General features: G+C 72.8%; 47 protein-coding genes and 3 pseudogenes. 22 read left to right on the forward strand and 28 right to left on the reverse strand.

Annotation, left to right across the window (positions count from 1 at the left end):
* Nucleotides 1–3: 3 nt before the first annotated feature.
* From KJS59_RS21855 to KJS59_RS21865, 3 genes are all read right to left on the reverse strand, one after another.
* Nucleotides 4–348 carry a four-helix bundle copper-binding protein gene (locus KJS59_RS21855; protein WP_213454829.1) on the reverse strand — a complete coding sequence of 115 codons (345 nt, stop codon included), beginning with the start codon at nucleotides 346–348 and terminating at the stop codon, nucleotides 4–6.
* Nucleotides 349–423: 75 nt separating this feature from the next.
* On the reverse strand, nucleotides 424–1,065 hold the full coding sequence (locus KJS59_RS21860; protein WP_213454830.1) for a TetR/AcrR family transcriptional regulator: 642 nt from the start codon (nucleotides 1,063–1,065) through the stop codon (nucleotides 424–426).
* 17 nt (nucleotides 1,066–1,082) lie between these two features.
* Complete coding sequence (locus KJS59_RS21865) at nucleotides 1,083–2,504, reverse strand: MFS transporter (protein WP_213454831.1); 1,422 nt, start codon at nucleotides 2,502–2,504, stop codon at nucleotides 1,083–1,085.
* A 153-nt stretch (nucleotides 2,505–2,657) separates the two neighbouring features.
* Here KJS59_RS21865 and KJS59_RS21870 point away from each other — a divergent pair, with 153 nt between their 5' ends.
* The 9 genes and pseudogenes from KJS59_RS21870 to KJS59_RS21910 all read left to right on the forward strand — a co-directional run bounded on the left by KJS59_RS21870 (nucleotide 2,658) and on the right by KJS59_RS21910 (nucleotide 9,473).
* Nucleotides 2,658–2,846, forward strand: coding sequence for a hypothetical protein (locus KJS59_RS21870; RefSeq protein ID WP_213454832.1), 189 nt, complete (start codon nucleotides 2,658–2,660; stop codon nucleotides 2,844–2,846).
* Between the two features lie 43 nt (nucleotides 2,847–2,889).
* The gene (locus tag KJS59_RS21875; protein ID WP_249714666.1) at nucleotides 2,890–4,032 is read left to right on the forward strand and encodes an enolase C-terminal domain-like protein; all 1,143 of its coding nucleotides are present in this window, start codon (nucleotides 2,890–2,892) and stop codon (nucleotides 4,030–4,032) included.
* A gap of 94 nt (nucleotides 4,033–4,126) precedes the next feature.
* On the forward strand, nucleotides 4,127–4,861 hold the full coding sequence (locus tag KJS59_RS21880) for an acetate uptake transporter family protein (RefSeq protein ID WP_213454833.1): 735 nt from the start codon (nucleotides 4,127–4,129) through the stop codon (nucleotides 4,859–4,861).
* A 103-nt stretch (nucleotides 4,862–4,964) separates the two neighbouring features.
* A complete protein-coding gene (locus KJS59_RS21885) occupies nucleotides 4,965–5,267 on the forward strand; it encodes a zinc ribbon domain-containing protein (RefSeq protein ID WP_249714667.1) in 303 nt (100 codons plus the stop codon).
* A 33-nt stretch (nucleotides 5,268–5,300) separates the two neighbouring features.
* Complete coding sequence (gene fmdA, locus KJS59_RS21890) at nucleotides 5,301–6,554, forward strand: formamidase (RefSeq protein ID WP_213454834.1); 1,254 nt, start codon at nucleotides 5,301–5,303, stop codon at nucleotides 6,552–6,554.
* A 108-nt stretch (nucleotides 6,555–6,662) separates the two neighbouring features.
* A pseudogene (locus KJS59_RS21895) lies at nucleotides 6,663–7,304 on the forward strand (ABC transporter ATP-binding protein); the annotation flags it as partial.
* Between the two features lie 63 nt (nucleotides 7,305–7,367).
* Nucleotides 7,368–8,090, forward strand: a complete 723-nt coding sequence (locus KJS59_RS21900; RefSeq protein WP_213454836.1) for an ABC transporter permease subunit — start codon at nucleotides 7,368–7,370, stop codon at nucleotides 8,088–8,090.
* Nucleotides 8,080–8,721 carry a TetR/AcrR family transcriptional regulator gene (locus tag KJS59_RS21905; RefSeq protein ID WP_213454837.1) on the forward strand — a complete coding sequence of 214 codons (642 nt, stop codon included), beginning with the start codon at nucleotides 8,080–8,082 and terminating at the stop codon, nucleotides 8,719–8,721. Before KJS59_RS21900 ends, KJS59_RS21905 begins: the two co-directional genes overlap by 11 nt.
* An 86-nt stretch (nucleotides 8,722–8,807) precedes the next feature.
* Complete coding sequence (locus KJS59_RS21910) at nucleotides 8,808–9,473, forward strand: hotdog family protein (RefSeq protein ID WP_213454874.1); 666 nt, start codon at nucleotides 8,808–8,810, stop codon at nucleotides 9,471–9,473.
* A 13-nt stretch (nucleotides 9,474–9,486) separates the two neighbouring features.
* On the opposite strand, the gene KJS59_RS21915 is transcribed toward KJS59_RS21910, so the two are convergent.
* From KJS59_RS21915 to KJS59_RS21965, 10 genes and pseudogenes are all read right to left on the reverse strand, one after another.
* Nucleotides 9,487–10,563: a PucR family transcriptional regulator gene (locus tag KJS59_RS21915; RefSeq protein ID WP_249714669.1), complete on the reverse strand. Its 1,077-nt coding sequence runs from the start codon at nucleotides 10,561–10,563 to the stop codon at nucleotides 9,487–9,489.
* Nucleotides 10,556–11,344, reverse strand: coding sequence for an ABC transporter permease subunit (locus KJS59_RS21920; RefSeq protein WP_213454838.1), 789 nt, complete (start codon nucleotides 11,342–11,344; stop codon nucleotides 10,556–10,558). Before KJS59_RS21920 ends, KJS59_RS21915 begins: the two co-directional genes overlap by 8 nt.
* Nucleotides 11,322–12,248 (reverse strand): ABC transporter ATP-binding protein, encoded by a 927-nt coding sequence (locus KJS59_RS21925; RefSeq protein WP_213454839.1) that lies wholly within the window; start codon nucleotides 12,246–12,248, stop codon nucleotides 11,322–11,324. Before KJS59_RS21925 ends, KJS59_RS21920 begins: the two co-directional genes overlap by 23 nt.
* Nucleotides 12,249–12,410: 162 nt before the next feature.
* Nucleotides 12,411–12,845, reverse strand: coding sequence for an NUDIX hydrolase (locus KJS59_RS21930; protein ID WP_213454840.1), 435 nt, complete (start codon nucleotides 12,843–12,845; stop codon nucleotides 12,411–12,413).
* Between the two features lie 184 nt (nucleotides 12,846–13,029).
* Nucleotides 13,030–14,700 carry a DHA2 family efflux MFS transporter permease subunit gene (locus tag KJS59_RS21935; protein ID WP_283775839.1) on the reverse strand — a complete coding sequence of 557 codons (1,671 nt, stop codon included), beginning with the start codon at nucleotides 14,698–14,700 and terminating at the stop codon, nucleotides 13,030–13,032.
* 131 nt (nucleotides 14,701–14,831) lie between these two features.
* Nucleotides 14,832–16,121, reverse strand: a complete 1,290-nt coding sequence (locus tag KJS59_RS21940) for a D-alanyl-D-alanine carboxypeptidase family protein (protein WP_213454842.1) — start codon at nucleotides 16,119–16,121, stop codon at nucleotides 14,832–14,834.
* A 167-nt stretch (nucleotides 16,122–16,288) separates the two neighbouring features.
* A complete protein-coding gene (locus tag KJS59_RS21945; RefSeq protein WP_249714670.1) occupies nucleotides 16,289–17,983 on the reverse strand; it encodes a SulP family inorganic anion transporter in 1,695 nt (564 codons plus the stop codon).
* A complete protein-coding gene (locus KJS59_RS21950; protein ID WP_213454843.1) occupies nucleotides 17,980–18,450 on the reverse strand; it encodes an ArsR/SmtB family transcription factor in 471 nt (156 codons plus the stop codon). Before KJS59_RS21950 ends, KJS59_RS21945 begins: the two co-directional genes overlap by 4 nt.
* 275 nt (nucleotides 18,451–18,725) lie before the next feature.
* Nucleotides 18,726–19,132: pseudogene (locus KJS59_RS32515) on the reverse strand (IS1634 family transposase); the annotation flags it as partial.
* A gap of 171 nt (nucleotides 19,133–19,303) precedes the next feature.
* Complete coding sequence (locus KJS59_RS21965) at nucleotides 19,304–19,669, reverse strand: NUDIX domain-containing protein (RefSeq protein ID WP_249714672.1); 366 nt, start codon at nucleotides 19,667–19,669, stop codon at nucleotides 19,304–19,306.
* Between KJS59_RS21965 and KJS59_RS21970 the strand changes: the two genes are divergently transcribed.
* The 6 genes from KJS59_RS21970 to KJS59_RS21995 all read left to right on the forward strand — a co-directional run bounded on the left by KJS59_RS21970 (nucleotide 19,658) and on the right by KJS59_RS21995 (nucleotide 26,172).
* Nucleotides 19,658–20,395, forward strand: a complete 738-nt coding sequence (locus KJS59_RS21970; RefSeq protein ID WP_249714674.1) for a DUF4262 domain-containing protein — start codon at nucleotides 19,658–19,660, stop codon at nucleotides 20,393–20,395. The genes KJS59_RS21965 and KJS59_RS21970 overlap by 12 nt on opposite strands.
* Before the next feature lie 420 nt (nucleotides 20,396–20,815).
* Nucleotides 20,816–21,796 carry a ketoacyl-ACP synthase III family protein gene (locus KJS59_RS21975; protein ID WP_213454848.1) on the forward strand — a complete coding sequence of 327 codons (981 nt, stop codon included), beginning with the start codon at nucleotides 20,816–20,818 and terminating at the stop codon, nucleotides 21,794–21,796.
* Between the two features lie 21 nt (nucleotides 21,797–21,817).
* Nucleotides 21,818–23,134 carry an MFS transporter gene (locus tag KJS59_RS21980; protein ID WP_213454849.1) on the forward strand — a complete coding sequence of 439 codons (1,317 nt, stop codon included), beginning with the start codon at nucleotides 21,818–21,820 and terminating at the stop codon, nucleotides 23,132–23,134.
* A gap of 10 nt (nucleotides 23,135–23,144) precedes the next feature.
* Nucleotides 23,145–24,881, forward strand: coding sequence for a DUF885 domain-containing protein (locus KJS59_RS21985; protein WP_213454850.1), 1,737 nt, complete (start codon nucleotides 23,145–23,147; stop codon nucleotides 24,879–24,881).
* Nucleotides 24,882–24,910: 29 nt separating this feature from the next.
* Complete coding sequence (locus KJS59_RS21990) at nucleotides 24,911–25,126, forward strand: MbtH family protein (RefSeq protein WP_213454851.1); 216 nt, start codon at nucleotides 24,911–24,913, stop codon at nucleotides 25,124–25,126.
* A gap of 2 nt (nucleotides 25,127–25,128) precedes the next feature.
* Entirely contained in the window at nucleotides 25,129–26,172 is a 1,044-nt protein-coding gene (locus KJS59_RS21995) for an ornithine cyclodeaminase (protein ID WP_249714676.1), read from the forward strand.
* Between the two features lie 3 nt (nucleotides 26,173–26,175).
* Here the strand turns inward: KJS59_RS21995 and KJS59_RS22000 are convergent, their stop codons facing one another.
* On the reverse strand, nucleotides 26,176–27,219 hold the full coding sequence (locus tag KJS59_RS22000) for a hypothetical protein (RefSeq protein WP_213454852.1): 1,044 nt from the start codon (nucleotides 27,217–27,219) through the stop codon (nucleotides 26,176–26,178).
* 113 nt (nucleotides 27,220–27,332) lie between these two features.
* A complete protein-coding gene (locus KJS59_RS22005; protein ID WP_213454853.1) occupies nucleotides 27,333–28,964 on the reverse strand; it encodes a condensation domain-containing protein in 1,632 nt (543 codons plus the stop codon).
* A gap of 648 nt (nucleotides 28,965–29,612) precedes the next feature.
* Here KJS59_RS22005 and KJS59_RS22010 point away from each other — a divergent pair.
* Together KJS59_RS22010 and KJS59_RS22015 are read left to right on the forward strand one after the other, a co-directional pair.
* Nucleotides 29,613–32,090, forward strand: a complete 2,478-nt coding sequence (locus KJS59_RS22010; protein WP_213454854.1) for a non-ribosomal peptide synthetase — start codon at nucleotides 29,613–29,615, stop codon at nucleotides 32,088–32,090.
* Complete coding sequence (locus tag KJS59_RS22015; RefSeq protein ID WP_213454855.1) at nucleotides 32,087–33,460, forward strand: serine hydroxymethyltransferase; 1,374 nt, start codon at nucleotides 32,087–32,089, stop codon at nucleotides 33,458–33,460. Before KJS59_RS22010 ends, KJS59_RS22015 begins: the two co-directional genes overlap by 4 nt.
* Before the next feature lie 10 nt (nucleotides 33,461–33,470).
* Here KJS59_RS22015 and KJS59_RS22020 read toward each other — a convergent pair whose 3' ends face one another.
* From KJS59_RS22020 to KJS59_RS22045, 6 genes are all read right to left on the reverse strand, one after another.
* Nucleotides 33,471–34,829 carry a condensation domain-containing protein gene (locus KJS59_RS22020; protein WP_213454856.1) on the reverse strand — a complete coding sequence of 453 codons (1,359 nt, stop codon included), beginning with the start codon at nucleotides 34,827–34,829 and terminating at the stop codon, nucleotides 33,471–33,473.
* Nucleotides 34,822–35,160 carry a phosphopantetheine-binding protein gene (locus tag KJS59_RS22025; protein WP_213454857.1) on the reverse strand — a complete coding sequence of 113 codons (339 nt, stop codon included), beginning with the start codon at nucleotides 35,158–35,160 and terminating at the stop codon, nucleotides 34,822–34,824. Before KJS59_RS22025 ends, KJS59_RS22020 begins: the two co-directional genes overlap by 8 nt.
* Before the next feature lie 148 nt (nucleotides 35,161–35,308).
* A complete protein-coding gene (locus KJS59_RS22030) occupies nucleotides 35,309–36,130 on the reverse strand; it encodes a thioesterase II family protein (protein WP_213454858.1) in 822 nt (273 codons plus the stop codon).
* Nucleotides 36,131–36,185: 55 nt separating this feature from the next.
* Nucleotides 36,186–37,496 carry a lysine N(6)-hydroxylase/L-ornithine N(5)-oxygenase family protein gene (locus KJS59_RS22035; protein WP_213454859.1) on the reverse strand — a complete coding sequence of 437 codons (1,311 nt, stop codon included), beginning with the start codon at nucleotides 37,494–37,496 and terminating at the stop codon, nucleotides 36,186–36,188.
* 75 nt (nucleotides 37,497–37,571) lie between these two features.
* On the reverse strand, nucleotides 37,572–38,432 hold the full coding sequence (locus KJS59_RS22040; RefSeq protein WP_213454860.1) for a hypothetical protein: 861 nt from the start codon (nucleotides 38,430–38,432) through the stop codon (nucleotides 37,572–37,574).
* Between the two features lie 13 nt (nucleotides 38,433–38,445).
* Entirely contained in the window at nucleotides 38,446–39,747 is a 1,302-nt protein-coding gene (locus KJS59_RS22045; protein ID WP_306345189.1) for a trans-sulfuration enzyme family protein, read from the reverse strand.
* Nucleotides 39,748–39,971: 224 nt separating this feature from the next.
* Here KJS59_RS22045 and KJS59_RS22050 point away from each other — a divergent pair, with 224 nt between their 5' ends.
* Nucleotides 39,972–40,553 (forward strand): DinB family protein, encoded by a 582-nt coding sequence (locus KJS59_RS22050; protein WP_249714677.1) that lies wholly within the window; start codon nucleotides 39,972–39,974, stop codon nucleotides 40,551–40,553.
* A 348-nt stretch (nucleotides 40,554–40,901) separates the two neighbouring features.
* Here the strand turns inward: KJS59_RS22050 and KJS59_RS22055 are convergent, their stop codons facing one another.
* From KJS59_RS22055 to KJS59_RS22070, 4 genes are all read right to left on the reverse strand, one after another.
* Nucleotides 40,902–41,360, reverse strand: coding sequence for a DUF4231 domain-containing protein (locus KJS59_RS22055; RefSeq protein ID WP_213454862.1), 459 nt, complete (start codon nucleotides 41,358–41,360; stop codon nucleotides 40,902–40,904).
* A gap of 98 nt (nucleotides 41,361–41,458) precedes the next feature.
* The gene (locus KJS59_RS22060) at nucleotides 41,459–43,135 is read right to left on the reverse strand and encodes a glucuronyl esterase domain-containing protein (protein ID WP_213454863.1); all 1,677 of its coding nucleotides are present in this window, start codon (nucleotides 43,133–43,135) and stop codon (nucleotides 41,459–41,461) included.
* Nucleotides 43,136–43,526: 391 nt separating this feature from the next.
* On the reverse strand, nucleotides 43,527–45,023 hold the full coding sequence (locus KJS59_RS22065; protein WP_213454864.1) for a fibronectin type III domain-containing protein: 1,497 nt from the start codon (nucleotides 45,021–45,023) through the stop codon (nucleotides 43,527–43,529).
* Nucleotides 45,024–45,086: 63 nt separating this feature from the next.
* On the reverse strand, nucleotides 45,087–45,785 hold the full coding sequence (locus KJS59_RS22070; protein WP_213454865.1) for a putative quinol monooxygenase: 699 nt from the start codon (nucleotides 45,783–45,785) through the stop codon (nucleotides 45,087–45,089).
* A gap of 411 nt (nucleotides 45,786–46,196) precedes the next feature.
* Here KJS59_RS22070 and fdxA point away from each other — a divergent pair, with 411 nt between their 5' ends.
* The 4 genes from fdxA (at nucleotide 46,197) to KJS59_RS22090 (ending at nucleotide 48,931) form a co-directional block, all read left to right on the forward strand.
* The gene (fdxA, locus tag KJS59_RS22075) at nucleotides 46,197–46,541 is read left to right on the forward strand and encodes a ferredoxin (RefSeq protein WP_213454866.1); all 345 of its coding nucleotides are present in this window, start codon (nucleotides 46,197–46,199) and stop codon (nucleotides 46,539–46,541) included.
* Between the two features lie 18 nt (nucleotides 46,542–46,559).
* Nucleotides 46,560–47,285: a DsbA family oxidoreductase gene (locus KJS59_RS22080; RefSeq protein ID WP_213454867.1), complete on the forward strand. Its 726-nt coding sequence runs from the start codon at nucleotides 46,560–46,562 to the stop codon at nucleotides 47,283–47,285.
* Between the two features lie 9 nt (nucleotides 47,286–47,294).
* Nucleotides 47,295–47,570: a hypothetical protein gene (locus KJS59_RS22085; protein ID WP_213454868.1), complete on the forward strand. Its 276-nt coding sequence runs from the start codon at nucleotides 47,295–47,297 to the stop codon at nucleotides 47,568–47,570.
* Between the two features lie 593 nt (nucleotides 47,571–48,163).
* Nucleotides 48,164–48,931, forward strand: coding sequence for an SDR family NAD(P)-dependent oxidoreductase (locus KJS59_RS22090; protein ID WP_213454869.1), 768 nt, complete (start codon nucleotides 48,164–48,166; stop codon nucleotides 48,929–48,931).
* A gap of 71 nt (nucleotides 48,932–49,002) precedes the next feature.
* Here the strand turns inward: KJS59_RS22090 and gap are convergent, their stop codons facing one another.
* From gap to KJS59_RS22105, 3 genes and pseudogenes are all read right to left on the reverse strand, one after another.
* A complete protein-coding gene (gap, locus tag KJS59_RS22095; RefSeq protein WP_213454870.1) occupies nucleotides 49,003–50,016 on the reverse strand; it encodes a type I glyceraldehyde-3-phosphate dehydrogenase in 1,014 nt (337 codons plus the stop codon).
* 108 nt (nucleotides 50,017–50,124) lie between these two features.
* On the reverse strand, nucleotides 50,125–50,775 hold the full coding sequence (locus KJS59_RS22100; protein ID WP_213454871.1) for a TetR/AcrR family transcriptional regulator: 651 nt from the start codon (nucleotides 50,773–50,775) through the stop codon (nucleotides 50,125–50,127).
* Between the two features lie 14 nt (nucleotides 50,776–50,789).
* A pseudogene (locus KJS59_RS22105) lies at nucleotides 50,790–51,125 on the reverse strand (hypothetical protein); the annotation flags it as partial.

Consider the following 51,125-nt stretch of genomic DNA (forward strand, 5'->3'; position numbering starts at 1 on the left):
TACTCAGGCGGCGGCGCCGGCCATCTGTCCGCAGGACGCGGCGCACTGGCGGCACGCCTCGGAGCAGCGCATCATCTGCTCGTCGCCGCTGAACTGGGCGCAGTCGTCCGCGCACGCCTGGCAGATCATGGCGCAGAGGCGGCACACCTCGGTGTGGTACCGCGACACGCGCTGCATGAAGGCCGCCGCCGTGCGGCAGATGTCCGCGCAGTCCATCAGTAGTTTGATGTGCTCGGGCTCCACGTGCCGACCACCCTGTTGCAGGCAGTACGGCAGCGTCTCTTCGCAGATCCGCGAACACTCCAGCGTGTCGTCGATCGCCTGCGTGGTTACGTCGTCGGTCGCCATGTCTCACCCGCCGTTCCCGAGTACCTGAACGCTGGTACCCGGCTGCCCGCGGGCTAACCCAAACGGGCGGCGCCGTCAGGCCGGTGGGCGCAGGGCCGCGGTGATGGTGGCCGCCAGCACGTCGCCGGTCCGCGCCGGGTCGAGCCGGCCGGCGTTGACGTCCTCGGCGGCGGCGTGCAGCAGCGCGTAGAAGGCGGTGATGAGCCAGTCCGTCGGCAGGTCGGTGCGGATGTCGCCGTCGGCCTGGCCCCGGCCGATGAGCTTGCGGACCCGGTCCATGACCCGGTCGTGGTGCTCGCGCATCCGGGCGGCGCCGAGGTGGCGTTGGCCGGCGGCCATGAGCTGCCGGTGCTGGTCGAGGATCCGCCACGAGGTGGTGGCCAGCCGGGACAGGGCGGCCGGTGCGGGGCCGGTGTCGATGTCGACCTGGTCCAGCGCCTCGGCGGCGCGGGCGATGGCGTGCGCGACGACGGCGTCGACCAGGGCTTCCCGACTGGGAAAGTGGCCGTAGAGGGTGACCCGGCCGACGCCGGCCGCACGGGCGATCTCCGCCATGTTGATCTCGGGGCCGCGGCCGAGGGCGGCCAGCGCCGCGTCCAGGATCGCCGCGATGCTGCGCCGCGCGTCGGCGCGCCGGGGACCATCCCGTGGCGGCACGGCGGCGGTCGGTGTGGTGGCCGCCGCCCCGCCGTCGTGCCGCCCGGTCGAGGTCGCCATGGTGCTCAGCCTACGGGTCAGTGCGCGAACACCGGGCCGTCGGTGGGCGCCGGCCGCCCACCGGGCAGCAGGATCGGCAGCCCCACGGCGACGACCGCCGCCGCCACCGCGCACGCCCAGAAGGCATGGGTGAAGCCGCCCGCCGCGGCGGTACCGGAGCCGACGCTTGCGCCCGCGATGGCCGAGACGGCCGCGACGCCCACGGCGGCGCCGAGTTCGTGTGCGGTGTTGACCGCGCCCGAGGCCGTTCCGGCGTGGTGGCCGTCGACGCCGGCCAGGGCGGTGGTGGTGGCGATGACGAAGCCGGCGCCGAGGCCGGCCGCGGCGAGCGCGAAGCCCGGCAGGACGCCGGTCCACGCGCCGGCACCCGTTCCGGCCTGGGCCAGCAGCGCGAACCCGAGCGCCGCCAGGCCGAACGCGCCCGCGGCGACCGGGCGCCGGCCGGTGCGGGTGATCAGCCGCCCGGCGAGGTGCGCCCCCGCGACGGTGGCGGCCGCCACGGGGAGGAACACCAGGCCCGTTCGCAGGGGCGAGAGCCCCAGCAGGTGTTGCAGCAGCAGCGAGCACAGGAAGAAGCCGGAGATCAGCAGGGCGGACGCGGTCAGCATGGCCACCACGCCGGTGGCCATCGGCCGGCGGGCCAGCAGCCCCGGCGGTACCAGGGGTGCGGGCACCCGGCGCTGCACCACGACGAACACCGCGTACAGCAGGATGGCGATCCCCAGGGCGGGCAGCCAGCCGCTCTCGCCGGCCCGGACCAGCGCGTAGATCAGGGCGGCGGAGGCGGCGGTGACCAGCAGCGCGCCGGGCACGTCCAGCCGGCCGGGCCGGCGGTGGCCCGCCGCGATGGCGACCGGGACCAGCGCGGCGACCAGCACGCCGATCGGCACGTTGACGTAGAACACCCACTGCCAGCCGGGCCCGGAGGTGAGCAGGCCACCGACGAGGACGCCGGCGGCGGCGCCGGAGCCGCCGAGGGCCGCCCACACGCCGAGGGCGCGGTGCCGTTCGCCCCCGTGGAAGGACGTGGTCAGGATCGACAGGGCGGCCGGTGACAGCAGCGCGGCGCCCACGCCCTGCCCGGCCCGGGCCGCCAGCAGGGTGGTGGCGTCACCGGCCAGCCCGGCCGCGAGCGAGGCGGCGGTGAACAGCGTCAGCCCGGCGAGGAACATCCGCCGCCGGCCGAGCAGGTCGGCGAGCCGGCCGCCGAGCATCAGCAACCCGCCGAAGCAGAGCGTGTAGGCGGTGACCACCCAGGTCAGCGCGGCGCGCTCCAGGCCGAGGCCGGCGCCGATCGCGGGCAGCGCCACGTTCACCACGGTGATGTCGAGGATCACCATGAACTGCGCCAGGCACAGCAGGACCAGGGCCCACCACCGGCGCGGGTCGGGCGGCGCCACGGCGCCCGACCGGTGGGTGTGGCTCATCGTTTCGGCCATGGCCGCCCCCTTAACTCGAACACCGTCGTTCGGGTTAAGTTAGCACAGCTCGTACAGCACTGTTCGGGTTATCATCCACGACCGCACCCGCTTGAACCGCCGGGCCCGGGGTACCGGACCGGCCAGGGACCAGGCCGTGGATAGGGAGCCCAGATGAGTCAGCAGGTCCATCAGGCGAAGGCCAGGGCCGTGAAGGCGGCCGGCGCCGTGGCGGGCACGGCCGCCGACCCGAAGGCCGGGCTCCAGCGGGCGAAGGCGAGGTCGAGCCCTCGCCGTCTCCTGCTCGTGGGGGCGGCGATCGTCGCCGCGTACGTGGTCGCCCGGCGGGTGACGCGGAGGTGAGCGGTCCCGCGGTCGCGCGGGTACCCGGCCCGGCGACGCCGCCGTGACCGGCGGGGCGGCCGGTACGGCGTCCTCGCCCGCGATCGAGCGGCTGGACGTCCACGCGTTCACGGTGCCGACCGACGGGCCGGACGGCCTCGAGCAGGACGCCACGCTGACCTGGGACTCGACCACGATGGTCCTGGTCCAGGCGCACGCCGCCGGCATGACGGGCCTGGGCTACACGTACGCGGACGCCTCCGCGGCGGTCCTGGTGGAGTCCCAACTGGCGCCGGCGGTCAGCGGGGCCGACGCGCTGTCCCCGGCGTCCGCGTGGGCGGCGATGACCGCCCGGATCCGCAACGCGGGCCGCCCCGGCGCCGGCGCGATGGCGGTATCCGCGGTGGACATCGCGCTGTGGGACCTGCGGGCGAAGCTCGCGGGCGCGCCGCTGTTCCGGACGCTGCCCGCCTTCCACGACCACCTGCCCGTCTACGGCAGCGGCGGCTTCACCAACTATCCCGTCGACCGCCTCGTGCGGCAGTTGACCGGCTGGGTCGACCAGGGCATCGACCAGGTCAAGCTGAAGACCTCCCGGCACCCGGAGCGGGACCCCGGGCGGCTGTCGGCGGTACGGGCGGCGATCGGCGACGGGCCGCGCCTGTTCACCGACGCCAACGGCGGGCTGCGGGGCAAGCAGGCGCTGGAGTGGGCGCACCGGTTCCGCGGCGAGTGGGACGTCACCTGGCTGGAGGAGCCGGTCAGCTCGGCGGACTTCGTGGGGCTGCGGACGGTCCGCGAGGCCGGGCCGCCCGGGCTGGACGTGGCCGCCGGCGAGTACGGCTTCGTGCTGCGCGACTTCACGAACCTCGTCGAACACCGGGCGGTGGACTGCCTCCAGGCGGACGTGACCCGCTGCGGCGGCGTCACCGGGCTGATCCAGGTGGCCGGGCTGGCGGTCGGCCACGATCTGGATCTTTCCGCGCACTGCGCCCCGGCCGCGTCCGCGCACGCGTTCTGCGCCGTCTACCGGCCGCGGCACCTGGAGTACTTCCACGACCACGTGCGGGTCGAGCGGCTGGCGTTCGACGGCCTTCCCGCGCTCCGCGACGGCGCCCTCTGGCCCGACCCGGGGCGGCCCGGCCTCGGGTTGGCGGTCCGCTGGGCGGACCTGGAGCCGTACCGGGTGCACGGCCGGCGACCGTGAACCCGGGACCACTCCCGGACGGGCGCTTTGTCCCGGCTGTTCCGGGGTAACCGCCCCGAGAGGCGACGGCCCCCGATACCTCACGGAGGGTGTCATGACACACGTAGCCCGCACACCGGCCGCGCCGTCCCCGGACGGTGGGGACTTCAGGTTCTGGCGCGACCACACCCACATCTCGTTGCAGCCGGTGGCCGCGCCGTCCGTGCTGGGCCTGTACGGCTTCGCGGCGGCGACGTTCATCGTCGGCGCCAACCTCGCCGGCTGGTACGGCAACACGGGCACCCCGGTGTTCCTGTTTCCGTTCGCCGCGATGACCGGTGGACTCGCCCAGCTTCTGGCCGGGATGTGGGCCTACCGTGCCCGGGACACGTTGGCGACGGCGATGCACGGCATCTGGGGTGCCTTCTGGCTCGCCTACGGCCTGCTGTTCCTGCTGGTCGCGGTCCACGTGCTGACCCCGCCGACGCCGTTCGTGCCGCTCGGCTACTGGTTCATCGCGCTGGCCGCGATCACCTGGGCCGGCGCTTTCGCCGCCATGTCGCAGAACGCCGGCCTGGCCGCGCTGCTGGCGGCCCTGGCCCTGGGCTCGAGCCTGGCGGCCGCCGGGTTCATCAGCGGCTCCACCACCTGGGTCAGGCTCGCCGGGTGGGCGTTCGTCATCTCGGCGGCGCTGGGCTGGTACGTCGCGACCGCACTGCTGCTGGAGGCCACGTACAAGCGGGTGATCCTGCCGCTCGGCCGGGTCGGCGGCGCCAACACGCCCGGCGAGTCGCCCCGCCAGGTGATCCAGTACCGGGCCGGCGAGCCGGGCGTCAAGGTCGGCCAGTGAGTCGGGGTGGACGGCACGTGCGCCTCTGTCGCACCACCGTTCACGAGTTGCCGCGTTGGCCTGCGGACGGGTGTCGCACGCACGGATGCTCACACTACGGCACGTGACTTCAAGGGGGCCCGGGGTGGCGACCTACGAGTACCGGTGTGCGGGGCATGGCGACTTCGCGGTCCGCTACCCGATCGGCGAGGCGGTCGCGGTGGCGCCCTGTCCCGCCTGCGGGAGTGACGCGGTCCGGGTGTTCTCGGCGCCGCTGCTCACCCGGACCTCGCGTCCGCTGGCGGCGGCGATCGAGCGTAGCGAGCGCAGCGCGGAGGCACCCGAGGTGGTGTCCGCCGTTCCCGGGCGGCGGCGGGCGGCCCCGCCGCGGGTCGCCCCGGGGCGCCCTCGGCTGCCACGGCCGTGACCATCCCGAGCGGCCCGAAGGGACCTTGAAGCCATGCCCGAAGTGTTGTTCCCGCTGGACTCGACGCGCAAGTTCACGGACCAGGAACTGATCGGCCACAACCGGTGGCATCCCGACATCCCGCCCGTCGTGACCGTCCGCCCCGGGCAGACGTTCCGGGTGCACTGCCGCGAGTGGTTCGACGGAAACATCCACAACGACGACTCGGCGCAGGACGTCCGGGACGCGCCGCTGTCGATCGTGCACGCGCTCAGCGGGCCGTTCGCGGTGCAGGGCGCCGAGCCGGGCGACCTGCTCCTGGTCGACATCGTCGACGTCGGCCCGATCCCGCAGGAGGACTCCGGGCCGCTGGCCGGGCAGGGCTGGGGGTACACGGGCATCTTCGCGAAGCAGAACGGCGGCGGCTTTCTCACCGACGTCTTCCCTGACGCGTACAAGGCCATCTGGGACTTCCGGGGGCAGCAGGCCACGTCCCGGCACGTTCCCGGGGTGACCTTCACCGGCATAACCCACCCGGGAATGATGGGGACCGCCCCGTCGGCCAAGATGCTGGCGAAGTGGAACAAACGGGAGGCGGCGCTGCGCGCCACGGACCCGGACCGGGTGCCGCCGCTGTCGCTGCCGCCCGAGCCGCGCGACGCCGTCCTGGGCAGCCTGACCGGCGCGGAGTTCGACCGGGTGGCGGCGGAGGCGGCCCGGACGGCGCCGCCCCGGGAGAACGGCGGGAACCAGGACATCAAGAACCTCACCAAGGGCAGCCGCGTCTTCTACCCCGTCTACGTGCCGGGCGCCAACCTGTCCGTCGGCGACCTGCACTTCTCCCAGGGCGACGGCGAGATCACCTTCTGCGGCGCGATCGAGATGGGCGGCTTCCTGGACCTGCACGTCGACCTGATCAAGGGCGGCATGCAGACGTACGGGGTCAGCGAAAACTGCATCTTCCTGCCCGGCAACACTCCCCCGCAGTACTGCCGGTGGCTCGCCTTCTCCGGCATCTCCGTCACGACGGACGGCGAGCAGCGCTACCTGGACTCCCAGTTGTCCTTCCAGCGCGCCTGCCTGCACGCGATCGACTACCTGACGAAGTTCGGGTACCGGCCGGAACAGGCGTACCTGCTGCTCGGGGCGGCGCCGATCGAGGGCCGGTTCTCGGGCGTGGTGGACATCCCGAACTCGTGCGCCACGGTCTATCTCCCGACCGAGATCTTCGACTTCGACGTGCGGCCGTCGGCCGCGGGTCCGAGCCGGATCGACGCGGGCACGGGCGCCCCCAAGTCCACCTTCTGACGCGCACCCGACCCGTGGCCGGTCGGGGGTCGCCTCGCCGCTGATGGATGAGCGTATGCTCATGAGCGCGCGCTCATGAGCGCTTGCTCATCTATCGAGGAGAGGATCATGACCAACGTGTCGGTCCGCGGCCTGACCAAGCGCTTCGGCGCCGTCCATGCCGTCCAGGACCTGTCCTTCGAGGTACCGGCGGGGAGCATCACCGGCTTCCTCGGCCCCAACGGCGCCGGCAAGACCACCACGCTGCGGATGGCACTGGGCCTGGTGGCGCCCACCGCCGGCGAGGCGCTGATCGGGGGCCGCCGGTACGCGGAGCTACCGCACCCTCGCCGGGCCGTGGGCGCCCTGCTGGAGGCGACCGGCTTCCACCCCGGGCGCACCGGCCGCAACCACCTGCGGATCCTGGCCCAGGCCGCCGGCATTCCCGCGTCCCGGGTCGACGAGGTGCTCGACCTGGTCGAACTGACCAGGGCCGCCGGGCGGCGGGTCACCGGGTACTCGCTGGGCATGCGCCAGCGCCTGGGCCTGGCCGCCGCGCTGCTCGGCGACCCGGGCGTGCTGATCCTCGACGAGCCCGCCAACGGCCTCGACCCGGCCGGGATGGCGTGGCTGCGCAAGCTGCTGCGCGACCTGGCCGGGCAGGGGCGCACGGTGCTGGTCTCCAGCCACGTACTCAGCGAGGTCGCGCAGACGGTGGACCAGGTAGTGATCATCAACGAGGGAACGCTGCGCTACGCCGGCACCCTCGACGGCCTCGGCGACTCGCTGGAGGCCGCCTTCCTCGACCTGACCGCCAACCGGTAGGAGCATCCGATGCGCACCGAAATCCTCAAGCTGCGCACCGTGCGCACCCCGCTCGTGCTGCTCGCCGCCGCCCAGCTGGTGATCGTGGCCGGGATCAGCGGGCTGTTCGTCAGCGGCAACGACCCGACCGACCCGGACGTCCCGCTGCGCGCCGTCGCGCACGCCGGGCTGGTGTCGATCTTCTCGCTGGTGCTGGGCATCCTCGCCGTCGCCGGCGAGTACCGGCACAAGAGCATCACCGACACGTACCTGGGCACGCCGCGCCGGGGCCGGGTCGTGGCCGCCAAGCTCGCCGTGTACGCGGGCACCGGCGTCGTCTTCGGCCTGGCCAGTTCGGTCGTGGCCCTCACCGCCGCCGCGATCTGGCTCAACGCCAAGGGCGGCTCCCTCGACCTCGGCTCGTCCGCCGTCTGGAAGACCCTCGCCGGCTGCGTGGTCTGGAACGCCTGCTTCGCCGCGGTCGGGGTGGGGGTCGGCGCGCTGGTCCGCAACGTCATCGCCGCCGTCGCGGGCGCCCTGGCCTGGCTCGCCCTCATCGAGGGCATCGTGGGGCAACTGCTGGGCGACCTCGGCAGGTGGCTGCCGTTCCGCAGCGGGCAGGCGCTGGAGGGGGTGTCGTTCCCGGGTATCGACATGCTGCCGCAGTGGGGCGGCGGGGTCGTGCTGGCCGGCTACGCGGCGATCTTCGCGCTGCTGGCGGTGTCGACTACCGTAAGGCGCGATGTCTCCTAGACGCACCGTGGCGGCGCGGGGCCGGGCCGGCGAGGACCCGGCCGCCGCGCTGCGCGCGCAACTCGTCGACGCCGCCGAGCGGCTGCTCACCGAGGGTCAGATCGGCTCGGTCACCACCCGGCAGATCGCCCGCGCGGCGGGGGTGTCCGACGGGGTGCTCTACAACTACTTCGCCGACAAGCACGAACTCGTCGTCGAGGCACTGATCCGCCGGTACACCCGGGAACTGGGCGGGTTCGAGGCCGGGCTGCCGCAGCCGGGCGCGGGCGCGGTGCGGGAGAACCTCATCGCGTACACGACCGCCATCCACAACCTGGTCGCCGGCACCCTGCCGGTGGCCGCGGGCCTGATGTCCGAGCCGGCCCTGCTGCACCGGTTCGTCGTCGAGGTCCACCGCGAGCCCCTCGGCCCCCAGCGGCTGCGCCAGCCGCTGGCCGACTACCTGCGCGCCGAGCAGCGACTCGGCCGGCTCGGCGACTTCCCGATCGACGCCACCCTCGCGATGATCATGGGCCCGGCAATCCTGCTCGGCATCACCGAGGTCGTCGGGGGCGTCTCCCGCGACGTGCTCGGCGCCGGCATCCCCGCCATCGTCGACACCCTGCTCACCGGGATCGCCGCCGGAGGCTGAGCCGGCTCCGCACCAACCGCCACGACGTAGCAGGGCACGGTCCCGTCGGCACCCGCGGGCGGCGATAGTGTCGCCGTATGCGGCAGGTGGTGATTCCCGGGCGTTTCAACGGCCCGCCCGGCTCGGGCAACGGCGGGTACTGCGCGGGCGTCTTCGCCGGCGCCTTCCCGCCCGCCCCCACGCAGGTGGGCCGGTGCGAGGTGACGCTGCGCATGCCGCCGCCGCTGGAGATCGCGCTGTCGGTGGTCGACGGGCGCGTCCAGGCACCCGACGGCTCGCTGGTGGCCGAGGTGGCCGCGGGCGACGAGGTGGTGGCCGCCGTGCCGCCGGTCGGGTACGCGGAGGCGGTCGCCGCCTCGACCGGGTACGCCGGCTTCGCCGACCACCCGTTCCCCACCTGCTATGTCTGCGGGCCGGCCCGCACCGACGGCCTGGGCATCTTCCCCGGTCGCCGGGCGGACGGCACGACCGCCGCGCCGTGGACCGTCCCCGCCGACGTGTCACCCGCGACCGTCTGGGCCGCGCTGGACTGCCCCGGCGGGTGGGCGGTGATCGGCGCGGGCCGCCCGTACGTGCTGGGGAGGATCGTGGCCCGGCTCGAGCGGATGCCCCGGCCCGGCGACCAGTGCGTCGTCCGGGGCGCGTTGGTGGCGGCCGAGGGGCGCAAGGCCCTCGTGCACACCACCCTGTACGGACCCGACGGCGACGAACTCGCCCGCGCCCGCGCCACCTGGATCGCCATCACCGGCTGAGGCGGGTACGCGGTCAGGCCGGGTCGCCGGTCGGCCAACCGAGCAGGCGGGCGCCGAGCACAGCCGCCTGGAGGGTGAACCGCTGGGTGGGTTCGCCGGGGTGGTAGCCGGTCAGGTCCCGGATCCGGTCCAAGCGGTACGTGACGGCCCGGACCGACAGGTGCATCTGCCGGGCGGTCGCCGTGTAGTTGCCCTGGTTGTCGAAGAGCACGCTCAGCGTGTCCAGGTAGGGACGGGCGCCGCCCCGGGCACCGGTCAGCGGCCCGAGGACGGTGCTGACCAGGTCGGTGATGGCCCCCCGGTCCCGCAGCAGGACGGGGAAGACCAGCAGGTCGGCCGTGTTGAGTACGGGCGCGGTGAAGCCGAGCTTGGCGGCGTGGTCCAGCGCGTTGCGGGCCTCGTCGAGCGAGGCGGCCAGGCCCGGCAGGCCGGGGTGGGTGCGGCCGACCGCGACCTGCCAGCCGCCCGCGCCCACCTCGGCCAGCAGCAGGTGGGCCAGTTCCGCGCCGACCCCCCGCAGGCCGCCCGCGCTGATGCAGACCAGGTCGCCGTCGCGCAGGGTGGTGAGAATGTTCCCCTCGCCGAACCGGCCGGCCAGCGCGGCGTCGACGCGGTGCGCGATGTCCGGGGTGAGGCCGACGGCCCGGGCGACCAGGACGGTGTGGGTGGCCGACAGGCGGATGCCGTAGCGGTGGGCGCGCTCGGCCAGGCCACCCGGCTCCGCCCGCCCGGTCAGCAGGTCGTTGACGAACGCGGCCCGCTCGCGGTCGTGCCGGGCCAGTTCGGCGCGGGTCTGGTGGGCGTACCCGTCGAGGGCCGCCGCGAGCAGGGCGTGCGCGGTGTCCAGGAGGGCGGCGGCCCGGGCGTGCACGGCCGCCGCGCTGTCGCCCGGGCCGGCGCCGACGGTCGTCCACTGTGCACTGACCGCGTCCAGCAGGCCGGCGACGAGGGCCGGCAGGGGCAGTCCCGCGTCGGCGGCCCGGGCGCCCAGCCGGGTCGCCGCCGTCCCCGACCCGCCGGCCGGCGCGCGCAGCAGGTCCGCGCAGTCGCCGGCCAGCCAGGGCACCGCGGCGGGACCGGCGTCAGACACCGATGTCGCGGCGGTCGAACAGGACCACCCCGGCGACCGTGGTCGCGGCCCCGGCGGCCACCAGGACGAGCAGTTCGGCCGGGTGCCAGCCGGTGTGCAGCGGGTCGGTGCCGATGAAGTAGTGGAACGGCGACAGCCAGCGCAGCCAGCCCCAGGCGCCGGCCATGCCGCTGACGGCGTTGGCGAGGTAGGTCGCCAGGGCGATGGCGCCGGTGACCGCCAGCACCATGCCGCGCCCGCCGGTCGCCGCGCCGACCAGAAACGCGATGCCGGTGAAGCACCAGACCAGCGCGACCAGCCCGAAGGCCGCGGCGGACACCCGCGACAGCGGAATCTGCATGCCGACCGCGGGCACGATCACCATCAGCAGGACCCACGGGACGGCCGCGACGGCGGTGACCGCGGTGCCGGTGGCGGCCAGCCGCTGACCGGCGAACGCTCGCCGCGACACCGGGTTGACCAGCAGCAACTCCATGCCGCCGTCCTCCTCGGGCCGGGCGATCGTGCGCGCGGTCAGCGTGATCGCGCACATGAGCAGCAGCAGCGGACCGATCAGGCTGAAGACGGTCGCCTGGAGGTAGCCGGCGGCCGAGAGCATGTCCGCGATGCCGAGGAAGTCCAGCATCCCCTTGGGCAGGGCGTCCTGCTTCATCTCGGCGGCGCCCTGGAACCGGCGGTAGAACGAGGTGTAGATGACGGTGAAGGCGGCCACCCCGGCCGCCCAGCCGGCCAGCGCGCGACGGTCGTCGCGCCAGGTCTTACGCACCAGCGCGGGTAGCATCGCCGGCTCCTTCGCTGTGGTAGTAGAAGGACAGGAACGTCTCCTCCAGGTCGGGCTCGGCCGACAGCAGGTCCACGACCTCGTGCCGCGCCGCCGCCTTGATCAGCGGGTCGAGCCGGCCGTCGACCGTGCACTTCAGCACCGGGCCGGACACGGTCACGTCGCCGACCCCGGGCAGCCCGGCGAACTCGCCCGGGTCCACCGGGTCCGCGAAGTGGATCTCGACGGACCGGACGGCACGCCGGCCCAGCGACTCCACCCGCTCGACGGCGGCCAGCCGGCCGTCGCGCACGATCGCCACCCGGTCGGCGACCTGCTGCACCTCGGCCAGGACGTGGGAGGACATGAACACGGTCTGGCCGGCGGCGCGGGCGTCCCGGACCATGGCCAGGAACTCCTGCTGCATCAGCGGGTCCAGGCCGCTGGTGGGCTCGTCCAGCACGAGCAGGGCGGGCTGGTGCATGAACGCCTGGACCAGGCCGACCTTCTGCTTGTTGCCCTTGCTCATGGCGCGCACCGGCCGGGTCAGGTCCAGGTCGAGCCGCTCGGCCAACTCCGTGACCCGGGACCAGGCCACGCCGCCCCGGGCGTCGCCGAGGAACCGCAGCAGGTCCGCGGCCCGTTCCCGGCCGGGGAACGCCAACTCGCCCGGCAGGTAGCCGATCCGGCCGTGCAGGGTGGCCTTGTCCCGGCGGGGATCCAGCCCGAGGACGGTGGCCCGGCCGCGGGTCGGGCGCAGGAAATCCAGCAGGAGCCGGATCGTGGTGGTTTTCCCGGCGCCGTTCGGCCCCAGGAAGCCCATCACCTCCCCCGGCTCGACCCCGAGGGTGAGACCCTCGATCCCCCGGCGCGGGCCGTAGAACTTCGTCAGGTCCTCGGCGAGCACCGCGTAATCGCTCGTCATAGCTCACTATCGTGGCGATCGGGCACGCCGGTATCCAGGGCGGCACCCGGCCGACATTCCACCGCCGCCGCTTCCGGGGCCCGGCAACAGAGCCCCGCGGCTGGGCACGCCGACCTTAGATCCCCGCCGGCTTCCTCGCCGCGGGCCGCTGACGCGGCCTCGTCAGGCCGGCACCGCCTCGATCAGCCGGAGCCCCTCCACGGCGGGGGGCGTCAGGGTCAGTTCGCCGATCCGGTCCAGCGGGAACCAGCGGACCCCGGAGGCGGATCCGCCCTCCTCCGTCACGGTCGCTTCGCCGGCCATGAGCGTCGCGCGGTACAGCAGCGCCACCACGTTCCACTGGATGCCGTTCCGCTCGGCCAGGTACGAGCGCCCGTCGACCAGGGTGGCCTCGGCGATCTCCAGGCCCGCCTCCTCGCGCAGTTCCCGGGTGAGCGCGTCCCGGGGCTGCTCGCCCGGGTCCAGCCCGCCGCCGGGCAGGTTCCAGGCGCCGGGGGCGAAGACCGGGGACGCCTCGTTGAGCTGCGTCAGCAGGATCGAGGCGTCGTTGACGGCCACCGCGTAGGCGGTGACCCGTAGCCGCGGTTCGTCGTTCACCCATGCCTCCCGGGACCGTGGTCGCGTTCACCTTCACGCTGCCACAGCCGGGGCGGCCACGCTGCCGCATCGGCAAGGCGGTCGCCGCCGGTTCCCCGCCCCACCCGGTGCGGGCGAGGAACCGGCGGTACGCCTCCACGCGGGGCCGCGCGCCGGAGCCCAGATGCCGGCCCCGGCACGGACCTCAGTGCAGCATCGCCGGGGCCGCTGCGCGGTCGCCGCCGTCGCCGCTCGGGTCCTGCACCAGCGGGGACTCCTCCCGCTTGCGGGGCAGGAACGCGATCGGGATGAACGTGGCCAGCACCAGCGCGAACCCGACCCAGAACGTCGTGCCGAACGAGTCGGCCACGAAGTGCAGGCCGCGCTGGAAGATCGCCTCCGGCAGCGGTATCTGCGCCCCGTGCTGCTTCGCGATCGCCGCGGCGGCCTCCGTCACCGACTCGCCGGTGCGCGGGTCGGTGAAGCCCGGGATCGGGGTGGACCCGTTCAGCCGGCTGGTGAGGACCACGGACATGACCGCGGCGCCGACCGATCCACCGATCTGCTGGATGATGTTCGTCAGCGTGGAGCCGCGCGCCACCTCGGTGGTGTGCAGCGTCCGCAGCGCCGAGGTCATGATCGGCATCATCGTGCCGCCCATGCCCAGGCCCATCACGAACAGCGAGCCGCACAGCAGCACGTACGAGGTGTCCGTGCCGACCTGGGTGAACGTGAAGAACCCGGCGGCGATCAGCGCCATCGCGAACGGCACGGTACGCCCGACCGGGAGCTTGTCGGCCAGCATGCCGGCGATCGGCATGGTGAGCATCGCACCGATGCCCTGCGGCGCCATCAGCAGGCCGGCGTGCAGCGTGGATTCCCCGCGCACCTGCAGGAAGTAGCTCGGGAACAGCAGCCCGGCACCCATGAACGCGATGATGAACACGAACAGCGAGAGCACCGCGATCCGCAGGTTGCGGTTGCGGAACAGCCGCAGGTCCAGCAGCGGGTGCTTCGGCCGGAACGAGTACAGCACGAAGCCGATCACCAGCAGGCCACCGACCAGCATCGTGGCCCAGACCTTGCCGGCGGTGATCGTGCCGGTCTCGGGCAGCGACGAGACGCCGTAGAGGAACAGCGCCAGGCCCGGGGACAGCATCAGCATGCCGAGGAAGTCGAACGACTCGGACTGCTCCGGCCTGTCCTTCGGCAGCGCGACCTGGGCGTACACGAGCGCGAGCGCACCGATCGGAACGTTGATCAGGAAGATCCAGTGCCAGCTGGCCGCCTCGATCAGCCAGCCACCGAGGATCGGGCCGCCGATCGGGCCGAGCAGCATCGGGATGCCGAGCACCGCCATCAGCCGGCCGATCCGCTGCGGGCCGGCCGCCCGGGTCATGATCGTCATACCGAGCGGCATCAGCATGCCGCCGCCGAGGCCCTGCAGCACCCGGTAGGTGACGAGTTGCCCGATCGAGTCGGCGGTGGCGCACAGCGCGGAGCCGGCCGTGAACAGCAGCAGCGCGAGCATGTACAGCCGCTTGGTGCCGAACCGGTCGGCGGCCCAACCGCTGAGCGGGATCACCGTGGCCAGCGCGAGCGTGTAGCCCGTCATGGTCCAGGCGACCTGGGCGTAGGTGGCGCCGAATTCCTCCTGGAATGTCGGCAGCGCGACGCTCACGACGGTGACGTCCAGAATGGACATGATCGCCCCGAGCACCACGACTCCGGCAATCTTGAGAACGGCGGCGTCGAGCTTCATCGGCGCCGCCGCGGCTTGCTCGGTCACATGACCTCCAGGTATCACTGGCCAGCCGGGCGAAGTCGACGCACCAGGTAAAGATGGATGTGGCGCGGAGGCCCCCCGGCCCCGCATCTCCTCCGCCAGCCACTGTTCCGAGCCAAGAATCACAGGCACCACCGGCCGGGCGCACGCCCGCCCGCGCGGACGTGTCCTGGCTCACGTTTCGGCACCGGCGGCCCGGCCCCGCCGGCCGGACCACCTGGTCACCGATGGTGCAGGATGCGATCCCAGACGCTCGGCGGCTCCAACTGTGCGCCGCTGCGCAGCGCGGTGACGACCGGTTCGCCCGCACCGGTGGCCGCGGTCACCCGTCCGTGTTCGGATCCGGCCGGCAACCGTCCCGGCACGGTCGGAATCTCGACACGCAGCCGCACCCGCATGCCCGGCCAGGCCACCACGGAGACGTCCTTCGCGGCGTGGATCGTCGTGCCGGCGCCCAGCGGTCCGTGCACCGTGGCGACCTGGTCGCCCGCCCGCAGCACCGGGCGCAGCGCGATCGCGGCGGCCGCGGCGCGGACCAGCGGCCGGGTCGCCTTGAACACCCGGTCCAACTGGACGGGCGTGTTAGCGCCGGGCTGGCCCAGCACGGCGCCCACGACGGTGACCTTCCGCCCGCCGGCCTTGACCACCGCGGCGAAGACCAGGCAGCCACCGGCCTCGTCGGTGGAGCCGGTCTTGATCCCCACGACGCCGTCCCGGCCGACCAGCGAGTTGTAGTTCTTCACCACGCCGGCGACCGGCAGCGTGGCCGACTTCTGCGCCACGATCTCCGCGAACGCCGGCAGCCGCATCGCCTCGCGGGCCAGGATCACCTGGTCGACGGCGGTGCTCACGGTACCCGGGTCGAGGCCGGACGGATCGGTGTAGGTGGTGTTCTTCATGCCCAGCGCGGCCGCGGTGTCGTTCATCTTGTCGACGAACGCCTCGATGCTGCCCGCGTCCCAGGCGGCGAGGATCCGGGCCATGTTGTTCGCCGACGGCAGCAGCACCGCCTGCAACGCTTCGCGCTCGGTGAAGACCGCGCCCGCCACGACCCTCACCAGGGACTCCCCGCGCGCCGCCTCCTCCGGGTACGCCGCCGCCTGGGCCGCGCTGACGGTGAGCTTCGGTCCGTGCTCGCCCCGCTTGAGCGGGTGCTCGGTCAGGATGACGTAGGCGGTCATCACCTTGGTGACGCTCGCGATCGGCACCGGCCGGCTCCCGCCCGAGGCGCCGAGCGACCCCACCCCCGGCACCGTGAGCGCGGCCTGCCCGGTCGCCGGCCACGGCATCACCGGCGCCTTACCGGGAATGACCACGGACGCGGGCAGGGTGCGGGTGACCTCGGGCGCGGGCAGCGGGTGGCGCAACGGTGCGACCGCGAACAGCACGGCGGCGCCCAGCAGCACGGCCAGCAGGCCGCTGACCAGCAGCCAGGGCCCGCGGCCCCGGCGCCGCTTCGGCGGATCCGGCCGGACCGGCCGCAACACCTGCGTGGTCGCCGAGTCGAACATCGAGACATCCTCCCCATGCGGCGCGCGCACCCTCCGGCGCTCCCGGCCATCCGGCCGTGCCCGCGAAGTAGTGCATTGTCGCACCAGCGGGAAACGCCCGTCCGACGGCCGCGGCGTCAGCGGGGCCGGCTCGGGCGGCGGACCCGGCGCCACCACGACCTTGCCGGCTACCCGGCCCTGGTCTCGGCGGGCAGGACGCCGACGTGGTGGAGCAGGGCACGCGCGGCGACGATCGCGGCCGGCGTGTCCGGGAAGACCCGGCCGGCGGCCGTGAGCCGCTCCAGGATGCCCAGGGCCGCGAGGGTCCGGCGGTGCTCGGGGCGGATGCCGGACAGGTGGACGACGATGCCGCGGTGCTCGAGCCGCTCGATGGCGTCCCGCAGCACCAGGGCGCCGGTGCCGTCGATCGCGCTGACCCGGGACATCCGCAGGATGACCACCCGCACATCAGCCACCTCGGACAGCTCCAGCAGGAACCGGTGCGCGGCGGCGAAGAACAGCGGCCCGTCCAGCCGGTACGCCACGATGTGCTCGGCCAGCAGCGCCGCCTCCTCGGCGCGGTGGTCGCCCGTGTCCAGCGGCACCTGGTCCACCCGCACCGAGCGGGCGATCTTCCGCACGGCGAGCACGACCGCGGCGGCCAGGCCCGCGAGCACCGCCGTGACGAGGTCGAAGGTGAGCGTGATGAGCGCCGTGAGGACCATGATGGCGGCGTCCGACCGGGTGGCGCGGGCCAGGGCGCACAGCGAGCCGACCTCGATCATGCGGATCGCCGTGGCCAGCAGCACGCCGGCCAGCGCCGCGATGGGGATGCGGGCGACCAGCGGCGCGACGGCGACCATGATGGCGGCGAGCACCAGCGCGTGGGTCAGGGCGGCCAGCCGGGAGCCGGCGCCGGACCGGACGTTGACGGCGGTGCGGGCGATCGCGGCGGTGGCCGGGACCCCGCCGAACATCGGGGCCGCCACGTTCGCCACGCCCTGGCCGAACAGTTCCCGGTCCGGGTCGTGGCGCTGGCCGACCGACATGCCGTCGGCGACGGTGGCGGACAGCAGCGACTCCAGCGCGGCCAGCGCCGCCACGGCGAGCGCGGACCCGGCCAGTGCGGGGATGGCCGACACGTCCAGGAACGCCAGCGATGGCGCCGGCAGGGTCGACGGCAGCGCGCCGATCCGCGGCACGTCGAGCCGGACCGCCTCGGCGACCAGCGTCGCGGCGACGATGGCGAGCAGGGAGAACGGCACGGTCGGCCGCCACCGCGCGCCGGCGAGCATCACCGCCACGACGCCGACCGCGAGCGCCAGCGCCACCCAGTGCGGACCCAGCCGGACGAACTCGACGGCGGCCCGCGCGGCCACGACCGCGACCCGGTCCCCCTCCGGCGTGGGCACCCCGAGCGCGGCCGGCACCTGCTGGAGGAAGATGACCGCGGCGATGCCGACGGTGAAGCCCTCCACCACCGGCGCCGGCACGTACCGGACGTAGCGGCCCGCGCCGACCACGGCGAGCCCCATCAGCAGCAGCCCCGCCAGCAGCCCGACGGTCAGCACCCCGCCCGGGCCGTGCGCCGCGACGATCGGCACCAGCACCACGGTCATCGCGCCGGTCGGCCCGGACACCTGGAGGTTGGAGCCACCGAACACGGCCGCCAGGGCGCCGGCCACCACGGCGGTGGCCAGGCCCGCCGCCGCGCCCAGCCCGGACGAGACCCCGAACCCGAGGGCCAGGGGCAGGGCGACGATGGCGACGGTCACGCCCGCGACGAGATCCCGCCGCGGCTGCCGCCGGACGGCGTCCAGGTCCGCGCGGGCGGGAAGCAGGCCGACCAACCGGGCGCCCAGGGCCCGCACCGCGGCGCTCAACGCCGCGATGCCGTGACGTCGCCCGTGCCGCTGGCCACCGCGGCGCCGGGCGCCGTGGGACCGGCCGCCCTGGCGCTCGTCGCCGCGACGCCGGTTGACGTGGCGCCGCCACGCGCCGCGGTGCCGGCCGGGTGGGACGTGGGCTCCTCGCGCAGGGCCTCCAGCAACTCGGTCTGCCCGACCAGCATCTCGGTCAGGATCCGCCGGGCGGCCCGCATGAGGTCCGCGACGTCGGGACCGGCCAGGGCGTACACGACCGCGGAGCCCTCGCGGGTGGAGGTCACGATCCCGGCGCGGCGCAGCACGCCGAGTTGCTGTGAGAGGCTGGACGGCTCGATGTCCAGTTCGGCCAGGATGTCCCGCACCGCCATGGGCCGCTCGCCGAGCAGTTCGAGCACGCGGATGCGCACCGGATGGCCGAGCATCCGGAAGAACTCCGCCTTCTTCTGATACAACGGTACGGGCATATGAGCAATTGAACATGTCTTCAAGTCATCATGCCACGCCGGGTGCCGCGACTGTGCCGGCGATCACCTTCGGGCACCGGTAGTGCTTTGTCAGCTTCGCGTCGATATGGTCCGCGAATCTGGGGCTTGAGCTGGGAAAACACGAGTTGGCCCGGTGACAAGGCGTGTCACTAGGCCATGGTGTTCGTGCTGGTCAGGCGGTTGCGGGTGTCGCGTTGATGACGCGTGGCGGTTCGGTGATCTTCAGCTTGGCGAACAGGGCTTTCTGGGGCTGGGACCGGCCGCAGGTCCAGGATGGTCTTCATCTCGCCGCCAGCCGCGTTCGACTTCGAGGAGCTGCTTGTAGTCCAGCGCGATGTCCTCCGCGTTCAGCTTCGGGCCGGAGCAGCGCAGCAGGTACTTGCATCCAGGCGCTGCTCGGCCTTGATTCCCGCTTGATCGATGCGCAGCAGGCCACCGGGGGTGACGCGCAGGTAGCGATGCAGACCATGCTTGGTGGAGATCACCCCCCGCGCAGCTCGGCGCGCTTGGTGACACTCAGCTTGTCCGAACCGTCGATCTTCGCGGTGAGCTGGGCGATCAGCCATCCACGCACTGCAGCGTCACGCTCGGCGGCTTCGGGGTTGAAGCAGATCACGAACCGCTCGTCGGCGCCGATGTTGACCTCTTTGACCTGCAGCTTCACCGCCGCCCGTGCCTAAGACCGCCGTTCAACTGCGGAACGTGGGCGATGGAGCCGCAGCTGCGCGGGAGTCGACCGGGCGCGATTAAGCAGGCGGCCCGGTCCTCGGTCGATCGTGTTCGTCACATCAGCTCAGGTGAGATCATTCCGATTGCGGCTCGATCTTCGCTGCTAGCCGTTTCGCGAGGCCAGCAGGTAGAGCAATGCGGCGACGGTGGTGCCGGAAACGATATCGTGTTTGTCGATCAGACTTCTTACGTCCGTCAGCGGAATCCAGTCGATCCGGTCACTCTCAAAAGCATCTTGCGGCGGCCCGATGTGGTCCGCAGAGTCGGCCTGAAAGATGTGGTGTTCGGAGGTCATGAGGCCCGGAGATGGCTGCGCGTAGACCAGGGGTCTGAGCGGAGCGCGCGGTCGCCATCCGGTCTCTTCCTCGGTCTCGCGTGCTGCGGCCTCGGCGGCGGTTTCATCCACTCGAATCTCCCCGATGGGGATTTCCCAGCTCCACGTGTCAGTGATGAACCGGTGACGCCACATCAGCAGAACCCGGTCGTCGGCGACGACGGCACAGCCCGCCCCGAGGTGGTGATGTTCGGCCTGGGCGGCGAGGACATGCAGCAGTGGCTCAACGCCTGCGTGAACCGGGCCCGCGAGCACGGCTGGCCGGCGCGGAACGAGCCGTTCCACGGGGTGTTGGACGGCTTCGCCACCCAGCTCCGGCCCGTGCACGAGTCCTGGCACGACGCCCTGTTCGGCACCACGCACCGCTTCTACCGGGGCGCCCGGGTGCCGGTCCTGCAGTTGGTCTGGCCGGACCGCAACGGCCGCTGGCCCTGGGCGGAGCGGGCCACGGCCAGCGTCCGCAACCGCCAGGCCCTCGCCTGGCTGCCGGTCGACGAGCACCCGCCGGGCGGCTGGCGCCTGGTCGGCGAGCGGGAACCCGATTTCCCGTTCCCGGTCGGCCCCGACTCGTGGGTGCTGACCACGCGCGCCGTCCTCGGCACCGATCGGCCGGTCGCCCGCGTGGCCCGCGACGAGGGCGCCTACGACGTGCTGGACGACCGGGGCTACGACGCGGACGACCTGTGCCTGGCGTTCCTCGGTGACCTGGTGCGGCGGCACCCGCACCTGACGGCGTGCACCGACCTGGACGACGGCCGGGTCGCGGTGGCGCAGGCGGGCGCGGCGTGGAGCAGATCGGAGATGTCCCGCCGGGACCGGCGTGGCAGCCGGCAGTCATGGAAGCACGCCGAACCCGCGTAGCACCCGGCCCCCAGATCCACCACCCGGCGGGGAACTGGGCCGAGTGCGGGTAGGCGGCGCGTCCCTGATATCGGTCATCGTCGTCAGTCCTGTTGGGTCGGTCCGGTTGCCGCCGGTGTTTCACGGAATGCCAGGTGATTCGGCCGCCCGGGCAGCACCACCGGCGGGTAGCATCCTCCACGCTGGATCCACACCGGGGCCGGCCCGACGGGGCGGGTCGGCAATCAGCGGACCGGATAAGGGTTGCGCGCCGCTTGGCCAGCGGGTACGATCAATCTAATTCGATACCATATGTCATACTATGCGGCATTCTGGCCCGCCTCCACAATGGAGGGAGTAGTCGGGTACGTGCGGTGGAGCGACGTGTATGTCAATGCCAGCGCAATGGTATTGGGAAGCCTTGACGACATTGCCGCCGCCGTGGCCGACGGGCGATGCGACCCCGAATTCCGCGAGACACACGGCTACCTGTCGGTGAGCGTGCTCGAGGACCAGCGGGGCGTCCTGGACCCGGCGGTCGAGGCCGGCCGGGCGGCACTGTCCCGGGCGGGCGTGCCGGCCGGTGAGGTTCGGCTCGTGGTCCACGCCAGCTCCGAAACGCACGGGCCCGACGACTTACCGCCCGCCTCCTACATCCAGGGCCGCACGGTCGGCACCACGGCCTTGGCGGTGGAGCTACGGCAGGCGTGCAACGGGGCGCTGGCCGCGCTGGAACTGGCGGCCGCCTACCTGAGCACCGCACCGGCGCCGGCATCCGCGCTGGTCACCACCAGCGACCGGAACCCGCCCGGCACCGACCGGTACCGCGCCGGCCAGGGTGAGTTGGCCGGCGACGCCGCGACCGCGGTCGTGCTGTCCCGCGGTGCCGGGGTGGCCCGGCTGCTGTCGACCGCGGTGGTCGGCGACGGCCGATACCTCGGCACCGTCGCCGCCGACCCGGGCGAGTACCCCAGCCGCGCGGCGTTCCTGGCCGAGCAGCGGCGCCGGCTGCGGCCGATGCTGCGGGCGATGTCCACCCACGAACGGACCAGCGTCGAGACCGCGCTGGCCGACGCGGGGCTGGTCAGCGCCGATATCAGTCGCTGGGTCTTCGCGAACGTCGGGCAGTTCCTGGTGGACCAGGAATTCCGGAAGAGGTTCGGCATCGCCGAGTCGATGACCACCTGGGAGTGGGGCCGGACCGTCGGGCATCTGGGCGCCGGAAACCAGCTGGCCGGGCTCACCCACCTGGTGGAGACCGGAGCGGTGCGGGTCGGTGACCGGGTCGCGCTGTGCGGCAACGGAGTCGGCTTCAGCTATGGCTGCGCAATTCTCGAAATCAGCACCGAACCCGCCTGGGACGGCACCGCGAACGACCGGTCACGGAATGCGCGCGAATTCGACACCGGAGCGTCGCGCTAACGGGCGGCGGGGAGGACCGACATGACCGAAGAGCGGGTGTCCGAGGAGGACCGGTGGGGCCTGACGCCGTTCCGCTTCCGCGCCTTCCGCCTGCTGTGGATCGGCCAGACCCTCTCCGCGGCCGGCACCGCGATCACCCGGATCGCGCTGATCTTCGCGATCCTGGAACTCGGCGGCGGCGCGGCGGACATCGGCTACATCACCGCGGTCCAGACGGTCGCGACGATGGTCTTCACCCTGGTCGGCGGGGTGTGGGCCGACCGGCTGCGGCGCAACTACGTCATGCTCGGCGCCGACGTGCTGCGCGCGGTGGTGCAGGGCACGCTGGCGGCGCTGCTGCTCACCGGCAACGCGCAGATCTGGCAGTTGGGCCTGGGCGCGGCGATCTTCGGCGGGGCGACCGCGTTCTTCGACCCGGCGTCCAGCGGTCTGCTGCCGGAGACCCTGCCGTCGAAGCATCTGCAGAGCGGCACCGCGCTGATCAACTTCGCGGGCAGCTTCTTCTCCGTCGGCGGTCCGGCCGCCGCGGGCCTGCTGATCGCCGTGTTCAGCCCCGGGCTGGTCTTCGCCGTCGACGCGCTCAGCTTCGTGGTGAGCGCGATCTCGCTGGCCCTGCTGCGGCTGGCGCCCCGCACCCTGGCGAAGGCCGAGCCGTTCTGGCGGGACCTGCGCACCGGCTGGCGTGAGGTGACCATCCGGCCCTGGTACTGGACGACCCTGATCGCGCACTCGCTGTGGAACGCCGCCATGGCCGCGTACTTCGTGCTCGGCCCGGTCATCGCGGCCGACCGGTTGGGCGGCGCGGGTGTCTGGGGCATCCTGTCCGCCTGCTGGGCGGCCGGCGGGATCGTGGGCGGCATCATCACGCTGCGGTTCAAGCCCAAACGCCCGCTCGTCGCGGCGAACCTGGCCCTGATCCTGACCATCGCGCCGATGCTGGCCATCGCGCCGCCGCTGCAGCCCTGGCTCATCGGGGTGGCGGCCTTCGCCAGCGGGATCGGGCTGTTCTTCCTGGGTGCCGTGTGGAGCGCGACGGTCGGGCAGCTCATCCCGAACGAGGTGCGCTCCCGGGTGGAGTCCTACGACTGGATGATCTCACTGGTCGCGATGCCGATCGGGTTCGCGATCGTCGGCCCGCTGGCCGCGCACATCGGCAACGCGGCCACCCTGATCGGCGGCGCGGCGCTGATCGCCATCCCGTGCAGCCTCACCGTGCTGATCCCGGGGGTGCGGGCCATCCGCCGCACCGCCGATGGCACGGTGGTCGGCCCGCCGGTTCCGCAGGCCGCACCGGCGGATCCGCCGGCATCGACCCGTACCGCGCCGGCGGAGCTGTGAGGAGCCTATGGTGAGCGAGCTCGTGGACCAGACCGACACCGACAGCGCCCGGAAGCCGGAGCGGCCGATCCGCGACCTCGCCGACCGCTACGTGCACCGGCTCGCCGCGGTCAACCCGCTGATCGCGACCTGGCTCGGCCTGCCGGTCGGCGAGGATCGGCTGCCCGACCTGTCGCCGGCCGGCCGGGTCGCGCACGACGAGCTGTCCCGCGCCACGCTGACCGAACTGGACGCGGCGGAGCGCGTCGCGGCCGGCGACCTGCCCGCGGTCGAGCGGCGGTGCGGGCGGCTGCTGCGGGAGCGGCTGGAGGCGGACCTGGCGACCAGCGGCGACGAGGAGTACCTGCGCGAGCTGGTGAACGTCTTCGGCCTGCAGGAGCGGGTGCAGGAGATTTTCGCGTTGATGCCGGTGGACAGCGCCGACAACTGGGCCGCCGTTGCCCACCGGATGCGTCTGCTGCCCGCCACCCTGGCCGGCTTCCGCGAAACCCTGGAGCAGGCGGCCGCCCGCGGCAGCTTCACCGCGGCACCCCGCCAGGTCCGGCTGCTGGCCGGCCAGCTCGACCGTTGGCTGGCGGCGACCGATGGGCGCGGCTGGTACGCCGGCTTCGCCGAGCCCGCCCAGGTCCCGGCGGCGCTGCGGGCCGCGCTGGACACCGCGGCCGCCGAGGCCGCGGCCGGCACCGCCGCACTGCGCGACTGGCTGCGTACCGGCTACCTGCCACGGGTCGAGGGCTCGCCGGACGGGATCGGCGCCGATCGGTACCGCGCCTGGGCCCGGTTCTGGACCGGCGCCGACCTGGACCTGGTCGAGACCTACCGGTGGGGCTGGGCCACCTACCAGGATCTGCGGGTGCAGCTGGACAAGGCGGCCGGCGAGGTGCTGCCCGGCGGGACACCGGCGGCCGCCATGCGGCACCTGGACGAGCACGGCGAGGCGGTCGAGGGGACCGAGGCGATCCGGATCCGGCTACAACAGATCATGGACGAGGCGATCCGGGAGCTGAACGGCACCGCGTTCGAGCTGGCGCCACCGCTGCACGTCGTGGAGGCCCGGATCGCGCCGGCCGGCACCGGTGCGCCGTACTACACGCCGCCGTCGCGGGACTTCGCCCGCCCCGGCCGGACCTGGCTGCCCACCAACGGGCAGACCCGGTTCCCGCTGTGGCAGCTGCTCAGCACCTGGTACCACGAGGGCGTGCCCGGCCATCACCTGCAACACGGCCAGTGGGTGTACGTTGCCGGCCGGCTCTCGCTCTACCAGTCCAGCGTGGGGGGAATCGACGCCTGCGGGGAAGGCTGGGCGCTGTACGCGGAGCGGCTGATGGACGAGCTCGGCTACTTCCGCACCCCGGGCGACCGGATCGGCTATCTGGACCGGCAGCTGCTGCGGGCCATCCGGGTGGTCCTCGACATCGGTCTGCACCTGGAGCTGCCGGTGCCGGCCGACTCCCCCATGGGCGCCGGCCAGCGCTGGACCCCGGAGCTGGCCCGGGCGTTCCTCGCGGCGCACAGCGGCCAGCCGGCGGCGGCGGTGGACGCCGAGATCGACCGCTACCTCGGGCTGCCCGGCCAGGCGATCAGCTACAAGCTTGGCGAGCGCGCCTGGCTGGCCGGTCGGGCCGCGGCCCAGGCCGCCCACCGGGCCCGCGGTGCCACATTCGACGCGAAGTCCTGGCACATGGCCGCGCTGTCGCTCGGTTCGCTGGGGCTGCGCGACCTGACCGACGAACTCAGCCGCCTGTAAGTCACCGCACCTACCGAAGGGAACCCGCGATGTTCGACGACGAGACCGCCGACTACCTCGTGGTGATCAATGACGAGGAGCAGTACTCGATCTGGCCGGCCCGCCGCGAGGAGAACCTGCCGGCCGGCTGGACGACGGTCGGCGCGGCCCGACCCCGCGAGGAGTGCCTGACCTACATCGAGCAGGTGTGGACCGACATGCGACCCAAGAGCCTGCGGCTGGCGATGGAAGCCCAGGCGCGGTAGGCGTGCGGGTCGTGCCCTCCACCCAGGCGCCCGCCGATGCGCTGCTGTACCTGTCCGCGGCCGAGGTCGCCGAGCTCGTCAAGGCGATCGACCCGGTCGAGGTGGTCGCCGGCGCGTTCCTCGCGCTGCGCGACGGCCGGGCCGGGATCACTCCGGAGGCGGCGCTGCGCTGGACCGCGGCCGACGGCACCGCCGCGCGCAGCCTGATCCTGCCGGCCCGGTACGCCGGCGCGTACGGCTGCAAGATCATCAATGCCTGTATCGGCAATCCGGACCGCGGCCTGCCCCGGGCGCACGGGCTGATCGTGCTGGCCGACCCGGACACCGCCGCGCCGGCCGGCATCCTGGAGGGCGGGCTGATCAGCGCGCTGCGCACCGCCGCGGTGTCGACGGTGGCGCTGCGCGCCGTCCGGGAACTCGGCGCGGTCCGGCACCTGGCGCTGCTGGGCTGCGGCCGGCAGGCCCGTACCCACCTGGAGCTGCTGGCCGCCCGGACCCGGCTGGCCACGGTGACGGTGTACGACGCCGTCCCCGAGCGGGCGGCGGCGTTCGCCCGGGCGGCCGGCGCGCTGGTGCCGGCCGCCGGGGTCACCGTGGCGGACAGCGCCCGCGCCGCGGTGTCGACCGCCGAGGTGAGCATCGCCGCGACCACGACCACGTCGCCGTACGTGCCGCTCGAGTGGCTGCCGCGGGACGCGGTGTTCCTCAACGTCTCGCTGGACGACGCCACCGAGGAGTTGCTGCTCGGCTGCGGGTACCTGGTCGTGGACGACTGGGCACTGGTCCGCGAGGACGAGACCCGCCTGCTGGGCCGGCTGGCCCGGGCCGGCCGGGTCAGCGGTCCGGGCGTGCCGGCGCCACCCGGGGGCCGGGCCGTCGACGCCGAGCTGGCCACGCTGGTCGCGGGCAGCGGGCCGGGCCCGACCGGCTCGGCCGGCCCGGTGGTGGTCAACCCGTTCGGCATGGGCATCCACGACATCGCCATCGGCGCCGGGGTCTACGCCGCGGCCCTGGAACGCGGGGCCGGCACCTGGCTCCCCCGTTAGTCGCTACGTCCTGGCCGTGCGCCGCGGCTGGGGATCGCGCAGCGAGGTTGGAGAGAGGAACGGCTGGAGCGGGCCGTCGTCGACGATCTCCGGGGACCGCCGGGCCATTCCGGCGAGCAGGTCGGCGACCTGGACCCGCGGATCGTCCCGGGAGTCGACCATCACCAACCCGGCCAGGGGTGAGATCCCGGCCGGCGGCGGGCCGCTCCCATCGGCATCGACGGGCGGCGGGGAGCCGGCGGCCAGCACCTGCTGGAGGCGGCGCAACCGGCCGGCCGTGAGGGCGCTCTGCTCGTCGTGGGTCACCAGCACCGGTCGCTGTCCCCCGCCGCTCCAGAACAGCACGGTCTCGGCCAGCGCCGGCAGCATCGGCTCCAGCGGTGGCGGGATCGACCGGTCGTCGGCGAACAGCCTGGCCAGCACCGCCTGCACCCGGGCGCGGCCGAGACCGCCGAGGACATCGTCGGCCGGCGCGCCGAGCCGGGCCCGTAGCAGCGCATCCCGCGCCTGGAAGAACCGTTCCAGGGCCAGGGGATCCGGCCGGCGCCGCCGTTTGGTCCGGACCAGCTCGACGAAGGCGGCGAGGAAGACGCCCCAGTCGGGACCGGCCACGCGCCCGGCGCGGTACAGGGCGAGGGCGGCCGGGCGCTGGTCCCGGGTCAGGCGGGTACCGGCCGCGTACGACGGCTCGGCCAGCAGCAGGTCGACGATCCGGGTGGCGAGGAAATACCGCTTGTCGACCAGCTGGACGTGCGCCCGGCCGCGCAGCGCCGCCAGGAGCCACTCCAGGGCCTCGCCCGCCGCCGGGTTGCGGAGGAACCGCCCGGACTTGAACTCGTTCGGCGAGAACCGGAACCCGGACCGCAGCGCCGTGATCAGCTCGACCGCCGCACCGATGCGCAGGTCGACGCTCGCGTGCGTGACCAGCGGGCTGGTCGGATCGAGCAGATTGGTGCCGGAGAACCCGGACTCGTCACACGCGATCTCCACGACGGCGCCGGCCACCGTACCCACCGGTGGCAGCCCGCCCTGGAGCGGAGACCTCATACGCGATTCCTTAGCGCGTCCGGCGCCGGGCCTCAGCCGTCACTACGCATCGCGACCCGCCCAGCACCCCGCACTGTACCCCGAGGCGGGCGCGGTACGAGCCGGACGACCCGTCACGGCGCCGCCAGGAGGGCTGTGGCAGTGGCCCGTACGGCCGTCGTGATCGCGTCGAGCAACTCGGCGGCCAACTCCTTGGCGGTCGTCGCGGTCTGGTACCGCAGCTCGAACAGCAGCGCGCCCTCGATGAGCACGACGGTGAGGACGAAGGCGCACGCGGGGGCCACGACCGAGGAGCCGAGCACGCCGGATTCGTACGGCGCGAACACGAGGCCGCCGGCCGGCGCCACGGCGTCGATCTCGTTCTGGGCGACGAGCATCGCGTCGAAGGCCGGACCCGCGTCCGGGTGCCGGTGGTGGAGCTCGGCGAGCAGCTCCTCGAACGGCAACCTCTGGTTTTCGAACGCGTCGATGCACACCTCGCGGGCCTGCCGGCTGACCACGACCGGGTCGGTGTCGGCAAGCCGCATGCGCAGCACGATGGTGTTGGCGAAGAGCCCCACGACCTCGTCCATGCCCGGCCCGACGCGGTTGGCGAGCGCCGTGGCGACGCGGATGTCGTCCTGGCCGCTCCACGCCCGCAGCGTCGCCGCGTACGCCCCGAGCACGAGCATGAAATCCGTCATCCCGTGCTTGCGCGCCGCGGCGCTGACCGCGCGCATGTCGTCGGCCGACAGCTTCGCGCTGGTCGCCGCCGACCGCATGCGCTGCACGAACGACGCCGTGCCCAGCTCGGCGAAGCGGGAGTTCGGGCCGTCGGCGAGCCTCGGAAAGGGCGGGCTGAGCCGGTCGAGCCAGAACTCCCGCTGCCGTGCCGCCTCGGCGGTGGTCAGCCACTCGGCCAGTTCCTCGGCGAGCCTGCCGCTGCCGAGCGGGATCGGCCGGGGCGCGGGTGCGCCGCCGGCGGCGATCTCCCGGTAGAGCCGGGCGGCCTCGGACTGGAGCACCGTCAGCGACTGGCCGTCGCACACGATGTGGTGCACGCTCATGAACAACACGTGCCGGTCGGCGGCGATCCGGTGCACCACGACGCGCATGAGCGGCGCCCGGTCCAGCGGCAACGCCTCCCGCCCCGCGACGGCCATGCGCCTCTCACAGCTGCGGACCGGGTCCCGGTCGGCCGTGTGGTCCTCGACCTCGACGGTGACCTCCACGTGCGGTTCCACCACCTGCACGGGACCCTCGCCGACATCCTCAAACCGGGTACGCAGCGCCTCGTGCCGGGTCACCAACTCCGCGAAGACCCGCTCGAGAACGGCGAGATCGAGCGGCCCGTCAACGCGCAACGCGCCGGCCACGATGAACAACCCAACGTCGGGCAGGCGGCTGGCGACCGTCCACATCTGGCATTGCGCGCGGGAGAGCGAGTAGCGGCGGGCCACCGACCCGGACGCGGTCGGCACCTCGGCGGCGGCCGCCGGGGCCGGGGCCGAGGCCGGCGGGGCCGAGGCGGCGGCGAGGGCGTTCGCCAGGCCGGCGATCGTGGGCGCGGACATGAAAAGACGCATCGACACGGTGCCGTGCCGGGCGCGGAGCCGGCTCACCACCCGCATAGCGGCCAGTGAATCCCCGCCCGCGTCGAAGAACGGCGTCGTCGCGTCGATGTCCGGGATACCCAGGACCTCGGTCCAGACCTCGCGGACGCTCGCCTCCAGCGACGGCTTCGCCAGCAGGTCGGCATCCGTCATATCATCCCCCGTCCGATGAGCCGACAGAATACTCGGAGTTCACCTGGTCAATGGTGCGCGAGAATGATGGGAAAATACGCCGTGAACAACGGGCCGCTTCGGCCGTCGCCAGATAGCGCTACTCCTCCTCGTAAACTGCGAGGAGGAGCACTCGTACCCGGGTCTCGGTCATAGGGAAGAGCCTTGCCGACGGCGGCCGGCCACGCCGGTACCGCGAGCCTCCGGCCAGATCAGCACCACCTCCCGCGAAGAGGCCAGTTAGAGCTGGATCTATCCCCAATTGACTTCAAGCTAGATGTGGCCATCGGTGGCTGTCAAGGCTCCCCAACGGGTTGGGTAACCGGTTCCGTCGACTCCAGCAACCAAACGACCAGCTCCGAGCGCCCGTGGATACTCCACAATAGAGTTCCGCTTCCCGCAACCGATCACGCTGGCACGCACCGCGCAGGCGGCCCGGTACCCGTCGGCGGACCCACCCAAGGCCATCCGAAAACCTCGTCTTCAGCCGGTTGCCGCCTCAACTCCGACAGCATATCGTTGCGATGTCGTCACGCCCATAACCTCCACATGAGACACCGCCGATAAACGGTCCGATGTTGCCAGGGCGGGTGACGAAACAGCAGGTCGCCCCGGACGGGAGAACACAGCATGTCCGACCCGGAACAGCCCGTGGCGCGGCTGGCCGATGCGAAGGGGAAAAACGAGCTACCCGCGCTGCCGATCCAGGACGAGGACTACGCCGCCCGGCAGCGGGAGCGAGCCGGCGAGCCGTTTCTGGAGAACCAACTCGCGTACTGGCGGCGGCAGCTCGACGGTCTAGAACCGCTGGACCTCCCGACGGATCGCGCCCGCCCGTCGAGCCGGCCGCGGCGCGGTGGGCGGCGGCAGGCCGAGCTACCCGCCGAGCTGATTTCCGCGCTGCGGGCGCTGGGCCGGGTCGAAGGCGCGTCGCTGTTCATGACCATGCTCGCGGCCGTCCAGGTGATGCTCGCCCGGTACGCCGACACGGAGGACGTCGCCGTCGGGGTCGCCGCCCCGGCACGGGAGCGGCCCGAGGTGCAGGGGTCGAGCAGCCCCGTCCCGAACACCGTCATACTCCGCGGTGACCTCTCCGGGCAGCCCACCTTCCGCGACCTCCTGCGGCGCACCCGGACGACCGCACAGGCCGCCTTCGCCAACGCGGAGCTGCCGTTCGACCTGCTGGTGCGGGAGCTGAGCCCCGCCGGGGACGCCGCGCGTCCGCCGCTGTTCCCGGTCTTCTTCGGCGTGGCGGAGGGCGCCGAGTCGATGCCCGGGTTCGACGCGCCACCGGGGGAAGCCGTCGCCCCGGCCGGCCAGCCGGCCCGGGCCGACATCCGGTTCACCGTACGCGTGGGCGCCGGCACCGAGGGCGCCACAGTGGACGTCGCCGTCAGCGCGGACCTCTTCGACGCCGGCACCATCGACCTGATGCTCGGTCACTACCGGACGCTGCTCGAAGCCGCGGTCCGCGAGCCGGACCGACCGGTCACCACGCTTGCGATGCTCACCGACCGGGAGTGGCGGACCATCGTCGAGTGGAACGACACCGCTCGCCGGTTTCCCGCGGAGTCCTGCCTCCACCAGCTCTTCGAGTCGCACACCGGGCACGGTGACGCGCCGGCCGTGGTGTGCGGGCAGCGGGTGCTGAGCCGGGCCGAGCTGGAAGCGTCCGCGAACCGGCTGGCCCACCGGCTGCGCGAACTCGGCGTGGGGCCGGAGACGATCGTCGGGGTGTGCCTGGGGCGGTCGCCCGAGCTGGTTGTCGCGATCCTCGGCGTCCTGAAGGCCGGCGGGGCCTACCTGCCGCTGGACCCGGACTACCCGCCGCAGCGGCTGCGGCTCATGCTCGCCGACGCGGGGTGCGTGGCGGTCGTCACCGAACAGGCCCAGCGGTCCGTTCTCGCCGACGCCGGAGCCCCGCTGCTGTGCCTGGATACCGAGCGGCTCGACGGGTATCCGACGCACCGGCCGGAGGTGGCGGTGCGGCCGGAGAACCTGGCGTACGTCATCTACACCTCCGGTTCCACCGGCGACCCGAAGGGCATCGCGCTGCAACACCACGGCGCGGTCAACAACTTCACCGACTTCAACGACCGGTTCGGCATCGGCCCCGGCGACAGCGTGCTCTGCGTGTCGTCGCCGAGCTTCGACATGTCCGTGTACGACATCCTCGGCATGCTGGGCGCCGGCGGGCGGGTGATCCTGCCGGAACCGGAGCTGGTACGCGACCCGCCCGCGTGGGCGAACCTGCTGCGCGACCACGAGGTGACCGTCTGGCATTCGGCACCGGCCCTGCTTGAGCTGCTGCTGGAGTACGTCGAGCTGGACGGCGCCGCCGCGCCACGGCACCTGCGCCTGGCGCTGCTCGGCGGGGACTGGATCCCGGTCAACCTGGCCGACCGGCTGTGGCGGGTCGCGCCGGCGGCGCGGTTCATCAGCCTCGGCGGCGCCACCGAGGCGTCCATGGACTCGACCATCTTCCCGGTCGAGCGGGTCGACCCCGGCTGGACGAGTGTCCCTTATGGACGACCGATGGCCAACCAGCGGGTCTACGTGCTCGACCGCCACCTGCAGCCGGTACCGGTGGGCATACCGGGAGAGCTCTACCTGGCGGGCACCGGGCTGGCCCGCGGCTACCTGAACCGGCCCGAGCTCACCGCCGAGCGGTTCGTGTGGCACACCTTCCACGATGGCCGCACCGAGCGGCTCTACCAGACGGGGGACATGGCCAGATACCGTCCGGACGGCGTGCTGGAGCTGCTGGGCCGCCGGGACTTCCAGGTGAAGATTCACGGACTGCGGATCGAGCTGGGCGAGATCGAGGCCACCCTGCGGCGGCACGAGGCCATCGCCAAGGCAGTCGTCGTGGCGCCCGGGGCGCGGGGGCGCACCCGGCTGGCCGCCTTCGTCACCCGGTCCGGCGAAGGCGAGGTCGCAGAGACGGAGCTGCGCAAGTGGCTCGGGGAGCTGCTGCCCGCCCACATGGTGCCGCGCACGATCACGGCGCTGGACCGGCTGCCCACCACACCGAACGGCAAGGTGGACCGCAAAGCCCTGCTGTCCGCGCAGGCGGCCCCGGTGCGACCCGGCGGTGAGCGGCGATGAACGGGTTCACGGAAGCGCCCTTGACGAACATCATGGCGACCGGCCTCGACCGGCTCCGCGGCGACGACCCCGAACTGTACGACGTCCTGGTACGCGAACTCGACCGGCAGAGCACCGTGCTGTCCCTGGTGGCCTCGTCGAGCGTGGTGGATCCATCCGTCCTGGCCAGCCTGGCCTCGGTCGCGGTGAACGTGACCGCCGAGGGGTACCCGGGGCGCCGGTACCACGCCGGCTGCGAGGTCGTCGACGACATCGAGCAGCTCGCCATCGACCGGGCCAGAAGGACGTTCGGCGCCCGCTACGCGAACGTCCAGTCCCACTCGGCGACCAACGCCAACTACACGGTCCTGTCCGCCCTGCTGCGGCCCGGCGACCCGGTGCTCGGGATGGAACTGGAGCACGGCGGGCACCTCACCCACGGCAGTCCCGCGGCGTACGCCGGCCAGTACTTCCGGGTGGTCGGGTACGGCCTCACGGACGAGGGCCTGATCGACTACGACCAGGTGCACCGGCTGGCGACCGGGCACCGCCCGCGCGTCATCATCTGCGGTGCCACGGCGTACCCGCGCAGCATCGACTTCGCCCGCTTCCGCCAGATCGCCGACGAGGTCGGGGCCTACCTGCTGGCGGACATCTCGCACACCGCCGGACTGGTGGCCACCGGCCTGCATCCGAGCCCGATCGACCACGCGCACATCACGACGACCTGTACCCACAAGCAGCTCTTCGGACCGCGGGGCGGCCTGATCCTGTCCGGACGCGACCACGATGCCCCGGCGCCCCGGGGCAGGGGCACGCTGGCCGACTTCCTCCAGCGCGCGGTGTTCCCGTTCTCCCAGGGCGCGCCGGCGCTCAACACGATCGCCGCCAAGGCGAGGGCCCTGGACATGGTGACGACGGCCGAGTTCCGGGCGGTGGCGGAGCGCATCGTGGAGATCGGCGGCGTCCTCGCCGAGACGCTCGCCGGGCTCGGCTACCGGCTGGTCTCCGGTGGCACGGACAACCACATCGTGCTGGTCGACCTCTCGCCGAAGGGGATGACCGGGTTCGTCGCGGAGCAGGCGCTGGAGGAGTGCGGAATCGTCGTCAACAAGAACCGGGTCCCTCGGGACCCGACGCCGGCCTTCGTCACCGGCGGCATCAGGATCGGCACGAACAGCGCCGCGCGGCGGGGACTGGGGCGGGAGGACGCCCGCTACTGCGCCGAGCTGATCGATCAGGTGCTCCGGTCCGTCGAGGTGCACGGGGAGCGCGGCTACCGGGTACCGCCAAGCGTCCGCATGAGCGTGCGGGCACGGGTAGCGGACCTGTGTGCGCGCCGCCCCGTCCCCGGCTACCCGGCCGCGGAGTTGGCCAGCAGCGGCCGGTGAAAGCGCGGCGCTAGGTTCGCCGCGCGGCGCGCAGCACGTCGGCCAGTGACCACGGGCGGTGTGGCTCGCGGGTGGCCGCGTCGAGGAGCGCGGCCAGCCGGTCGGTCAGCTGGCGAGCGGCGTGGTGGGTGTACCGGTCGCTGGCGTAGTCCAGGAAACCCTGGTAGCCGGTGCGGCCGGCCACCAGGGTGAGCAACAGGTCGTACTTTGCCACGCCGGACGGCACGTGCAGGCGCTCGGCGGTGATACCGGGCAGGTCCAGTCCGGCATTGTCGTCGTCCAGCACCAGGACGGTACGGGCCAGCGCCGGTGCGCCGGCACCGGGCCGGCGCAGCTGCCGGGCCAACTCGGCGGTGGGGATGTCCCGGTGCGTCATCGCCTCGGCCGCCACCCGCTTGACCTGGTGGGCCAGCTCGGCGAACGGCTGCCCCGGATCCACCCGCAGGCGCAGCGGCAGCACCTGGCCCAGATAGGCGACCATCCGGTCCAGCTCCGCCGACCCGCGGCGGGACACCGGGGTACCCACCAGCACCTCGGGCGACCCGGTGCCGTCCGCCAGCAGCGCCCCGGTCGCTGCGGCGATCAGCGTGAAGGGCGTCACCCGCAGGGCCTTGCAGGCGGCCCGGATACGCCGGCCGGCCGCCGGTTCGAGTTGGAACCGCAGCTGCGCGCCGCCCGGCACGGGCTGCTCGGGCCGGTCGGGTGGCAGCGAGCGGGCGGCGTCCGCCGGCAGGCCCGCGAGCTGGCGCCGCCAGTAGGCGGGGGCCGCCGGGTCGGGCCCGGCCTGGCGCTGCGCCCGCGCGTACCGGCCCGGCTGCGGTGCCGCCGCCAGCGCGGCCGGCCGGCCCGCGAGCCAGGCCCGATAGCACTCCCCGAACTCCTGCTCCAGCACGTGTAGCGCCCAGTCATCGGCCACGATGTGGTGCACCTGGACAACCAGCACGACGTCCTGGCCCGCCACATCCAGCAGGGTGCCCCGGATCGGAGCGACCGCCAGGTCCAGCGGCCGGCGGACGAGCGACCGCAGCTCGGCGTCCAGCTCGGCGGCCGGGCACGGCCGGCGCGCCAGGCCCGGCATGCCGTCCGCCGGCAGCACCTGCTGCACCAGATCCTCTCCGGCCAGCACGTAGCGGGTCCGCAGCCCCTCGTGCCGGCGCACCAGCTCCCGGTACGCCCAGTCCACGCCGCGCCGGTCGACCTGCCCGGTCAACCGGTACACCCACGACTCCAGGTACCGCGACGGCCCGTCGTGCAGCGCGTCGTCCAGCCAGATCGACTCCTGCTCGACGGTCATCGGGTAGGTGGCCGTCGCGGTCACGGCGATCACCGGGGGCGCGGCCACCGCACCGACCGGTGAGGGATCAGCCATGCACTCCCCCGGCGTTGCCCGTCGGTGCCGGCCGGGCGGCGGCCCGGCCCTCGCCGTCGGCCCCGGCCGCGGTCAACCGCTGGACGAAGTCGGCCAGCACGTCGTTGTCGAACAGCCAGACCGGCAGCGCCTGGACGCCGGTCAACCGGTGGATCCGGGCGCAGATCCGGACCGCCTGCAACGACGTGGTGCCGAAGTCGTAGTAACTGTCGGTGCGCCCGACGCGGTCCACTCCCAACACCTCCGCCGAGATGCCGGCCACCGCCTGTTCCAGCTCGCCCTCGGGGGCGGCGTAGTCGGTATCCACGAAGTCTTCGCGCTGCTCGGTCATGCCGTCTCCGTTCCGCCCGCCGGCGCGAGGCCGCCGTGGCCCGTCTCCTCCAGCACCGCGCGCAGCCGCCGGGGGACCCCGGTCGGCAGCGTGTTTCGTCCAACGGTGTCTCGACCACTTTCCGGCGCTGCGCGTGGGACGGTCGGGATCACTGCCCCGCCTCCTGCGGCGCCGGGCCGCCCGCCGCGCGGTCGGGCGCCGGCGCCCCGGGCACCGCCTGCTCCCGCAGCGCGGCGGCGATCGTGGCGTGCACCCGCGGTGCGTGGTCGAATATCGCGAAGTGGCCGCCATCGAGCAGGTGCAGGGCGAAACCGCCGGTGGTCTGTTCCTTCCAGGCGGCCATCAGCTCCTCGCCGGCGCCCGGATCGCTACGGCCGACAACGGCGGTGATCGGGATGTTCAGCGGCGTGTCCGGCTCGAAGGTGTAGCACTCGTTGACCGCGAAGTCGGCGACCAGCAGCGGCTGCTTCCACCTCAGCAACTCGTGGTCGGACAGGATCGCCTCCGGGGTGCCCTCCAGCCGACGCAGGAATGCCGCCAGTTCCGGCGGCGACAGCCCGGCCAGCTCACTGCGCGCCAGTGGATGCTGCGGCGCGGGCCGGCCGCAGACGAACAGGTGCACCGGCGGCGGGCCGCCGATGCGCAGCAGCTCGCGGGTGACCTCGAAGGCGCACAGCGCACCGGTGCTGTGCCCGAGAATGGCGTACGGCGACCGTACCGAGGTGCTGATCTCGGCGGCCAACTCCCGCACCAGCGGGCCGACCCGGGTGAATGGCGGCTCCGCGCGGCGCCCTTCCCGCCCCGGGGGTTGGCCCGGGCAGACCCGGACGGGCTCGGGCATGCCCCTCCCCCAGTCGCGGAACACCGCGGCACCCGCGCCGGCGTGGGGAAGCGTCAGCAGCCGCACCGGCGCCTCGGGCCGGGTGCCGAAGGGAAACCACCGACTGCGGGCGCTGACCGTCGCCGTCATGAAACCTCCGAACGGTTGGCAGGGCTCCCCGGCCAGGTTCTGTAGCTCGTCGTGCTTATGCGATCCCCTGCTTGCGCAACCCGTCCCGGATCGTCGCGGAACGCAGGGACAGCAGGCTGAACGAGCCGGCGTCCCCGATGCCGTGCGTCGACTCGCACAGCCCGTTGAGAAACAGCGGCGGCGTGCCGTCCACCCGCGGCCGCAACGAGTAGTCGGCCTCGACGATCAGATAGCCATCGGCATCGAACTGGAAGCCGTCGATCACTCCGCCCAGCAGCGCGGGATACGGCTCCTGGTGCGGATGCGGCCCCAGATCGCGGAAGCCGGTCGCCAGAACCACCAGGTCCGCGCGGTCGGTCACCACGTCCTTGGTGTGCACCTCTTCGGCCTCGAAGGACACCCCGGCGTCATCCACCTCGACGGCGCGGACCTCGGTGTTGCGGTGCACGAAGACTCGCTGGTCCCCGTCCAGGCGCTGCTCGTAGATCAGTGCATAGAGCGCGTGCAGGACGTCGGCGTCGCTCGACGAATAGTTCGTGGGCCGCAGGTACGCGTCGAGCGCCGCCTTGCCCGACCGGGTCGCCTTGAAGTAGTAGTCGGTGAACTCGGGGAAGAATCCCTCCTCGCTGAACGGGCTGGTGTCCTTGAGCCGCAAGCCGTACTGGCGCACGTAGTTGACGATGCGGGCGCGGGGGAACCGGCTCGCGAGATCGAGGACGATCTCGACCGCGCTCTGGCTGCCGCCGATGACGGCGATCGACTCGGGGGCCCGCGCCAGGTTCTGGACGGTGGGCAGGTAGCTCGTCAGGTGGCAGACGCGCGGCGAGTCGAGCTTGTCGAAGGGATCGGGCACGAGCGGTGTACGCCCGGTACCCAGCACCAGCGCCCGGCCGCGGTGGCGTGAACCGTCCGAGCAGGTCACGACATACCCGGGCGCGCCGTCAACATCGGCTATCGCGATCCCGGTTACCCGTGCACCAAACTCGACCTGCGCCCGGAACTGGTTGGTCGCCCACTGGATGTACTGCGCATATTCCTTGCGTAACGGGAACTCCAGCGGCAGGTTGAGGTGCTCGACGAGCCTGCCCACTTCGAACAGGTAGTTGAGGAAACTGTAGTGGCTGCGGGGATTGCGCAGGGTGGCGAGATCGCGGGATGGATGGTTCTGGATATTGGAACCGTCCAGCAGCATGCCACCCTGCCATACCGGATCCCGCTGGGCTTCGAGGAAGAAGGCGGTCGTGCGCGGTGAATCCTCCCGCATCGCAATCGCGAGGGACAGGTTGGCCGGACCGAAGCCGACACCGAGCAGGTCGACACACGCGGACGCCGGTTCGGCGCTCCGGCCGCTCCCGGGAGCGGTCATGATCCCTGCTCGATGGGCGCGATTCTCGCGGGGCCCACGCTCGGGACCGCCGGCCGCGCCGTGTCTCGTCGCTCGTCATCCCGCCTGCGCATGGTTCCCCCGTCTCCCGCATTGACCGGCGATCAGTGCCGGATCCACCCGCATCTCCTCGTAGCACTGGAGCCACTTCTCCACGTCGTGGGTCAGGCCCGCGGCCGAGATCAACGCATTCTCCCGCGCCCAGTCGACCTCGCCCCGGGGCTGGATCCCCGTGCTGCCCAGGACCTTTCGGTAGAACGGGTCGTCGGCCCGCCGGGCCTCACTCATCAACGCACCCACCTCGGGCGAGCACAGCTGCAAACCGGGGCGCGGTGCCCACGCCTGCAGACCGGCCGCGGACGGCAGTCCGATCGCTGCGATCAGCGCGGCCGTCACGCCGGCCGGATCGGCCCGGAGGTCATCGGAATCGACCAGCAGATAAGGGATGTCCCGTTGGCGGCAGAACTCCACCTGCTCGTGCAACGACTGCCACCCACTTTCGAAGGGTGGAAACGTCTCTGCCCGGTAGAGTTCCCGCACGATGCGCAGCCGGGATGTGGTCGACAGCCGAGGATCGCACATCACGAAGATCAGTGGCGCGGTCGTGAGGCTGGCCAGGAGGTCGAACTGGGCGGTGCTGAGCTGAAAGCTCATCTCCTTGACCAGCAAGCCGCTTCCCCACGGCACGTCGGCAATCGAGACCCGATTACCCGTGTCAATCTCCATGGGGTTGTACAGGCAGCTCTCCACCGACTCCGCACCCTGGTTTCCCCAGTAGCACGCTTCGAAGGGTTCGTGGCAGTGGTGGGTCATCGCCGGGTGCTGCCACAGCAGCCGGGCCACGGCGGTGGACCCGGTACGCGGTGGCGATACCAGGGCTACCCGCGTCTTGTACGTCTTGGCCAGCTCAGCTTTCATGCCGCTCCCACACTCATCGCTCGTCCAGCGCCTGAGTCAGGTCCGCAATGATGTCGTCGAGGTGTTCCAGGCCGACGCTCAACCTGACCATGTCGGCGGGCACCGGGGCCGACTCGGGGCCGGATTCCGCAACCTGCTTGTGGGTGCCGATCGCGGGAATCGTCGCGGTGCTCTTGACCTGACCGAGGTTGTTCGCCCGCCAGATGAGGTTGAGCCGATCCAGAAACTCGCGCGCGGCGCGGACGCCGCCGACCGGCCGGAAGCAGAGCAGGAAGCCGAACCTGTTCACCGCTTCCCGGCCGTTCACGTCGCTGTCGACAAGCCACATGTCGCGCTTGGCGATGCCGTGCGAACGGTGGGTCGGCAATCCCGGATAGAAGACCTCCGCGACGCGGTCCGAGGCCGCGAGATGCTGGGCGACGCTGAGCGCGTTGGCGGACATGGTATCCACCCTTCCGCGCAGCTCCCGAATATCCGACAGCAGCGTCCACGCGTTGAAGGGACTCAGGACGCTGCCCATATCCCGGATGGGCCCGCTGCGCAGGTAGCCGGCGAAATCCGCGGTCAGTTCGGACGGTTGCGCTCGGGCCTGGATGTCGTGTCGGGCGATGACCGCTCCCCCCATGCTGCGGCCACTGGCTCCGGCCGCCTTGGTGAGCGACTGGACCACGACGTCGGCGCCGAGTGCCAGCGGGCGCATCAGGGCGGGTGTCGCCAGCGTCGAGTCAATGATGAGCGGTATCCGCGCCTGACCGGCCAGGGCCGCCAGGGCCGGTATGTCCACCAGCTGGACCATGGGGTTCGAAGGGGACTCCGCATAGAGGAAGCGGGTGTCCTCATCGATGCATCGTTCCCATTCGCTGACCGACAGCGGATCGCGGACCCAGCGGACGGCGACGTCCCGTTCCGCCCCGTAACGCTTATTGAAGATCATTACGGTGGAACCGTACAGCGCCGGCGAGGCGACGATGTTGGGTTTGGCGCCCGCGGCCGCCGAGAGAAACGGCATCGTGGCCAGCGTCACCGCCGCCATCCCGGTCGTGGTGACGGCAGCGCTCACCTCGGCATCGACCCGATAGCCTTCGAGCGCCGCGACGGTGGCCTCCAGGTACCCGACCGTCGGGTTGCCCCGCCGGGAATACACCCAGGCGTCGCACTCACCCGCGGCGGCGGCACGCATCGCTTCCGCCGACTCGAAGTGTTGGGCGGTCGCCAAGTAGGCGGGCTCGCTGAGCGAGCCGAGGTGATTCGCCGACTCAGCGTGATCGTAGGACCCACGGACGGCCAAGGTGGTGAAGCGGGAACGCCTCACCACGGCGGCTCGGCTTCTACACTGGCCAGCCCTATGCGCACGAGTGGTTCCTTCCTATCCCAGCAACGCTGTGGACCGATGGCCTTCGTGGCACCAATCGACGCAAACCAAATTCAATCACCATGAGCCTTTCCGCGCAAGGTCGCGGCTCGTCGCAGATGATCATGTTCAAGGGGTCGTTGTCAATACCTTGTCGGCCACCACGCGCATCCCCGATAATCGCGGGCGTGGCTACGACCCGACGTGCCGACATGTTCACCGAGGACGGCAAGCCGTCCGACGACGACCCACGCGAGAGCCGGCTGAAGCTGGGCGACGAGCGCGTCACCCTGGTCGAATCCCTGCGCTGCCAACGCCTCACGCTGGAGATGAAGTGCGCGGGTCTGGACGCGGAGGCGATGGCCCGACGCTCCGTCGAACCGTCCACGATGTCGCTGCTGGGGCTCGTGCGGCACCTGGCCGAGGGAGAGCGCGGGGCCTTCCGGATCATGATGGCTGGTCAGGACGTGCCCCCGCTGTTCTGCTCCGACACCGACCGCGACGCCGACTTCGACGGCGCCGTCGCCGACCCACAGGTGGTCCGGCAGGCGTGGGAGGCGTGGCGTACCGAGGTGGACTTCGCCACGCGGTTCGTGGCCGAGGCACCCAGCCTCGACATCACCGGCGACGATCCCCTGAACCGGCACGGCAGCGGCGGCGGGCAGATGTCGCTGCGCGAGGTACTGGTCGGCATGATCGAGGAGTACGCCCGCCACATGGGCCACATCGACCTGCTACGCGAACGGATCGACGGGCGGGTAGGCCAGTGACGAACCGGGTAGCGGCGGGAAGCACCACCACCCTCGCCACGACGGCACCGGCGCCGGCTGCGCTCGGCGTCCCGCTCGGTGACGGCCATCAGTCGTACAGTCGAATGCCCGGGGGCCGGACGCGACCGTAGGATCAGCGGGACCGCGCCCACCAGCGCCTTCGATCAGCAGCCCACCCCTGGCGCCCTCCACGCGTACGTCATGAAACTGTCATGAATCGGTGGCGGGCATGCCATGATACGGCCGCAGACTGTGCGGCGGGTCGCACGTCGGGTCAGCGGCGTGCCACCCACGGCAGCGGTGGGCGGGCGCACCGGTTCGGGCCCCGCCCACCGGCGCCGACGCGGTTCACGCACCGCCGCCGTCCGTTGGAGCCAGGCCCGCAGCCGCGCGGCGGCGGGAACCCCACTGTTTGGTGTCCGCGGACTTCACCGCCTCGGCCGCCCGGACCAGCAGCACCGCGCGATCGGGTCCGTCATACGGGGCGGCGCCGACCGCGAAGAGCGCGAGTTCGGTCTCCAGGGCCAGCCGCACCCGCGTGAAGGCCAGCCAGTTCTCGTGCCACTGGTACAGCCCGCGGATGCCGGTCAGCACGACGATCCCGGCGCCCAGCACGGCCGCGACCGCGCCGCCCAGCCTCAGCGCCGCGGCCAGCGGGACCGCCGCACCGAGCACGATCACGCCCAACTCCGTCACGCGGTGCCCGAGCCGGGCCCGGCCCGCCTGCCGGGCGTACCAGTCGCGCAGGTCGGTCGCCGTGCTCAGCGCGACGGCGGCGGGGTCGGCCGGAGCGGATGCGTTCGCCACGCCGCCCAATGTACGTTCCGGGCGGCGCGAGCCCGGCCACAGCGGACGGTGTGGTGGCCCGGTGCGCGGGCTCGCGTCCGCGCACCGGGCCGCCGGCCCTACCTGGCCGAGCAGGTGGGGTTGATGTTCGTGGCGTTTCCGTTGGCCTGGAAGCCGAACTCCGTCGACTGCCCGGCCGCGATGCCGCCGTTGTAACTGACGTTGCTGAACTGGACCGCGCCGCTGTTCGCGCTGGAATTGGCGTTCCAGACGTTCACGATGGACGTGCCCGAGGGCAGCGTGAGGCTGACCGTCCACCCGCTGACCGGCGAGGAGCCCGCGGTGACCCGCACGGTGGCGACGAAGCCGCCGGTCCACGTCTGCAGCGACACCGAGGCCGAGCAACCGCCGGCGGGCGGCGGGTTCGTCGGCGGGTTGGTCGGCGGGTTCGTCGTCGGCGGCGTGGTCGGCGGATTCGTCGTCGGCGGGGTGGTCGTGGGCGGCGTGGTCGTGGGCGGCGTGGTCGGCGGCGTGGTCGGGCCGTCGGTCAGGACCGGTGTGGTCCAGTCCCGCCACTGGGACAGGTTCCCGGACTTCTTGCTGGAGACCCGGAACGTCCCGGCGGAGTTGCCCGACTTCAGCAGGAACTTCTGGAGGTTCTGCTGAAGCGGGGTCCGCCACTCCGACCGGACGGCGCAGTGGGTGCCGTCCTGGATGTCGGACCAGTAGGTGATGTTGTCACCCGCGCCGAGCGCCTTGTACACCTCGGCACCGGCCAGGGCCGACACGCTCCCCGACTGGGCGGCCAGCCAGTCGATGTGCGGGTTCTCCATGATGAACAGGCCGCGCGGCGCGATCATGGCGACCGTCTCGTGCTGGTCCACCGGCAGCGAGTTCGGGTTGCCGGTGAACGAGCTGAAGGCGTCGCCGAGCCAGGGCTGCTCGCTGTAGGCGCTGCTCAGCGGCTGGGAACCGCTCTCGCCCGCGATCGAGCGGAAGGCCGGGACGCCGCCGCTGCCGGACTCGACCGGCATGGTCAGCGCGATGCGCTGGTCGAACGCGCCGATCGCGAAGGCGCCCTTGCCGTACCGGGAGCAGCCGGTGACGCCCATCGCGTCGGCCCGGAGGATGTTGCCGCCGGACTGCTCGATGACATCGATGATCCGGCTGGCGCCCCAGGCCCAGGCGGCGAGCAGCCCGGTGCCGCTGGTGGCGCCGTAGATCGTGTAGAACGCGCCCTGCTTGTTGTTGCGGGCGGTGCCCTCCTTGCCCACCGCGAGCGGGTCGTAGCTGATGGTGGCGACGCCGGCGCCCCTGATGGTGCTGGTGTCGGCCCCGAGCCCGCCCACGACGATGACGGCCGGGAAGGGTCCGTTGCCGCTCGGCAGCTGGACGCTCGCCGAGAAGCTCGCGTTCCGGCCGTTCTGCGACACGTTCACGGTGATGGAGGAGTTGGAGACCGTACCCGTGACGCTCGCCGGCTTGGCCGGCTTCTCGCCGTAGACGTACCTCTCCTCCTGCTTCTTGATCTCCTCCCGGCGGCACCGCCAGTCGGACTTGCTGGTGATGCGGGTGCCGTTGATCCGCTTGAAGGGGTCGGGCAGCCGGGAGTTGGACGCCGTGGAGCCCGGGTCGTTCACCGGGCAGTCGGCGCCGTCGTCCTCGACGCCCGCGGCGGCGGCCTGGGCGATCGGGGTTCTGGCCACCCCCTCGACCGCTCCGACGACCGCGAGCGCCAGCACCGCGAACAGCACGACCGCCGAGCGGATCTTGGAGTGACCCGATCTAGTGATCACTAAGGCTCTCCCTTCCGGTAGAGAGATGGAAATTCCTGGGCCGATGGGAGCCATGATCGTGATTGATGATCATGGATGTTGAGTATGATAAGTTTCAAGCATTGCATTGGAACGTGTCAATGCGGCGATCGTCGGGGAGGCTCTTTTCGCTGGTCAGGCCGCAGTTGTTGGGGCCGCGCGATGAACGGAACCGGGTCCGACGCCCCCGGGGTGGCGTCGTGCCCCGGTCGGATCCGGCGCCGGCCGGTGCTGCCGCAACGCACCGGGATCGCGCACCGGGTCGACGCCATGTTTCGGAAAACTTCCGACAGCACCCCGGACGCACCCACCAAACGGGACAGGGTCGGCAGCCACGCTGCCGGCCCTGTCCCCGACCGATGACCGGCCCCGATCAGGGCGGCGGGATGAACGGGACGGTGAACACGAGCTGGTTGCTCGGCGCGGACTCGTTCCCGGCGGCGTCGACCGCGACCACGGCGACGGCGTGGGTGGGGCCGCTCCGCAGGCGCAGGGTCACGCCGGTACCCGCCGCCTCGGCCAGGACGGTCGCCCCCTCGTACAGGCGGTAGCCGGTGACCGGATCGGCGCTCGCCGGCTGGGACCACGAGAGCGTGATGGTGCCGGTGAAGTCGCCCTGCGGCGTGCTCGACACCAGCCACAGGCCGCTCGGCGCGCTGGGCCGCTCGGCCGGGCCCACCGGCGTGGTGACCGTCACCGGCGCGCTCAACTCCGACGGGCCGCACACCCCGGTCTGCGCGACCACGGCGTAGGTGCCGGTGTCGCCGGACGGCAGCCCGGTGAGCATCGCGGAGGCCACCCGGGTGGTGACCACCGGGCGCGGCGCGTCCGGACCGAGCCGGTACACGGTGAAGGAGGTCGCCTGGTACGGCTGTATCCAGGTCAGTGCCACCGAGGAGGGCGACTGCGCGGTCGCGATGAGCGCCTCCGGCGGGTTGACCGCGGACGGGTACACAGTGGCGTCCGGGCAGGGCTGGGTGGTGCCGCGGACGGGCCCGGTATGCCCCGACTCGCCGCCGGCGGTGCCCAGGGCGGCCACGGTGAACTCGTGCGACGTGTCCCGCCACAGGCCGCGGACCACCACCGCGGGCGTCGCGCTGGTCGCGACCCGGGTGCCACCCTCGTAGACGGCGTAGCCGGCGGCCTGCGGGACGCGGGGCCAGCTGAGCGCGATCGAGGTCGCGGTGCGGGCGCCGACCGTCACCTCACCGGGCGCCGGTGGGCGCGCCGCCGGCCCGTTCGGCGTGCTGACGGTGATCGCCTCGCCGGGGTGCAGCCCGCCCACGCAGTCCCGGCGCGCGACCTGGAAGCTGTGCGTCGACGCGGGCGCGAGCCCGCCGACGCGGGCCGAGTCCAGATTGGTGTCCTGCGTCGGCACGCCGTCCACCAGCACCACCAGGGTGCCGGCCTGGTCGTAGGACGGCTGCTCGTTGGACCAGGTGAGCGAGACCGCCGACGCGGTCACCTCGACGGCGGCCAGCCCGCTCGGCGGGGTCATGCCGCAGGCGAACGGCCCGCCGATGAACACCCGCCGGGTGGTCGGCGCGCTGGGCGCGGATTCCCGGCCGAGCGCGTCCACGGCGGTCACCTGGTACGTGTGGGTGGTGTTGAAGGCGAGGTCGGGGATGGTCGCGTTGGTGGTGGTGTTGCGGGCGACCACCGCGCCGGCCTCGTAGACCCGGAACGAGGTCGGGCGGCTGCCGGTGGCCGGCTGCCGCCAGGTCAGCCCGACCGACGACGAGCCGTTCGTCGCGACCAGGCCGGTCGGGGTCGCCGGTTCGGCACCGCCGGCGGCCGCGGGTGAGGCGGCCCAGGTCAGCAGGGTGATGACGGCCGCCAGCAGGGTCGCGGGCCGGATACGGTGCCGCATTCTGCCCCTCTCAACATCGACAACTACCGATGTTCTGGGTGCAGACTACCGCCTCGGGCGCCGCTACGGACCACCCGGTGAACTCAGCATCGTCATCGTGTGCGCCGCCCACGGCACGGCCAGGCGCGGGTCGACCTCGCCGCGCACGTACCGGTGGAACGCCGCCGTGTTCAGGTGCGCGTCGAGCGCGTCCTGGTCGGTCCAGTTCTCGTAGAAGAACAGCACGGTCGGCTGCTCCCGCGACTGGTAGAGGTCGTAGCCGAGGCAGCCCGGTTCGGCCCGGGTCGGCTCGACCATCGCGAGGTGGGCGCGGGCGACGGCGATGACCTCCGTGGGCTTGACGGTGAAGAACGGCACCAGCGTGACCTGCGCCGGAGAGCCGGCCCGGGGGCGCCGCCGCCCGCCGTCCGGCGGTGGGGCCGACAGCGGCCGGGCGTAGCTGAGCACGGGCGGGGCGACCAGGTCCGGCTCCCGGTCGCTGAGCATCGCGCGGACCTCCGCGGTGGCCATGTGCGCGTCGAAAGCGGCCTGGTCCGCCCAGTTGGCCAGCACGTAGAACACGCCGGGGCTGGTCTTCAGCCGGTGCACGTCGTACCCGAGGTTGCCCGGCTCCGCCCGCGCGGGTCCCACCAACCGCAGCAGCGCATCACAGACCACGGACTCCCGGCCGGGCCGCGCGACGAGTTGCGAGAGCACGGTGACCTGCTGCGGCGCGGGCGAGGGCAGCGCGCCGTCCTGCCCGGCTGTTTCGGCGGCGGTCATGGGTCTCCTTCCGGGAGTGGACCAGGGGCCGGTTCCCGGCAGATCCCGGCGCTAACTCCCCCGCTCACCCCTTCCGGTCTCCCCCGCTCACCCCTTCCGGTGACAGCCGCGCACGGCTCCCGGGCGCTGGCGGCACCGGCTCGCCCGCCGGTCGCCCGCCCTCGCGCCCGGACGTCGTGGGCGGCACCGGCGGCCACCGCCGGGGTGGCCACTGTGGATGACGGTGACCGGCCCGGCGGCGGCGACCACCACACCCGCTCAGTCCCACCATGGCCGGCGCCTACGCGTCGGCCGGTCGCCCGGCGGCGCGGCCGTTCTGGCCGCGCACCCACCCGGCGGATGCAGCGCAGGTCACCCTCGCCCGCGCGCCCGACCGTATATACGATGGCGTTAGTAAAAATGGAGGACGCCATGACATACGTCATCGCCGAGCCGTGCATCGACGTGATCGACCGCGCGTGCGTCGAGGAGTGCCCGGTCGACTGCATCTACGAAGGTGGCCGGGCGCTCTACATCCAACCGGACGAGTGCGTCGACTGCGGCGCGTGCGAGCCCGTCTGCCCCGTCGAAGCGATCTTCTACGAGGACGACGTGCCGGACCGGTGGTCGCGGTTCACCGAGGACAACGCGCGCTTCTTCACCGAGCCGCTGCCCGGCGCCGACGCCGCACTGGGTGCGCCGGGCGGTGCCGCCAAGGTCGGCCGGCTGGGTGTGGACACCCCGCTGGTGGCCGGGTATCCCGAACCATCCGCGTAACGGACCGGGGAGGGCGTCGTGGGTGTGATCGTCTACGGGGACTTCAACTGCCCGTACTCGTACCTGGCCAGCCAACGGGTGGACATGCTGCGGCGGGTCGGCGTCGAGGTCGACTGGCGGGCCGTCGAGCATGATCCGGGGCTGTCGATGACCGGCACGCCGTCCGCCGGTGCCGCCGCCCGGTCCGGGCAGAACCCGGCCGCGATCGCCCTGCCGGCACCGCCGGCGGAGCACCGGCCGGACGCGGCCCCGCCACTGGTCAGCAACACGCTGGCGGCCGTCTCGGCGTACGCCGAGGCGGTCACCGACGGCGTGCAGCACGAGGTGCGCCGCGCGCTGTTCGACGCCATCTGGCTGGACGGACGGCACCTCAGCGGCGCCTACGACGTCCGCGCGCTGGTCGCCGCGATCACCTACCCGCCGTACCCGATCGCGCCGTACCTGATCTCACCGGAGCTGCCGCCGCCGGGCTACGGCGACCCCGGCACGCTGCGCATCACGCGCATGCTCGGCGGCACGGTGGCGCCGAACGGGATACCCCTGACCACCACCGGTTGGCGCCGCGTGCGGAGGTGGCGCGACGACTGGCTCGCCGTCGCCGGGAACACCGTCCCGGTCGCGGTCGCGCCCGATGGTGCCGCCTACCGGGGTATCCAGGCGCTGGCGTACCTGGCCGACCTGCTTGACGGTTCGGCCGGTGGCGCAACCCCACCTCCGGCACCCGCGGCCCTCGCCGCCGTGTAGCCGGCGAGAATGGCGGACGTGGAGGTCTCGGTGGAGTCGGTGGCCCGCGCGTTACGCCGGGTCCGCCCGGGTGCCTATCGGATCGGCGATGCGGACGGCGCGGTCACGGTCACCCTGGCGCTGCGGGTCAGTGCCGGCGGTCGGCGCAACGCCGCCGAGCGGATCGTCGCCGCGCTGGCCGGCAGCGGCCTGGCGCTGGCGGGCGAGGACCCCGTCCAGGCGCTGGCCGACGGCGGCCGGCTGGCCGTACGGCGGCACCCCGTTTTTCCTAACGAACTCGGCTAAACTCCCGGCGCCGGTGGCGGTGGATGGCTGGGTCGGTGTAACGCGGACGGACACAGTTTCGCTACTCCAGAGTCGACATGTGGATCGGCCCCTGCCGTGGCCGTTCCATGCTCCCGATTCGCCCCCTACCACCCCCATCTCACGCACGTGCACATTTGCGCGCTACCCCCGGAGGAGTTCCGTGCCACAGCGTCGGCGCGCCCGGTCAGCGGTCGTCTCGCTCGCCGCGATCCGCTGGCCGGGCCGGCGTCCAGGGGCGAAGGTCCCGTGGAGTCGGGCCCGGCGCCCCGTGGCCGGAGGTGGTTGAGGCGACGAGACTGATTCCTGCGGCGCTCGCTCGGACCGGCGGGCCGCGGCACCGGCAGCGTGGTACAGGGTGGCCCTCCCAAGCCGCCAGACCCACGGTCGTCAGGACCGGCACCGGTGACGCGGTCAACGAACGGTCGGTCCGGACGAGCGCCGTGACCATCCCCCTGGTGTCGCCACGGGCCGGTCCTTCGGCCCGTGGCGGCGTGACCGCCGGCCCTCCCCCCGCCACCGGAGTTGATCAAAGGTGGAGGTGACGGATCGGGCGCGGAGGGAGATGGACGACGATGTCCGAACACATCACCGGTAGGTACGAGGGCAAGGTGGCGCTGGTGACCGGCGCGGGTTCCGGGATCGGCCGGGCCGTGGTGCTGCGACTGGCGACCGAAGGGGCCAGCGTGGTCGGCTGCGACGTGGACGCGGACGGGCTGGCCGGCACCGGCAAGCTGCTCAGCGACCGGGGCCAGCACGCGAATCTGGTGACCGCCGACGTCACCAGTCAGTCCGATATGGATGGTCTGGTGGCGGCGCTGCCCGGCGGCCGGATCGACCTGCTGGCCAACGTGGCCGGAATCATGGACTACTTCCTGCCGGTCACCGAGCTGGACGACGAGACGTGGGACCGCGTGCTGGCGGTCAACCTGACCGGGCCGATGCGCCTGTGCCGGGCGGTCCTGCCGCTGATGCGGGCGGCCGGCGGCGGCGCGGTGGTCAACGTGTCGTCGATCGGCGGGCTGACCGGCTCGGTGGCCGGCTCGGCGTACGTGGCGGCCAAGCACGGCCTGATCGGGCTGACCCGGTCCGTCGCGTTCCTCTACGCCGAGGACGGCATCCGGACCACGGCCGTGTGCCCCGGCGGCGTGGCGACGAACATCGGCCGGACCGCGGTCCCGCGCGTGCCGTGGGCGTTCGGGCGGCTGGAGAAGTCGTTCGGGCGGGCGGTCCGCACCGCCGACCCGGACGAGATCGCCACCCTGGTCGCGTGGCTGGGCTCGGACGAGGCGGTCAACGTCAACGGCGCGGTCATCACGTCGGACGGCGGCTTCACGAGCTGACCCAGGCACGAAGGGGCGGGGCGCCGGGCCGGGCGCCCCGCCCCTTCGCATCCGGCTAGATTTCCCGGGCGTCAGCGCTCGGCGAGCAGCGCGCTCAGGTCGACGAGCCGGTTGCTGTAGCCCCACTCGTTGTCGTACCAGCCGAACACCTTCACCAGCCCGCCCTCCGACTGGGTGAGCGCGGCGTCGAACACGCACGACGCCGGGTCGCCGACGATGTCCCGCGACACCACCGGCCGGTCGGTGTAGCGCAGCACGCCCGCGAGGCGGCCGTCGCCCGCCGCCGCGGCGAACGCCTGGTTGATCTCGGCGGCCGCCGCCGGCCGGGCCAGTTGGCAGGTCAGGTCGACGATCGAGCCGTTCTCGACCGGGACGCGCAGCGCGACCCCGGCCAGCTTGCCGGCGACCGAGGGCAGCACCAGGCCGATGGCCCGCGCCGCGCCGGTGCTGGTCGGGATGATGTTCACGGCCGCGGCCCGGGCCCGGCGCAGGTCCTTGTGCGGGCCGTCGAGCACCATCTGGTCGTTCGTGTACGCGTGCACCGTGGTGAGGTAGCCGCGCTCGATGCCGAACGCCTCGTCGAGCACCCGCACCATCGGCGCGGCACAGTTGGTGGTGCACGAGGCCGCCGAGAGGATCTGGTGCTGGACCGGGTCGTACGCGTCCTCGTTCACGCCCAGCACGATCGTCGCGTCGACGCCCTTGCCGGGGGCGGAGACGAGCACCCGCCGCGCGCCGGCCTTCAGGTGGGCCGCGGCGGCCTCCCGCGACCGCAGCCGCCCGGTCGACTCGATCACCAGGTCGACGCCGAGGGCGGCCCACGGCAGTCGCTCCGGCTCCGGCTCGGCCGACGCCGCGATCCGGTGTCCAGCCACGACGATCGCCGACTCCTCGGCCGTCACCTCGGCGGCGAGCCGGCCGAACGTGGAGTCGTAGGCGAGCAGGTGCGCCAGGGTGGCCGGGGCGCACAGGTCATTGACGCCGACCACTTCGAAGCCCGCGCCCAGCAGGCCCCGATCCAGCAGGCAGCGCAGGTAGTCGCGGCCGATCCGGCCGAATCCGTTGATCGCGATCCGGTAACTCATCATCGCCTCCACACGTCGATCTTCATTTCCAGCGTGGGCCGGCGGGCGGCGGGCGAGCAGTGCCGGAAGTCCCGCCGGGCGAGGGCGGAGCGCCCTAACGGGTGGGCTTCAGCCCTGTGCGCGGCCCGGGAGGACGTGCGCGATGACGTCGTGCACCAGGCTCGGCGGGATGGGCCGGTGCGCCACGAAGCGGTGGTAGAAGAACGGGGCGGTCAGCAGGTCGGTGACGACCTCCGGGTCGAGGCCATCGGGCAGGTGGCCGCGCCCGCGGGCACGGGCGAGCACGGCGAGCATCGGCTCCCGGCGGCGCCGGGTCAGGTCGGCGTGCAGGGACGCCAGCGTGGGGTCCCGTTCGGCGGCGTCGATGAACGCGGCGAGCAGGCGCGGGAACGGCGTGTGCTCGACCAGCGCGACGAAGGCGGTGAGCAGCCGCGCCACGTCGTCCTGCACCCGGCCGGTGTTGGGCACCGGGAGCGGCTGGAACGTGGCGTCCATCGCGTCCACCAGGAGGGCGCTCACGCTCGGCCAGCGCCGGTAGACGGTGGCCTTGCTCGCCCCGGCCCGGCGGGCGACGGCCGCCATGGTGAAGCCGGGCAGCCCGTCCTCGTCGAGGACCTGGAGCGCGGCTCGCGATACCCGCTTCAACATGATCGGCACCGCCGCCTCGGCCGCCGCCGCGCGCCAGCCCGCCACCGGCCTGATCGCTCCCCTCGCCTTCGCGGGGCTGACCATGCTCTCCTGGGCGCTTCGCCCGCCCACGCGCCGGCTGTAGGTCAGGTTCGGGCGGTCACCGTCACGCAGCAGCGTTCCGGCCCCGGGTCGAGGCGCGCGCGCAACTCACCGGGGCAGGTGCGGTCGATGACGCCGTCGATGAGGTCCAGGTTCATCCCGCAGACCAGATCGGGGTACGCCGCGGCGAGACGGTGGAACGGGCAGTTGGCCAGGACCAGGCTCCCGGCGCCGGCGGCGGCGCTCCCGCCAGCGGCGCTCCCGGCGCTGGCGGCGACCTCGGCGACGGCGCTCTCGGCGACGGCACTGGCGATGGCCTCGGCGGCGGCGCTCTCGGCGGCGCTGGCGGCGGCGGCGCTCTCGGCGGCGCTGGCGGCGGC

The organism is Rhizomonospora bruguierae, assembly GCF_018397995.1.
GTDB classification, from domain to species: Bacteria; Actinomycetota; Actinomycetes; order Mycobacteriales; family Micromonosporaceae; genus Rhizomonospora; species Rhizomonospora bruguierae.

Bases quoted from the DNA above. Each gene is read 5' to 3' on its own strand.
- KJS59_RS21855 (WP_213454829.1), bottom strand. From the start codon at position 348: ATGGCGACCGACGACGTAACCACGCAGGCGATCGACGACACGCTGGAG.
- KJS59_RS21860 (WP_213454830.1), bottom strand. From the start codon at position 1,065: ATGGCGACCTCGACCGGGCGGCACGACGGCGGGGCGGCGGCCACCACA.
- KJS59_RS21865 (WP_213454831.1), bottom strand. From the start codon at position 2,504: ATGGCCGAAACGATGAGCCACACCCACCGGTCGGGCGCCGTGGCGCCG.
- KJS59_RS21870 (WP_213454832.1), top strand. From the start codon at position 2,658: ATGAGTCAGCAGGTCCATCAGGCGAAGGCCAGGGCCGTGAAGGCGGCC.
- KJS59_RS21880 (WP_213454833.1), top strand. From the start codon at position 4,127: ATGACACACGTAGCCCGCACACCGGCCGCGCCGTCCCCGGACGGTGGG.
- fmdA (WP_213454834.1), top strand. From the start codon at position 5,301: ATGCCCGAAGTGTTGTTCCCGCTGGACTCGACGCGCAAGTTCACGGAC.
- KJS59_RS21900 (WP_213454836.1), top strand. From the start codon at position 7,368: ATGCGCACCGAAATCCTCAAGCTGCGCACCGTGCGCACCCCGCTCGTG.
- KJS59_RS21905 (WP_213454837.1), top strand. From the start codon at position 8,080: ATGTCTCCTAGACGCACCGTGGCGGCGCGGGGCCGGGCCGGCGAGGAC.
- KJS59_RS21920 (WP_213454838.1), bottom strand. From the start codon at position 11,344: ATGCTACCCGCGCTGGTGCGTAAGACCTGGCGCGACGACCGTCGCGCG.
- KJS59_RS21925 (WP_213454839.1), bottom strand. From the start codon at position 12,248: ATGACGAGCGATTACGCGGTGCTCGCCGAGGACCTGACGAAGTTCTAC.
- KJS59_RS21935 (WP_283775839.1), bottom strand. From the start codon at position 14,700: ATGCGGGGCCGGGGGGCCTCCGCGCCACATCCATCTTTACCTGGTGCG.
- KJS59_RS21940 (WP_213454842.1), bottom strand. From the start codon at position 16,121: ATGTTCGACTCGGCGACCACGCAGGTGTTGCGGCCGGTCCGGCCGGAT.
- KJS59_RS21950 (WP_213454843.1), bottom strand. From the start codon at position 18,450: ATGCCCGTACCGTTGTATCAGAAGAAGGCGGAGTTCTTCCGGATGCTC.
- KJS59_RS21965 (WP_249714672.1), bottom strand. From the start codon at position 19,669: ATGTGGCGTCACCGGTTCATCACTGACACGTGGAGCTGGGAAATCCCC.
- KJS59_RS21980 (WP_213454849.1), top strand. From the start codon at position 21,818: ATGACCGAAGAGCGGGTGTCCGAGGAGGACCGGTGGGGCCTGACGCCG.
- KJS59_RS21990 (WP_213454851.1), top strand. From the start codon at position 24,911: ATGTTCGACGACGAGACCGCCGACTACCTCGTGGTGATCAATGACGAG.
- KJS59_RS22000 (WP_213454852.1), bottom strand. From the start codon at position 27,219: ATGAGGTCTCCGCTCCAGGGCGGGCTGCCACCGGTGGGTACGGTGGCC.
- KJS59_RS22005 (WP_213454853.1), bottom strand. From the start codon at position 28,964: ATGACGGATGCCGACCTGCTGGCGAAGCCGTCGCTGGAGGCGAGCGTC.
- KJS59_RS22010 (WP_213454854.1), top strand. From the start codon at position 29,613: ATGTCCGACCCGGAACAGCCCGTGGCGCGGCTGGCCGATGCGAAGGGG.
- KJS59_RS22015 (WP_213454855.1), top strand. From the start codon at position 32,087: ATGAACGGGTTCACGGAAGCGCCCTTGACGAACATCATGGCGACCGGC.
- KJS59_RS22020 (WP_213454856.1), bottom strand. From the start codon at position 34,829: ATGGCTGATCCCTCACCGGTCGGTGCGGTGGCCGCGCCCCCGGTGATC.
- KJS59_RS22025 (WP_213454857.1), bottom strand. From the start codon at position 35,160: ATGACCGAGCAGCGCGAAGACTTCGTGGATACCGACTACGCCGCCCCC.
- KJS59_RS22030 (WP_213454858.1), bottom strand. From the start codon at position 36,130: ATGACGGCGACGGTCAGCGCCCGCAGTCGGTGGTTTCCCTTCGGCACC.
- KJS59_RS22035 (WP_213454859.1), bottom strand. From the start codon at position 37,496: ATGACCGCTCCCGGGAGCGGCCGGAGCGCCGAACCGGCGTCCGCGTGT.
- KJS59_RS22040 (WP_213454860.1), bottom strand. From the start codon at position 38,432: ATGAAAGCTGAGCTGGCCAAGACGTACAAGACGCGGGTAGCCCTGGTA.
- KJS59_RS22065 (WP_213454864.1), bottom strand. From the start codon at position 45,023: ATGCGGCACCGTATCCGGCCCGCGACCCTGCTGGCGGCCGTCATCACC.
- KJS59_RS22070 (WP_213454865.1), bottom strand. From the start codon at position 45,785: ATGACCGCCGCCGAAACAGCCGGGCAGGACGGCGCGCTGCCCTCGCCC.
- fdxA (WP_213454866.1), top strand. From the start codon at position 46,197: ATGACATACGTCATCGCCGAGCCGTGCATCGACGTGATCGACCGCGCG.
- KJS59_RS22085 (WP_213454868.1), top strand. From the start codon at position 47,295: ATGGCGGACGTGGAGGTCTCGGTGGAGTCGGTGGCCCGCGCGTTACGC.
- KJS59_RS22090 (WP_213454869.1), top strand. From the start codon at position 48,164: ATGTCCGAACACATCACCGGTAGGTACGAGGGCAAGGTGGCGCTGGTG.
- gap (WP_213454870.1), bottom strand. From the start codon at position 50,016: ATGAGTTACCGGATCGCGATCAACGGATTCGGCCGGATCGGCCGCGAC.